This window comes from Paenibacillus sp. P2(2022) (assembly GCF_029522175.1).
Lineage (GTDB): Bacteria > Bacillota > Bacilli > Paenibacillales > Paenibacillaceae > Paenibacillus > Paenibacillus polymyxa.
Genome location: NZ_JAKWFI010000016.1, coordinates 1 through 57,671, shown reverse-complemented (window position 1 = coordinate 57,671; position 57,671 = coordinate 1). Strand labels below are relative to the sequence as shown.

The following is a 57,671-nucleotide window of genomic DNA, read 5'->3' as shown; positions in this document are numbered from 1 at the left end:
CTGGCTGTCCACGATGTAGAAGCGTGCGTTCAGCCATGCCTGACCAATCGGCACATTCCCGCTGCTTGGCAGCTTCGACAGCTCTTCGTCGTAGAAGCTGGAGTCAATTGCCGCTTCCGTGACGCCGTAGCTGTTAATAATGCGGATGTCCGCACCAAACCGTTCTTGCAGCACTCGGTAGTCCGTCACGCTACAGGTGTCTGAGCTCGTGATCAGCAGCTCCAGACTGCTCATGTCCAGCCCGTGTTCATGCACATGCTGCATAAACGGTACGATCAAGGCTGGAGTCGATTCGAACACGGTAATCTGATAATCGCGAATCCATCCGTATAGACGGCTTGGGTCAATCCGGTCGTCTTTCGGACAGATGACCATCGTGCCGCAGTTATAGAGCGTCCGTGCAATATCGCCGACGAACACGTCGAAGGAGAAGCTGGCCAGTTGCAGCAATCGGACTGGGAACTGGTTCAGACGGTAATCCCGGCGATACGCGGCAGCCGTGTTCACCAAGCTGCGATGCTCGATCATGACGCCTTTTGGACGCCCCGTTGTCCCCGACGTATAGATCACATACGCCAAGTCTTGCGGCTCGTTGATACGTTCAATATCCGTGGTATCCCCGGTATACAGCAACTCATCGTCCAGTGCCAATACAGTACGCAGACGCAGCCCTGTTGCCGGTTCGGATGCTGCTTCGCTGTCAGACTTCGAATCTGCTTTCAAGCTTACGCCTTCATTCAGGCGGTCTCTTTCCATCATTTCAGCAGCAGCCGCTGTTTCCAGTTCAACCTCAGTCTGCCCTCCGACCAAGGCCAGCCGGCTTTCCGCGAGCCATGCTTGAGCTCGCTCCTGCAAACCGGTTTGCGTGAGCAGCACCGTCGCACCGCTGTCCTCGAGCATGAAACGAATGCGCTCGGACGGATAGTCTGCATCCAGCGGTACATAGGCGCCTCCAGCCTTCCATACCGCTAGTACGCCGACCAGCATGTCTACCGAACGCTCGCTCAAGATGCCTACAATCGATTCGCGTCCAATGCCCTCATTCCGCAATCTACGGGCCAGTTGGTTCCCACGCTCGTTCAAGTCGCGGTACGTCAGTTGCCGCTCCTCGTATACAACGGCCACATGATCCGGCACAAGCTGCGCTTGTTCTTCCACATAGGCGTGGAACAACAATTCCGATTCCTTTTCATCACTCCATGCAGCTACGCCTACTGATCCAAAACCATCGATGATGTTCGCTTTTTCCGCAGCAGTCACCAGCTCAAGCTCGTCCACCAGCGCATCTGGTCTGTGAATCGCTTCTTCAATTATATGCAGCAAATGCTCACGGATTTGCTCTACAGCTGTACGTTCCAACACCTGCGCGTTGTACTCCAAATGGACATGGATTTCATCGCCTGGCACCACCGTAATGTTGAAATCATAGTTTGTTTGCTCTGACATGGAAGCATTGGCAATCGTAAAACCATTGTTCCCACGACTACCCATCTGCTCCATGCGCTGTTCCACGGGGTAGTTTTCAAACACGATAATATGGTTCACCAGGTCCTGCTTCTGCTCGGTCAGGGCCTGAATTTCATACAACGGATAGGTTTCATAGGCACGGGAAGCCAGTGCCTGCTCCTGAATCTGCTTCATTAGCCCAGCAAACGTCATCTCTTTCTCACTGTGAATCCGTACAGGAACGGTGTTAATGAACAACCCAATCATTTTGTCGATGCCCGGAATATCCGCTGATCTGCCGGATACGACACTGCCAAATACCACATCCCGACTATTGTTATACCGCTGTAACACAACGCCCCACGCTGCTTGCAGGAATGTATTGACTGTCACTTGCTTCTGCTTAACCAGCTTGTTCATCCGCTCCGTCACTTCACGGCCCAGTGTAAATGAAAGCTTGTCCGCTTCATATGCTTTAGCGTGACCGTCCAGCTGTTTGACCTGCGGCAATACGGTCTGCTGCTCAAAGCCCGCAAAATAATCACGCCAGAACCGTTCTGCCTCCGCGTTGTCCTGTCGATCCAGCCATTCAATATATTCACTGTATGGCGTTACCGGGGCAAGCTCCGGCTTGCGGTCTTCAAGGATGGCAAAGTACGTATGAAACGCTTCCCCGACAACCAGGAACAAGCACCAGCCGTCCATCAAAATATGATGGAAGCTCCACACAAAACGGTACGACTCCTCACCTGTACGTAAAATGGACACCCGCATCAGCTCGCCGGAGCTGAAATGAAAGCCTTCGGCTTTGTCGCGCTCGGCAAAATCAGCAAGGTATGCGTCCTGCTCTTCTTGTCCCATTGAACGTATATCTTCAAACCGGAATCCAGCCGCTTTATGGCGGTACACTACCTGTAAAGGCTGCTCATTCCAGCCACTATAAAAATTCGTTCTGAATATTTGATGGCGACCCACCAGCTGGTTGAGGCTTTCGGCAAAAGCCTCCACTTGGAAGCTGCCTTGCAGATCAAATGTCGCCTGCTCAAAGTACGCCCCGGATTGCGGCTCCATGAAGCCGTGGAACAGGATGCCTTTTTGCATAGGGGTTAACGAATAAATGTTTTCCAGTTCTCCAGCAGCAGCCGTCTGCTCTACAATATGATCCAGTTCTACAGCCGTCAGTCCTTGGAAGGACAAGTCGCTTGGGGTCAGCTCCGGCAACTCTTTAGCCACACAGTGAGCCAACACCTCACGCAAGCTCTCCTGCAGCAGATCAGCCAGTTTTTTAACCGATTTTTTCATGAACATTTTGTTGCTATAGCTGATCGTCAGTTCCAGGGCACCGTCCGTGATCATGCCGTTGATATCCAGAGCATACCGCTTGGTCAACGTGTCACTCATGGAAGCTCCGACGGAATAAGGAGACATGCGGAATGCATTCTGCTTCAAATCCTGATCGAATTGGCCGAGATAGTTAAAGCTGATTTCCGGCTCGGCCACAAAAGTGGCTTCTTCTGCCCTGTCAGCAAGATATCTCAAAATTCCGTATCCAATCCCTTTATGCGGCAAACGGCGTAGCCCTTCCTTGACGTTCTTGACACGCTGTCCCACATTCCGGTCCTCGCCCATATCCAGGACAACTGGGAATTGGCTGGTAAACCAACCGACGGTGCGCGTAATATCCATATCCGGCAAAATGGCTTCCCGTCCATGCCCCTCCAGATTCACAAGCACCTGACCGATGCCTACCCACTCCTGAACGGCCGTACCCAAAGCTGTCAGCAGCAGGTCGTTTGCTTCTGTATTGTAGGCCCGATGGGCTTGTTTCAAAAATTGTTCCGTTTCTTCGACCGTCCACGCTACGGTCAGTGTCCGATCATCGCGAAGCTGTGGCTTGGCCTGAGACTTACGAGTGTAATCCTTAGGCAATGCCTGTTGAACAGCACCAGCTCGCTCCACCTGCTCCCAATATGGCCGTTCCTTCTCCAACGCAGTGCTGTTCGCATAAGCTGACAGCTGATCCGCCCAAAGGCGGAAGGAATCCGTCTTATTCGGTAAACGGACAGACTCGCCCCGTAAAGCCTGTTCATAGCCGGATGCCAGATCCTCCAGCAAAATACGCCAAGACACGCCGTCGACCACCAAATGGTGGATCGCTACCAACAAATGGTCTCCATCGGTGCAACGGAACAGACCCAGCTTCACCAGCGGTCCTTCATGTAGATGGATGCTACTTTGAATTTCGCTAGTTTTGCTCTCCAGCAAATGGGCAAAGTCAGACTCCTGGGTATAATCCACCACTTCGAGGTTATACAGCTCTCCTTCTTGCACGCCACGGTTCCATGCTTCATAACCACCCTCTGCATTTTGGCGGAATACGATGCGCAAAGCATCATGATGCTCGACAATGCGTTGCAAGGTTTGATGAAGCGCCGTTTCGTCCAAACGATCCTCACGGTGCAGCATCAGAGCCTGGTTATAGTGCTCAGGATTAGATGGCTGCTGTTCAATAAACCAGTGCTGAATCGGTGTCAAGGCCACGTTTCCTCTGACTTCTCCTTGATCGGACACGCGGGTCACCCGCTGCACCCGTCCGTTCAGCTCAGCAATCGTTGGATACTGGAACAGTTCTCTCATTTCCAGCTTGTAACCATTTTGCAGCAATCTCGAAGACACCTGGATGGCCTTAATCGAGTCGCCTCCCAAATGGAAGAAGTTATCCAGTACACCAATCTGTTCGATACCCAGTACAGATTGCCATACCGATACCAATATCCGCTCTACCTCATTACGGGCGGCTACATAATCCTCGCCGGAATCCACGCTTCCCTCCGGCTGTGGCAACGCCCGCCGATCCACCTTGCCATTCGGTGTCAACGGCAATTGCTCCATCTGTACAAAATACGACGGCACCATGTAACCTGGCAATTCCTGGCTCAAGGCGCTTCGTAGCTCACTTGCCGTAATATCCGCAAGGGTGACCACATATGCGCAAAGCTGTTTTTGTCCCTGCTCATCCTCACGTGCAATGACGACGGCTTCTTGCACCGCCTCCAGCTTCAACAGCTGCGCTTCCACCTCGCCCAATTCAATCCGGTAGCCACGGATTTTCACTTGCGCGTCGATCCGTCCTTTGTATTCCAGCGTCCCGTCCTCATTCCAGCGAACCAAATCGCCTGTACGGTAGCAACGCTCTCCACTGCGGAACGGACTATCTATGAACTTTTCAGCTGTTAAATCAGGACGATTCCGGTAGCCACGTGCCACCCCGTCGCCGCCGACGATCAGTTCACCCCATGCCCCCACAGGCTGAAGTTGCATGGAACGGTCTACGACATACGCTGTGGAGTTGTGGATCGGACGCCCGATCGGCACTGCTTCCGATTGCACGCCAGCAATCGCATGAGTTGTAGAAAAAGTTGTATTTTCCGTCGGGCCATAGCCATTGATAATCCGTAGGGACGGATGAGCCTCAAGCACCCGGTTAATGTGCGGTACGGACAGCACATCACCGCCGACCAACAGTTCTTGTACCCCCTCAAACAACTCCAGATCCTGCTGGGATAGCTGGTTAAAGAGTGGCGCAGTCAGCCACATTGTTGTAATACCATGGCTGCGGACAGCTTCCTTGAGCTTCGGAGCGTCCAAAATAACATCCTGACTTACCAGTACAAGCTGTCCTCCATTCAGCAACGCACCCCAAATTTCGAAGGTGGACGCGTCAAAGACAACAGCGCCGGTTTGCAAAATGCGCGTGTCAGCACCCAATTGCGCATAGTTTGTATTTTTTACCAAGCGCACGACATTGCGATGCTCTACCATAACTCCTTTAGGTTGTCCGGTCGTACCCGAAGTGTACATAAGATAGGCAAGTCGATTACCAAATGGATGTGCTCCAGTAGTACTGTCTACGACAGACGAAGAAGATTCCTTTAAAAACTCATTTTTCTGATTTGAATAATGTGTAAAATCCGCATGACTAGCTTCGTTTTGTTCCCCATGCATATTATTTGCATCTTGACTATTCTCTGCCCCGTACACAGCGGCATCGCTCAGATCCAGCACAATTCCGGTGTAATCCTCCGGTTGCTGTTTCGCATGCTGCACCAGCAGCAACTCCGCTCCCGAATCTTCCAATAGGTAGCGCACACGTTCAGCCGGATAATCAGGGTCAATCGGCACATATGCGCCGCCCGCTTTGAGAATCGCCAGCATGCCGACGATCATATCTACGGAACGCTCAGCAACGATACCTACAGTTCGCTCAGCGGTAACACCGTTCCCGCGCAGCGTGTGAGCCAGCCGATTGGCTTTTACATTCAATTCTCCATAAGTTAAATGGACGTTGTCAGACACAACTGCTGTCTGATTCGGTGTACGTGCCACCTGTTCCTCAAATAACTCATGAATGCCTGCTTCGCGTGGATATTCCACTATTGTGGCATTGAATACGTCAACGATTTGCGCCCGTTCTTCCTCACTGATCAGCGACAATTCCTCTATCCGCTTGTGTGGGCCCTGTACCATATGCTCCGCCACACTCAAAAATTGTTGAATAATTCGAGCAATTTCCTGCTCACTAAACAGCTCGGTACGATAATCCAGGTATAATACGAGTCTATCGTCATCCAGCATTTCAACCATGTGAATATCGAAGTCATTCACTGTATCTCCGCAGAAATCGTTATCCACCTGCTGAATCGCTTCATCAAAACGGGAGAAGCTCAAGGTACGGTACTGAATAGATGCCCCAAATAGACGCTGGATGTCCAGACTACTTTGCTGTTCGCGTAAATCTTGAATAATTTTGTTGTACGGGTAACGCTGATGCCGCAAAATGGACGCCTGCTCCTTCCCTACACCCTGCAAGAAGGCCAGCAGTTCGGATTCCGGTTCGACCAACAGACGAGTAGCCACGGTGCTGACGAACATGCCGATGGTATCCTTTTCTTTCTTAGACGTACGGTTGGCATAGAGAGTCCCTACGGTTAAGTCCTGCTCACCCGTCACTTTATGCAAATAAATATACAGAGCCGCCAGAAAGAACGTGAAAATACTGATTTTATGTTCCTCGCAAAAAGCCGTAACACCACGATACAATTCATGCTTCAGTATAAAACTCTCCCGGCGTGCAGCTGTGCTCAGTGTCAGCGGGTTATATGATTTTAAGCCTGTCGTCTCTGGCAAATCAGCAAACTTTTCCGTCCAATACGTCTTGTCCTTTTGATAGCGATCAGATTGCTCATAGCTTTGCTCTACCTGAATAAACTCTAGATAAGGATTGCCTTTGGTCGGTGCATCCTGACCTGTACCATGCACAATATCCATATAATGTCCAGTGATTTCATTAATGGCCTGATTCATGGACACGCCGTCCGAAATAATATGATGCATTTTAAAATTGAACCAGGTTTCTTCTACCCCTAGCTGTAAAATAACAAATCGGTACAGCTGCGAATCCAACAATGAGAACGGTTGTGGATTATGGCGCTTTAACCATTCATTCGCTTCTTCCGGGGTTACTTGAAGCGTTTCAATATTTTCCGCTGTAAACGGCTCTACATATTGATATGGGATTCCATCCTGAGCAGTGATTTTGATACGGAAAGAATCGTTTTGGGCAATCACTCGGTTCATTGCTTGCTGCAATGCATCTATACGAACAGTTCCTCTGATTTTTACAGTACCGATAATGGTTGAAGTGTTCCGATGAGGATACAAAAGCTCCGTATACCAAATACGTTGCTGTGGCTGGCTTAAGGAAAACAATTGAACATCTTGCTGTGTCATCCGTCTCTCTCCTCGCAAAATAGATATTTGGTAAAAAGAAAATTCGCATATTTATGCGGTTTGTTCCTCTGGATGCTTTTGAAACTGAAGCTCATACAGCTCCGCATAATGACCACCCTCAGCAAGGAGCTGGTCATGAGTTCCCTGTTCTTTGAGCTCGCCATCGGCAAGAACACAGATCGTATCCGCCCTCTCAATCGTAGACAATCGATGGGCAATAACTAATGTCGTACGATCCTTCATCAGCTCATCTAAGCCCTGCTGAACTTCATATTCCGACTCTGCATCCAGGGCCGAGGTGGCTTCATCCAGCAGCAAAATCGGCGCATTTTTGAGCAGAGCACGGGCAATCGCGATTCGCTGTCTTTGACCCCCGGACAAATTGGCTCCGCGTTCACCGACAATCGTGTCATAACCCTCCGGAAGCTCAGCTATGAAGCCGCTGGCATAGGCTGTTTTGGCCGCAACCTCTACTTCCTCATCCGTGGCATCCGGTGAGCCGAAGCGGATATTGTCTGCTACTGTACCGTGGAACAGTGTAGCCTCCTGTGGTACATAGGCCATTAAATCCCTGACCTCATCCAACCGAAATTCTTCTGCCAAGCGGCCGCGAACCCGCAGCACACCTTCATCCGGTGGGTAAAATCCCAGCAACAACTTCATCACAGTGCTTTTCCCACCACCACTCGGACCGACAATCGCGGTTACCTGCCCTTCTGGCACGACCAAGTTCAATCTTCGCAGCGTTGGACGGTCTGGCTGATAGCCAAAGGTGATATTGTGTAGCTCCAGCGCAGCAGCAGTCTGTTCAATAGAGAGGTCTGAATCCACAGTCTCGACACCGTCATAGGATTCCTTAGGTTCACGGGCTGATGAAGCTGACACCTCTGGATCGATAAGCCCGGTTACTGATCCCTTCTGTTTCGCCGCGGGAAACTGTTCCTCTTCCTTCGACTCATTCAAGATTTCGCGGATACGCGCCAAGCCTGCCAAAGAGTTTTGTAACAGGGATACAGCTGCCCCCAGCTCCAAAAATACCGTTGAAATACCCGTTTGCAGCTGCACAATCTGTCCCAAAACTCCGAGCTCCATTTGCTTCTGCGAAACCAAGATCAATCCAGCAACAAGCACACCGCCCAGCGTAATAAATTCAATAACAAAATTACACATATCCTGCAGTCCCATATGACGTCCCTGTCGGATACTGATGCGATTTATGTCCTCGCTTGCATCGTTGCAAAGTCCACCCACTTTTGTCCTTAACCCAAATAACTTCACCGTCTGTAAACCAGAAAGCAAATCACTCAATCGTTCCGTGAACCTGCTCATCCGTCCCTGTAATTCTTCACTCGTCTGTCGCATTTTCTTCGCAAAATGAGCATTTATCCAGGCTGAAGCTAGTCCTAGTAGAACCGCCATAATCCCAAATCGCCAATCCAGCACCATCAGAATGACTAGTGAGCCTAAGAAAAGCGAAGTTTCCAGTATAATCGAGCGAATATGAACGGTGTAAGCCTGCTCCAGCGTTTGGACATCGTTTGTCATGCGGGAAACAAGATTACCCGAATGGTGTTTTTCGGCTTTTTCATACGATAGCTTGACAACATGACCGAATAGTTTCATTCGTACATCGGCAATTGCGAGCTTGACACATCGTTTATACATATAGCTGCACACGGGGGAAATAAGACTTAACGCCAAAAATGTGCCGCTGACCAAATAGACCGCTCGGTACAGCTCCTGTACATCGCCATTAACCGCAAAATTCAGCAAATAATGCACCACAAAAGAAAGCAAAATTGTGATGCTGGCATTGGTCAGACTGTTGCCAACCAACCCCGTAAAATACCATTTTCGATGCGGCTTCATCAGGGACATCAATTGCTTAGATTCATAAAACCCCTGCTTGAAGGTCACGACGCTCACTCCTTTCCTCAGGCAGTGAATACCCGTTTTCCTCCGTTTGCTGTCCTTCAAAATTTTGCAAATACAGCTTTCGGTACACACCATCACGGCCTAGTAATTCCTCATGTGTACCCGATTCCACAATGCTCCCCTGATCAAGTACGATAATGCGGTTCGCCTGGCGTACAGTTGACAGTCGATGAGCTATGACCAGTACCGTCCGGTTTTGCATTGCTGCATTCATTGCAATCTGTACCTGAGCCTCCGACTGGCTATCGAGTGCTGAAGTCGGCTCGTCCAGTAGAAGCAGCGGAGCATTTTTCAGCAATGCTCTTGCTATAGAAATACGCTGCTTTTGTCCTCCAGACAATCCGCCTCCCCGTTCGCTCAACAGAGTTTCATAGCCCTCGGGTAGCTGAACAATAAAGTCATGCGCATGTGCCGCTTTCGCCGCCTCGACAATTTCTTTCCGGGTCGCCTCCAGACGTCCATATCCGATATTTTCTGCAATAGTGGCCGGAAAAAGCGACGGTTCCTGAGATACCATCGAAATATGGCTACGCAGGCTTGTTAGGTTCCAATCTGTCAAATTCTTACCAAACAATTGAACGGTTCCGGCATGCTCTCCAGGTTCATTAAATCCGCAAAGCAGCTTGAAGATTGTGCTTTTACCGCCACCGCTGGCCCCAACAATCGCTACCGTTTCTCCTTGTCCTACCTGGAAGCTAATCTCCTTCAGCACCGTGTTCTCTTCGTTGTAGCCAAAGGTTAAATGCTCAAAGCTGACTACAGGAATGTCGTCCTTGCTTTCTGCATCGTCTTCCTCGAGATCTTGGCTTATTGAAGTGATTTTCCCGTCTTGCCGCTCATCTGGCCAATCCAGCACCTCAAACAAATGCTTCGCTGCTCCCCCCGCTTCCTTCATTTGCGAAATGATCGTCGGCAGCATGGCAACAGGCTGCAATATGAACGAAATAAGATATAAAAAAAGGACAATGCCACCAGCATTCAACTCACCTTGTTGAATCAAATATCCACCGTACACAATGACCAAAATAATCGGTGTTGCCAGCATCATCACACCTACTGGAGTTATGAACGCATAGCGTTTTTCTAGCCGCAATCCGCGCTTGATGACCTCCTCCGTAATCACCATATACTTCTTCAACAGCACAGCCTGCATATTAAATGCCTTGACGATAGGAATTCCTCCGATCGCATCCTGTCCCACCGCGTTCAAATGAGCAATTTTCTCCTGAAGCTCCTTGGAGTATTTCTCAATTGGCTTGCTCATCAGTGAGGTTATGATCATTCCTACAGGCATAAGCGCAAGACTTGCCAAAACCAGTTTCCAGCTTGTCAGTAAAAGCAACGTTAAGGATGCCGTAAACACAAGTGGCAAATAAAACAGATTAGCAAACTGCTGGATAAAAAAGTTCTGCAACAGCGCTGTATTGTTTGTTAGACGGGATACCAAATCTCCGGTGAACTTGCTCTCCACGCTGGAAACAGGTAAATCATAAAACTTATGTACGAGATCGCCTCTCAAGTCGCGCAGGGCACTAACACTAAAACGTGCCGAAGCGTACCTCATCACAAACTTACAAGGCATTCCAATTACCGTCATACCAACAACTAGATAGATCATGTTCTGGGTGGAGGAGAATGTTCCCTGTGCCATTTGCTCTATGGCCTTACCCAAAATAATGTCAATAGTTGCCAAACACAAGGAGGAAATCACGGCTATAAAAACCCAAAGATTATAAGGCTTTATATAGCGTGTGAGTCTCCGAAAAGCAGAATTTGATCGAAACAAAGGCATCCCTCTTTTTCATTGCCACACTTTAGCAGTGCGAACTTTTTAGATTGGCGATGGACGTCATTGAAGTAAACTCTGTGTCTGAAATGATGAGGGCCTGTACAGAAAAATTGGATTTTAATCTACGCTGGAAAATGCATCATGGTGGGTGGTTTTATCGGTTATTGCTGAGATGGTGATAACGAAGTGTATCGTGATGTGTGGGACATTCAACTCTGCCTGAATCGTGGTTGTGGAGTGCTTGTGTTGTAAGTTGTATGAGCTGCCGCAGCGTGGGCCATCGGCGAGGATGCGGAGAGAATGTCCTCGACTGCGCTCATAACCTCTTGCTCTTGTTCATGGATGAAAAAGTGATTGCCTTCGAACATCCGGACATCCATAGGTGACATCGTATGCTGCTGCCAGGCACGAAGTGAATCTGTGCTAACCTCAAAATCCCTCGTTCCCCCTAAAACCGTCATTGGGCATGCCAGTGGATCTCCCGGCTGATAAACATAAGTTTCACATACCTTAAAATCTGCACGCAGACGAGGCATAATAATTTGCATCAATTCTGCATTTTGCAGCACCTCTTCGGGGGTGCCCTGCATCAAACGAAGCTCTTCGGTGAAAGAATCGTCTGCTAAATTATGGAGCCGTTTCTTGGAGTATGGAAGATGAGGAGCGGATTTACCAGATACGATGATATGCACAGGTAGTTTTCCAGTTTTACTGTACAACTGCCGCGCTGTTTCAAATGCGATCAGTGCCCCCATACTGTGCCCAAAAAAAGCAAATGGCTTATGTATGTATGGAGCCATAGCGGGAACCAACGATTGGACGATGTCTTGAAGGGTTTCCATTGGAGCTTCAATGGAGCGGCTCTCACGTCCAGGGAGTTGTATTGGCAACACAGTAATATCAGGCGCGAGTCTGGACTTCCAAGAGTTAAATATGTAAGCACCACCACCGGCGTAGGGGAAGCAGAATAGTTGGAGCTTCGCAGTCGGTTGGGCCTCTGTTTTAGCGAACCAAGATTGTGATCGAGTCGTCATATGAATTCCTCCATCCTCTATGCAGTTCATAATTTTACAGTAAATCCTTATATCTCTTTTTTTCTTCCAACACTTTCTAGCTTTTTTAAATATACAAACTTTAAAACGGCTTGACACGGGACAAAAGGGCTAAATTACTAGACTTCATAAAAATAAAACAAAATCCATATTATGCTATTTGTTTCCAAACTATAAAAACAACAATTTGACTTTTTCGCTCATTATCTGCCCATCATGATCTGTAAATCTAGCCTAAAACATAATTTCACATTTTCACGAACATTGTAAAACTAAAATCATTATGATTTACAATTACGCCCAAACCCCTTATCCTATAACAATTTTATCTTTACATGCCATTAACATAAATGTAACAAATTCAACCTGATATCATCCGACAAATTCCGCCTTTTTCCGCGCCCACCTTCAACCTCCTATATAATGGAACTAATTTAAAACAAGCACACACAAACCAAAATTAATAACTCTTTAAATTTTTAATAAACCGGGTTTTTAAGTAGTTCTAAAGAACTATATTATACATAATTTTTTTTGACTCTTCGTCTAAAAAAATTAGTTCGAATTGATTTTTTCGCTTCCAAAGCTATGTTTTTTTCTTTTCAAGCCTAATAGAAACTTTTCAATTTTACTTCATAAGTACCTGTTTTTTAGAAATTTATATCCTTGATTTTACTCTTTCATCCCCCAAAAACAGTAACAGCAAACAGCAAGTCTCCCTTTAGTCAGAGACTTGCTGTTTTATAAGTTTATTATGATTGAATTCACCAGCGAGGGAAGTCTTGACTTCAAATTTCAAGAGGATGCCGCTGCCGCGAGCGTACCGGAAGAATCAGCAGTATGATGAATACTTCGCACGAAACGAATCGTTTTTGTATCTGAATGCATTACAACTGAATGGGTTTCAGCTCTGTGACCAGGCAGAGAACGAACCCCCTGCAACCACTCACCAGCCGTCACGCCTGTAGCGACAAACATCACGCCTTGGCGTCCGACCATGTCCTCCATCGACAGCAACGCCCCTGGATCAGTAATACCCATGCGTTTGCAACGTGCAATCTCTTCTTCTCCATGAGGCAGCAAGCGGCCCTGTATTTCTCCGCCCATGCATTTCAGCGCGGCCGCGGCCAATACACCCTCAGGAGCGCCGCCAGAGCCGATATGCAAATCTACACCGCTGTCCAGGCAGGTTTCAATTGCACCCATCACATCCCCATGACCAAGCAGCTTGATCCGAACGCCGCTTTCCCGCAGTAGCTGAATGATCCCGGCATGCCGTGCACGATCCAGAATGGACACCGTAAGATCGGACAAGGATTTCCCCAGTATGCGCGCTGCTTTTGACAATGTAGTCGGGATCGTGTCCTCTAGTGACAGCTTTCCAGCCAATGCCGGACCAACAGCTAATTTTTGCATGTACATATCCGGAGCGTGTAGTAGACTACCACGAGGTGCAGCAGCAATGACCGACAGTGCGTTATTCAAACCGTTCGCCACCGTTTCCGTCCCTTCGAGAGGATCAACAGCAATGTCCATGGCTGGCCCTCTGCGATTGCCTACTCTCTCCCCGATATACAGCATGGGGGCCTCATCCATTTCGCCTTCGCCAATCACGACCGTGCCGTCCATGGATACCGCATTAAAATGAGTACGAATGGCTACTGTTGCCGCCTCGTCCGCGCTATTCTTATCTCCACGCCCTGTCCATTGTGCCGATTGCAGTGCCGCTGCCTCTGTTACCCGAACGAATTCCAATGCCATTTGACTCTCCATACCTATCCCTCCACCTCTCCTAAAAATGATATTACCTACAGGCAAATAAATATTTTCAGGGCAGCTTTGCTGCCATTTTATTTATATCTTTATATAATCTCCTATATCCTACGGCCGATCCTTATCTTTAGAGCAGCTTTGCTGCCTTTTATATTTACACTCCTGTATCCCGTAATTATATTTTCTTTATAAGCGCTGCTTCTAAGTTGTTTCGCTTCTATAACATTCTGATAATCAAGCCTGCTGTCTCTTCAATGGCTTTATCTGTAACATCAATGACCGGACAATTCAGCTCTTTAAACAAAGACTGCGCATACGCGATTTCCTCTTCCACCCTTGTCGCTGTGGCGTATTGCACATTATTAGGAAGCCCCATAACCTTTAGTCGTTCACTGCGTATTTTCAACAGCAGCTCCGGCTGGATCGTCAATCCGAATACTCGGCCATGCTGAACATCCTTCAACTGAACAGGCGGTGTCAGCTCCGGTACAACCGGAATGTTGACTGTTTTATAACCTTTATGTGCGAGAAACATGGATAAAGGAGTTTTGGAAATACGTGACACTCCAAGCAATACTATATCTGCTTTGAGAATGGCGCTCACATCTTTGCCATCATCGTATTGAACTGCAAAATCCAGTGCCTCTACACGCCGAAAATAGTTGTCGTCCAGTCGGTGCAGTAGACCAGGCTTCTCTTTGGGATCGTTATGAAACGTATCGGCAAACGCCTGCATCATCGGTCCCATAATATCGACAGCCCGCACATTCAGCCGGACAGCCTCTTCTTTCATCGCCTCTCTCAATTCCGGCTGTACCAGCGTATAAGCTACAAAGCCTTTACGCTCGGCAACTTCCTCCATTACCCGACTCAGCTCGTCTTCATCCCTCACGTTCATAAATCTTTTGATCTCTGTGTCTGGTAACTCAAATTGGCGCATGGTCGCCTGTACGACAGCTTCTGCCGTCTCACCAATCGAGTCTGAACAGATCGCTATAAAATGACTGCTCGCCTGAACCATTCGATTCCTCCCATTAATCCTCTGCTACCATATCGAGCAACATTTTAATAATATTTGTTTTTGTAATACGTCCCACGACTTTCCAGTGCTCTCCTGGTTTGTCAGAATCCGAAGGGACGACGACAGGCAGGCTGTCGATTTGACGAGCAATAATTTTGCGTGCTGCCTCTAGTACGGTATCCTCTGGGGAAACAGTGACCACATTCGCCTGCCGGGTCATCACAAGACTGACAGGAATGGTTGCTGCATTGGGATTGCCTAACGTTACCTTGAGTAAATCCTTGCGGGAAGCCACCCCTGCCAAATCTCCGTCTTCATCGGTGACAATCAAATTGCTCACATTTTCCAAAAATAGAGCTACGACAGCTTCCTGAATTGTGGTTGTTTCACGTACGATGACTGGAACCCCGTGAAGATCACCGACTTTCATTTGCAAAAGCCGGAATTTTTCCTCCCGGTTCGGCGTGCCCCGCTTTCCAACAAAATAACCGACCTTGGGCTTAGCATCTATGTAATTCAGAATGCCCAATTTGGATAGGTCGGTCCGAATGGTCGCCTTACTGAGATTAAGCATTTCCGCAATCTGGTCACCCGTTATCGGGGCATGCTTTTGTACGATGTTTAAAATTTCTACTTGTCTTGCCGTAAGGTCGATGATGAACGCCCCTCCTTTTTTTGCTTGCGATCTGATATAGAATATAATACGTCATATATAATAATAAATCAACCTAAAAAAGCATATAAAACATCACATATATAAAATTAAAGTGGTTATTCATGTTTTTTTATCATTTAAAACACTTATTCCATACAAAAAACGGGTGCTTTATCCCCCCTCTTTCGAGTAAGGCAAAGCACCCTCTTTCCTATTCGTATCTTAAAGCATCAATCGGACGCAGCTTCGAAGCCTTGCGCGCCGGATATACTCCAAACAGTACGCCGACTCCCATGCAGCACAGAAAAGAGTACAACACTGGCTCTATCGAATACACAATCGGCATTTGGACGAATTTCTCAAGCAGCTTTGCACCCCCAAGACCCACCATTACACCGACTAGTCCACCCATTAGACTAAGAAAAACAGCCTCAGCCACAAACTGCAGCATAATATCACTGCGTTGCGCACCAATCGCTTTGCGAATTCCGATCTCCCTCGTACGCTCCGTGACGGACACCAGCATAATATTCATAATACCAACACCGCCAACACCGAGCGCAATTGCAGCTACACCGATCAGCAGCATATTCATAACCCGGTCAACCCCAGACACTGTTTTTAAGATTTCCGTCTGGGTCATGATTTGAAAATCATCGCCCTCTGATGGCTTTAGCTCATGTCTGGCACGCAGCACCTGCCGGATTTCAGCACTTGCCTGATCAATCCTGTCCTCCGTTGTTGCAGAGGCATTCACCTGCTGAATGCTCATATTGCCCAGCCGTTCCATTCCAGTTGTAATCGGTACATATACCTGCTGCCCGCTGTTGCTCATATTGGAATTGGAATTGGTCAGCACACCAACCACCTTAAAAGGCAACTGCTTGATCATGATGGTCTCACCGACTGCCCTGGAGGCATCCGGGCCAAAAATATTACGGGCTGCATCACTCCCCAGCACAGCCACATTCATCCGTTTATCCACTTCATAGTGAGTAAACGACCTGCCCTGAGCTAGCGACAGCTTTCTCACATGGACAAATGCCAGCGAAGTCCCCTCAATTTGCCCGCTGACCTTATTGCGACTCCACGTAATATCTGCACTGGTCATCGCACTTGGTGCTACCTCTGCGACTGCTTTTTGCTGCTCTAGCGCCTCGATATCCTCCAGAGATATCCCTTTCGTCTGATTGAACGACATGGAGCTGGACCCATCATATGGAGCATAAGGATAGATCATCAGCAGATTATTTCCCATACTATTGATCTGCGATGTAATTGTAGCGGTTGATCCTTTACCGATGGCTACAATCGCAATCACGGCGGCCACTCCGATAATAATGCCCACCATGGTCAGCAAGGATCGCAGCATATTGGTTCGCAAACTATTGAGCGATACACGAATAATTTCCTGAAATTTCATGCCTTCACTTCCTCTGCCGCCATTCTTCGTTTCTCAACAGGCTGATCCTTTTCAATCCGCCCATCTCGAAAATGAATCAGACGCTTGGCGTATTCCGCAACCTCCTGATCATGAGTAACCAGTACAACCGTTTTCCCCTGATCGTTCAGACGCTGAAAAATCCCCATGATTTCCACACTTGTTTTGGAGTCCAAAGCTCCTGTCGGTTCATCCGCCAAGAGAATAACCGGATTGTTCACAAGTGCCCGTGCAATGGATACCCGTTGCTGTTGACCGCCTGACAATTCGTTTGGCCTGTTGTTCATCCGGTCGCCTAGACCTACACTTGTGAGGGCATCCATGGCCCGCAAACGGCGCTCCTTGGCAGAAACTCCCGCATAGATCATAGGCAGTTCCACATTCTCCAAAGCTGTTGATCGCGGGAGCAAATGGAATTTTTGAAATACAAATCCGATTTTCTGATTACGTATAATAGCCAGTTCATCCTCGCGGGCATCTAAGATCGAATATCCATCCAAATAAAATTGTCCTGACGTAGGTAAATCCAGACAGCCGATAACATTCATCATCGTGGACTTGCCTGAACCAGACGGTCCCATAATCGCAACAAAATCACCGTCAGCAATATCAAGCTGGACCTCACGCAGAGCATGAATTTCCTGATCTCCGACATGGTACACTTTTTTCAAACCCTCAATCTGAATAACATATCTCATGCCCGTTTAAAAGCCCCCCTGCATGCCGCCCATTGCGGAAGGATCTGGCGGAGGTTCAGGAGCAGGCACAACAATCGTGTCCCCCTCCTTTACACCGGATTTAAGCTCTACTCGGTCTGGCGTGTAAAATCCGAGTTCTACGGGCTTAAATGTGCGTGCCCCGGGATTCGCAGCGTTAGCAGAAACATACACGCCATCCTGGCCTCCTTCGGATCTCAGTGCAGTCGCAGGAACGAACAGTACATTTTTGTGTACTCCCAAAATAACGGCCACATTCATAATCATGCCTGTTTTTAGCTTACCTTTCGGGTCATGTACAGACATCTCCATTAAATACGTCGTCATCCCTTCATCCGTAGAGGCTTCCGGTGAGACAAATTGCACCTTGCCTGGAAACGATTCACCCGGATATGCATTGGTCGTCAACACAGCCGTAAGCCCCTTTTTGACCTTCACAATGTCGGTCTGACTTACCTTCACAACGACCTTAAGGTCGTTGGAATCCGAGTTATTCATTACAATAAATGGAGCCGTCGGACTGGTTCCCACATCCCCGTTCACCTTTAAAATCACTCCGTCCCACGGCGCCGTGACCTGAAGTTTGTTCAACTCATTTTTTTTCTGCTCCAGCTCAGTCGCCAGTCTTCGAACCTCTATCCGGGAGGATTGAATACTCGATGCATCAGCCGGAACCTGAGTCTTGTGAAGCTCAGCCATTGCTGCACGGTAGCCAATTTCAGCCTCTGAAATGGTGCGACGTTTTTGCGACATAATTTTGCGGAACTGTAAATCTAGATTATCATAGTCCGTTTGTGCTTTATCCAATGCTTGCTCAGCCTGCTCCAATTCACTGTTGGATACTGCCCCGGCATCGTGTAAAAACTTTTGGTCTTCATATGCCTTCCGTGCCTGCTCCAACTGCTTTTTGGAAGCTTTCTTCTGACTTTCGGCTTCTTCCAGCTCAAATGATTCTTGCGCTGTATCGACAGCCATTTTGGCCCGAAGTACATTTGTTTTCTGAATTTCAATATCCTCCGCCTTCGGACCCTTCTCCAATTCAGCCAGTTTGGATTTGGATATTTCCAAAGAATCAGACGCACTTTGTATTTGCATTTTAATTTCTGAACTGTCCAGAAGCGCCAGCACTTGCCCTTTTTTGACCTTGTCCCCGGCTTTCACGTTCACCGCAGCCAGCTTGTTATCGCCTGCACTCGTAAAGTTCAGCTTCACTTCCTTGGATGCTTGCACGGTGCCGGACGTGTCCAGCTTCTCGCTCACATCGCCGCGCTCTACTTTAAACGTCTCGTCCTGAACTATAGGTGCTGCCTGCTCTTTGGGCATATTCAGATATACTGCTGCTCCGCCTCCGCCTACAATCAGCAAAACAATCGCAGTCCAGATCCACTTTTTTCTCCGTTTTCTCCGTAGCTTGATTAAAGCATCATTTAAAACCGTTTCTGCCAACGCCTTTTCCTCCCTATGTGCTCCATGGCTTGTTCAACGTATACTCATTTTGATCCAACTCGATCGCCAGCTCTTCCATTTGCCGTTCAATCTGGTTTACTTTCAACTGGTTGTTTTTCAATTCCATCTCAATAATTAGACCTCTGGCCCACTTTTTGTGTGATAACTCCGAGGCTTCTTTTGCTGTACGCAAGCTTTCTTCCAGTTGCACGTATTTCTTTTGGTTTTCCTTAACCGTGGCATACAAATTGCGGAGTGATTCAGCAAAATCCTTTTGCCCTTTGGCGAGCTCCTCCTTAGCTGTATCAACATCCATTTTAGCTAGATCGTAAGCACCTGCACCGTTATTAAAATCAAAATATCTCACATTGAGTTCCGAAGTTTTGATACTATCCTCCAGCTTCCATAAATTCGGATTCATGTCTGTCAGCTGTTGTATATGTAATTCAATATCCAGCTTCTTCGGTTCCTTGTACACGGGTCGATCCACCATTTCATAGGCTGTTCCGTTAGGCTGTCCCATAAGGAAGTTCAGAGCATCCCTAGATTTTTGCAACGCAATTTTTCCCTGCTCGACCGCTTGCTCCGCCTGGACTCTGGCCTGTGTACTCTCGTTTTTCGCATATTCAGACAGCTTGCCTCGCGCAAATTTGGCAAGTGCAATCTTTTCCTCCGCTTGGGCGATTTCAAGCGCCTCCAGATCATTTTTCACCTGATTCTCTGCTACAAACACATTTTGGTAGCTTTTCATTACATTAAAATAAATCTGGTCTTTGGCATATTGCGCCTGCTTTTTGCTGGCTAGATAGGATAGTGTCGAAGAGTTATAATTTCTCCAAGAAGTGTTATCACCGACATATTCACCGTCTATAAAATCAACAAATGCATTTCCCAAATCCTTTTCTGCATTTTTTAGTTCAAGTCTACGACGCTCTACATCCCGCTCGGCGGTACGCGTATTGTAGCTGTTCGTCTGTGCCCATTCCACTGCCTGCTTGAGCGTTAATGGAGGTAGAGCCTGTCCCGTTACGGATGATGTCTTCGACGTAGCCGCAGCAGATGAATTAACTGACATATTTGCTGACAGGCTTCCTGATGAACTGTCAGCCTGCGCAGTTGTAACCAAGCCTGTAGAAAAGGACAATACAAGCAGCACGGCAGCCGCTTTTTGCTTCATAAATGAATTTCTCCCCTTTCGGTGCATCTTCGAATCTTTTCCATTCTTTTCGACATAAATTTCCACGAATTCTCCGCATTCTAATTGTACTTTCAGGTTTATGTTGGTACAAGGTGTCAAAACAATACATTTTTGTAACCTTTACTGCCAGATTACTCATTGTATCTACTTTACATCCCATCAGACATAGATTTAATCTGTTTTCACCTGAACTTTACCTAAATTTCAGCTAATTTTAAGGAAACTAACAGCATCTATTAAGGTTTGGAACATATACTAGAGAAAGAATAACAGCCGCTCACTAGGAGGGTTAATAGATGATAAAAGAATCTCGCATGACAACTACTAACGAACCGTCTGATTTATGGATGACTCGCTTTCTACGCGAATCAGAACAAAAAAAGAAACAACTCATTCGGGAAGCCCGAAAAAATAATGATATACCGCTAATGAACAGTATTTCTTTTCACCTTGCCCAGCGTGACCAGCAGCATCTGATTGGATAAGCTTAACTGGGAAATCTAGTGCTATATATGAATACCACCCTTCGTTAATCTACATGATACGCCAGTTTAAAAAGAGACGGGACAAATCAAAACTATGATTTGTCCCGTCTCTTTTTGGCGAGGATTCAGACTAGTGTTGTATTGTGTCTCAAAAACAATGCCACCTTTGCTCGTTCCTCGCCTATTCTTCCATCTCCGTCTGCGGATCATATAGATATTGATCCAGCGGGATACGTCCGTTTGCATTAAACTGTATGCCCTCCTCTTCTAAGTACAGGCGCTGCAGGGATGCGGACTCATCCTCTTGCAAAGCAATCTCTCCCAAGCGGTTGACTACTCTATGCCATGGAAGTCGATGTTTTTGGCTCAGTGTATGCAAAATACGCACCACCTGTCTAGCACCTCTTGGGCTTCCGGCCTCTGCCGCAATTTGACCATAAGTCATTACTTTTCCCTCAGGGATCAGCAATATAATTTGAAGCACTCGGGCAGTGAAAGGCTGCATGTTCTAATTCCTCCGCGTTACTATTGCTTTTTTCCATTATTATAGCACCCTGAACAGAGGCCAAAAACCCCTGCTCCTACAATTGTAAGAAGCAGGGGTAAAACCATCGTTGAAATTTAGAATCCACTCACACCCTGCTTCTTCAAATCCTGTGCTACTAATCGCGCCAGTTCCCTTGCACCCGCAAAGTTTGGATGTAGTGTATCACCGTTCATATACAAAGCCAGCGTAGCTTCTTTGCCAATAGAGGTGAAATAAGCTGAACTGAGAACATTTAGATCGACTAAAGGCGTTTGTTCCTCTTGAGCCAGTGCCAAAATAGCGCTTCTATACCATCTGTTTTCAGCGTTGTGTACATTGTTAGCATTAAAGTCAGTGGCTCGGCCTTGCGGTGTTGACAGAATTACCGTCGCCCCCTTAGCCTTCACCTGCCGAATCATATCCCGCATCCAATCCTTAAACTCCGCTTCGCTTTCGTTATGCTTTGGATTGGTGTCATTAATGCCTAATTGGAGAATAAAATAATCCCCTGGCTTGATATATTGAACGATCGCCTCTAACTGACCATCGTGATGGAAGCCTCTAGCAATCTGGCCCCCTGACGCCATATTGCGAATTTGAAAAGTATTCGTGTTTACAAACTCTGGCAGCAGTTGACCCCATCCTGCCTGCACACTGCTATCTAGCGGATAATAGTTACATACCGTAGAATCCCCGCCGATATAAATCGTGCGATTCGTAACTGGATTGCTAGACAATTGCCTGATTTCCAGTGCACTGAGTGTGAAGACTGCGCCCTCTTTGCCTTCAGTAACTAGCAGATTTAATTGTCCGTCTGTCACTGGAATTTGAAAACGATCCTTAGCCCCATTTCCCGTCATATTTATGACCTGATACACCCCTTCGGCCGCAACACTCGAACGAGAAGTATTTCCTAAAGTAACCGACACCTCATACAAACCTGGAGGAAGATCGACGTCGAAAGTATTCTCGCTTTTCGTACCTGTAGCCAAGAATTGTACCGCATCACTTGCCACCCCAGTTCCCGATGCACTGACATTACGCATATTCTCAGGGGTACGAAAGCCATAGCCACGTGCTGAGTCATAGGACACCGAAGCGCTCACTCCGGTATACCCCGTTTCGACCGTACCCCCGCCAAAATCAAACTTGTACTCGCCAGTTGATGCATGTGCCGGGGTAGCTATACCCAGCCCCGGCGCACCACATAAAAAGGCTGCTAAAAGCATACCAGTCAATCCTTTTTTCCACTTCATTCTTCATTCCTCCTCCAGATTTTTAATTGCATGAAACAAAGATTTTTTTGTAAGCGCATACATAAAATTCTACCCATGGTTGCAGGGTTGTACCTATGTTATTCTTATGCAATTGAAAAGTAGCTTATTCGTTAAGCTGAACTTGTACTTGTCAGCCTGCATAGTGAGTATGATCCAGTATATTATATGCCTGTACACAAAAAAGCTTCGCAGATCCAACTGCGAAGCTCCCTGAAGCAAAATTCCGTTAGTTCAAAACTACTGCATTAATCCGAAACCAAAATCCCGTCGAAGCTCTCTGGACCTACTCGTATTGTACCCAGCAGGTTAGCTGATACAAAGGCTGTATACACCAATTGTGGCGTAATCGGTGGGTTAAAATCATCTGCTGAGAACGCAATAACCTGTGGAGCTAATAAACTTAAATTAAAAGTTGACGTAGCCGAATAAACAACAGGGTCTGTTATCTGCGTACCTCTGACAATAGTAATTGTAATTCCTACTAAAGCAAGTGGAATTTGAAGAGATATAGTTCCTTTAAGCAGAACCCGTGGTGTACCTGTAGCTCCTTGGGTGTTTAATCCGATCTGTCCGAACAATTGCGGCGTATTTAAAAGAGTGATTGGGATGGCAATAGAGTTGGCTGTCGAAGCATTTTGGGATGTTCTTCCATCAATAAATGTTCCCATAGTTTCTCCTCCTCTCTCTATCAGATACTCATAGTCTATGAAAAAATCAGTTTTGTGCTTGGACTGAATAACTTGTAAAACACACAACTTCTGATGAATAGGCGAATGTACAGCCCCTTCTCTGATCCTGTGAATACACTAAACCAACACTGGGAAAGGAGGGACGTAATGTCCAATAAGTTTAGAGCCACGTTGAGGGGGGCTAATGAAGTGCCTCCTGTCAGAACGAATGCGACAGGAACTGCGGAATTTCGTTACCGTCCAGCGAGCCAGCAATTAAGCTTTGAGCTGACGGTTCGCAATATTTCACGGGTAACTGAAGCGCACATTCATTTGGGACGAAGAGGTGAAAATGGTCCTGTTGTTGCTACACTGTTTGGCCCTTCGAAGTTTGGGATTACCGTAAGAAGAGGTGTCGTTACCGGCGTGCTGCGTGCAATTGATCTTACCGGTCCACTCAGAGGCAGAACCATTAATGATTTGGTATGCCAAATTAGAGAGGGCAATGCCTACGTCAACGTCCACACGATCCGTCATCCGAACGGTGCCATTCGTGGGCAAATCAGACGCGCACCTATCAAACGTTGCAAATAACGAATGAACATGAGTACTAAAAAGAACTTCCATACTGCTCATTTTGAGCCTATGGAAGTTCTTTTTTTTTAATTCTTAACAAAAGTTAAGAAGTTCATAAGCGATTCTTAAGCCGCTCCCTTTCAGGTTGTTAAGAACTTTATCTTTTAATAGAAAGAGTTCAACAAGATACAGTTCACTACTGAAAGGAAATGAAGCTTATGAAGCCTACGACCAAAGAAAAAATTCCTGAATTACAGTTGGTCAGAGCCATGGCGATTTTAGCCGTCTTAATGGTACATGCCACTTCCTATGCAACGGTCCAACTTACAAATTCCGGCCTTTATGTTGTATATAATGCGCTCAATGTGTTGATGAAGTACGGTACCCCTGTATTTATCGCGCTTAGCAGTATGGTGCTGTTCTATAACTATAAGGATCGTCCGCTGGGACGACAGCTCTTGAGGCGCTTTTATAAGCAGAGATTGCTGTACATCCTCTTACCTTATGTCATGTTTTCTCTGTTTTATTTCATCCTGTCCCTTATGGCTGGCAGTACCGAACCATGGAGTATAACTACACTTTCGGAAAACTTTGCTCTGAAACTGGTTACGGGCAAAGCGTACACCCATTTATATTATATTTTTATCATGATGCAATTTTATCTTGCATTTCCATGCATACTATGGCTGTTCCAGCGTTATCGGCAATTTCCGCAATGGTCTATTGTCATTGGGCTGCTGCTACAGTGGTCATTTATAATTAGCAACAAATTTCTCTTTCAGGTTCAAAATAAAGGCAGCTGGGCGCTGTCCTATGTGGCCTGCTACATGCTGGGCGCAGCTCTCGGCTATTACTATCCCCAGCTTCGAACTTGGTTTCTGATACGTAAGGAGGAACGAAGTTTTACAAGCGTGCTGACATGGATCGCAATTTGGGCTTTATGGCTGATTTCAGCCACCATTCATGTCTATATGTGGTACGAAAATAGATTGTACGGAGCCTCGTACAATTCGCTAGTTTTTGAACTTATGTATAACATGTACAGCCTGTCTAGTCCGCTGGTATTACTACAGATTTCCTTCTTAATGTATAGAAGACAACATTCCTTTGTCATTCGCAAGCTGGAACGTCTGGGCACACTGTCCTTTGGTGTGTATCTCATACATCCATTTTTCCTACTCTTGTATCGGCAGTTTTCACCACACATTGGCTCACCGCAGCTTATTCATGTGTGGTACGCTGGAGGTTTTTTCTGTGCACTTCTTTGTTCTTGGCTCGTCGTGTCGGTCATCGCCCGCTTCCTGCCATGTGCTTGGATTTTGTTTGGTCAGCTACCGGGTACAGGAAAAAGGAACTTCAAGCAAGAAGAGGGCATGTCTTCGCCCGAAACGCTACTATTCAAAGGCCGATGATATCCAACAAACGACCTGAGAAGAGTGTCCATAGCCTCCATCGCCAAAAAGGTATATAATACGCCCATATTGTATACTGCTGGAAAGAACAGAAAGGGTGCACAACCATGCATAACATGCATAACGGAACCATTTTATTAGTAGACGATGAACCTGAAATTATTAAGCTCATGCAAATATATTTAGAAAATGAAGGATATCGCTTGCTCATGGCACGGGACGGACTGGAAGCGCTGGAGCAGGTTAATCGGGAACAGATAGATGTAATGGTGCTGGATGTGATGATGCCCAACATGGACGGGATTGAAGCCTGCATGAAAATCAGGGAAACCGAGCATTTTCCGATCATTATGTTGTCTGCGAAGGGACAAGATATGGACAAAATTACAGGGCTTAGCGTTGGGGCCGATGATTATGTCACCAAGCCGTTCAGCCCGCTGGAGCTAGTGGCACGCATCAAATCCCAGCTACGTAGAGTACGGAAATATACCCACTCCTCTCCTATATTGGAGCATGAAATGGTACTGGATGAACTCTCCATTAACACTGTTACACATGAGATCACTCTCGCTGGAGAATCCGTTAAGCTGACTCCGCGTGAATTCGCTATTGTTGAGCTTTTGGCTCGACACCGGGGTCAAGTGCTGAGCATGGAGCAGATTTATGAGAAGGTCTGGAAGGAACAATATCTGGAATCCAACAACACGCTAATGGTTCATGTGCGTAAAATTCGCGAGAAAATTGAGACTGATCCAAGAAAGCCCAAATACCTGAAAACGGTGTGGGGCATCGGCTATAAAATGGAAAAATTCGATTAATGGAGGACTTGCGTCTTGAAGGCAAAACGATACGATACGCTGGGATGGAAGCTGGCAGCCCTTAGCCTTGCCGCCTTCACTTTAACTGGACTAATTTTAATGGTGTTTTATTATGGAGCGTCTTTGCTGTTATGGCTGAATCCCTCGCGTTCTTTTTTTGGCACTCGGCTGATCCGCTGGACCGTCAATCACATTGGTTCCTCACTGATCTTGCTGGTGTGTGGGCTGCCTTTATATATTTATTTCTTTTTCCTTTTTACCAAAAATACGATTGGCTATCTACGCGAGATTACGACAGGGATGCAGAATTTCGCGGACGGAAATTTATCCTATTCGATTCCGGTATCTTCCGCAGATGAACTGGCAACCTTGGCAAAAAATATGAACACCATGGCAGACAAGCTCCGTCTTTCAATAGAAGAAGAACGGGCTTCCGCCAAAGCGAAAAACGACCTGATCACTGGTGTATCCCACGATCTTCGCACCCCGCTAACATCGGTGATTGGCTTTTTGGAGTATATTGAAACCGACCGTTACCGGGATGAAATTGAGCTACGCTATTATGTAAACATTGCTTATGAAAAATCGCTGACGCTTAAAAAGCTGATCGACGAGTTATTTGAATACACGCGTGTGAGTGGTGGTAGCCTGCCACTGGAGCTGGAGCCTGTAGACCTCGGCAAATTGCTCACTCAACTTGCTGAGGAATTTGTACCCTCACTGGAACAGGCGGACATGTCCTATCGTGTCCGAATCGTTGAGCCTGTTCGGATTTTGGCCGACACGGACGAACTGGTGCGCCTGTATGAAAATTTATTTTCCAATGCGATTCGATACGGAAAGGATGGCAAGCGTCTCGATATCACGATAGGACGTGAAGGCGATGAAGCGATAGTGATCTGCACCAACTACGGCACCCCGATTCCACCGGAAGATGTCCCACATCTCTTTGAACGGTTTTACAGAGTGGACAAATCACGCTCCAAGGAAACCGGAGGTACCGGGCTGGGCCTTGCTATTACCAAGAGCATTACCGAGCTACACAATGGCCGCATTTCGGTTAGGAGTAATCGCAAACAAACAGATTTTGAAACCCGTTTTCCGATCTATCGCGCCCGTTAGACGGGCAGTATAACGCTAACCAACCAACAACGTATAAACGATACCTGGTCCGTGTACACCGATCGTCAAATCATTTTCGATATCCGACGAGCGGCTCGGTCCAGTAATAAAATGAATGCCTGCGGGTAATTGCTCACGCCCTGCTACGTCAAAACGGTTTAAAATCTCGCCCAGTCGTGTTCGCAGACGTTCCACGGGCAGGAGAATGATCAGCACAGTCGGCAGCAGACTGACCGAGCGCCCCTTCTGCGGCGAGGATAGCACTGCTACCGAGCCGGTGTAGGCGGCGGCCTCATCGGCCATGACGATGCCGATATCGGCCTCCGCGGCGCGTGCCTTCCAGTCTTCGGCTGGATCGGTGTTCCACACCGACAATCGGACTTCCGGTAGCGCTGCTTCCAACTGAAGCGCATCCAGGTCCGGCTCATTCTGCCGGACGATATAGGCTGCTCCCAGCTCGCGCGCCTTGTGCGCGATCCAGTCTGCCGCCTTCTTCAGATCTGGCAGACGCACCACGTGTCCGCCAACACTTGTAAAGTTGGCGGTGAACTCCTCAATGCGCTGCTCCGCACTCCATTCGAATTTGTGCCAAAACGCAGGTGCGCCGCGAAACGGCTGCATCGGTGGCTCCGTCTGTCGTGGACGCTTGAGCCGCGTCGCAATGCCTTCCATAAAGCGTGCCTGCTTGACACGGGATTCTGCTTGCATTTGATGAAGCCATGCTTCATGCTCCGCTTTTGCTTGCATAGAAGGATTACGCTGTTCACTCATGCTGCGTCCCTCCTTTTCTTCTATCCGCCAAGATCGTCTCCATTCGGCTGAGAATGTCCGGATGCATGACCTTGCGTTCCTGCTCCAGCTCATGCGCTAGTGTGTTCCAGTGCTGACGGAAGGACTTATTCGCCAGACTTGGAGCCACACGATACGTATTCCAGCCTTTTAAGGGGCCAAGCTTAAGGGTAATCTCTCCCTTACGGACTACCGCTTTCTGTGCGATCTGTCCGAGTCTGATCGCCGCAGCGAATCGCTTCGAGCTGGAAACTACCGCTGCAAAACCTTTCATCCCGATCGTCTCCAGTTTATCCCCTTGTCCTGCCTCCACCTTGCGTCTACGCAAATAAACCAGCATATCATGCAGTGGTATTTTGACCGGACAGGCTTCATAACACGCCCCGCACAGACTGGACGCACTCGCAATATCGTTCCACTCTTCGATGTTGCCATGAAGGGCAGGCGTAAGCACTGCACCAATAGGGCCGCTATATGTCCCGCCATACGCATGTCCCCCAATGTGTCGGTACACCGGACAAGCGTTCAAACAAGCGCCGCAGCGGATGCAATTTAACAACTCTTGAAACTCAGGATTGCCTAGCTGAAGCGAACGCCCGTTATCTACGATGATAATGTGCATTTCCTCCGGTCCATCGGCATCCTGGCTGCGCCGGGGTCCTGAAATCCCCGACATATACATCGTCAACTTCTGTCCGGTAGCGGAGCGTGGCAGCAATGTAGCCATCACCTCCAAATCTGTCCAGGATGGAATAATTCGCTCCATACCCATCAGTGTGATTTGCGTTTTGGGCAGAGTAGAAACCATGCGAGCGTTGCCTTCATTTTCAAACAAAACCATGGAACCCGTCTCGGCAATGGCAAAATTGCAGCCTGTCATGCCAATATCCGCTTCTAGAAACTTTTCACGCAGCTTTTTGCGGACAAAGCCCGCCAAAATCGTCGTATCTGCGGACAGCTCCTCCCCTGCTTCTTTAGACAGCAGCTCGGCAATCTGATAGCGGTTTTTGTGAATCGCAGGGATCACGATATGAGATGGTGCCTCTCCCGCCAGTTGAATAATATACTCACCGAGGTCACTTTCAATCGTCTCGATATCCGCACCTTCCAGCGCCTGATTCAAATGCAGTTCCTCCGACACCATCGACTTGGATTTGACGACAGAACGGGCTTGATTATGCGCGGCAATGTCCAATGTAATGCGCACGGCATCCACTGCGGTGTCGGCAAAATGGATATGCACCCCGTTGGCACGGGCATTTTCTACAAATAGATTTAAGTAATAGTCCAGATGGGCAATCGTATGAAGCCGAATTTGACGCCCCCGCTCACGCCATTCCTCCCAATTTCCATGCTGCTCTGAAGCTACACGCTTACCGTTGCGCAGCCGCTCGGTAGTGAAACGAACTGCATTCCGCAAAAAATCATCATTCAGAGCCAGCTCTGCACGTTTTTTGACCTTTTGGTTCATAGAGTGCGTATGTACAGCGGTCATGCGTGCTTCACCCCTTCGTATAACAGCTCTGCCAGATGCATCACCCGAACTGGCTCTTTCCGATATCTGAGATTACCGGCGATATTCATCAAACAGGCCATGTCCAGTCCGACCAGTACCTCGGCTTCCGTCTCCCTGATATGGTCCACTTTTTCAGTCACCATCGCTCCCGAAATATCGGGCATTTTCACCGCAAAAGTACCACCAAACCCACAGCAGTCCTCTGCAAAAGGAAGCGGCACTAATTGCAAACCCTTTACGCTGCCAAGCAGCTTCATCGGTTCCTCCTTTACGCCGAGCAAACGTGTTCCATGACAAGACGGATGATAGGTTACCGTATGCGGAAAAGACGCACCCACATCGGTCACGCCAAGCACCTGCACCATAAATTGTGTAAACTCATACGTCTTTTGCTCCAGCCTCCGTGCCGACTCCAGCCACTCAGGCTCATCCTTGAACAACTCCGGGTAATGATGAATCATATATGTGCAGGAACCGGAAGGAGCTACGACAAAATCACTGTTATTAAACGCTTTCAAAATCGTTTTTGCCGCTGCCCTTGTTTCATCCCAATAGCCGCTGTTATAGGACGGCTGCCCGCAGCATGTCTGCACCTTGGGAAATTCTAGCTCGACACCATATCTGGCAAGCAAGCGGACCATCGCTTCCCCTACCTTGGGATACATCGCATCACTTAGACAGGTAATAAATAAAGATACCTTCAAACGGCACACCCCTTCCGTCCATTTTCCAAAGGAAAACTTTCATCATAAGCATAAGCTTGCAGTGGGATTCTCACCTATGTTGATCTTACTCATCAGAGAATCCCGCTGCAACAGCGATCGTAAATCAAATGAACCGCAGAGCGACCTCACGCCGGAAACTACCTGCTTACACAATCGTAACCGGAATGGACAACTCTGCGAGCTGACTGCGAATCGGGTCCGACAGCCGCGAATCTGTAATAATTTCGGACACTTGCGTCAAGTTCACGACATGGGTAAACGCCTGCTGCCCGAATTTGCTCGCATCTGCCAGTAAAATTACCCGATCCGCAATGCTGACCATTTTCTGCTTCAAACGAGCTTGCAGCTCATTTGATTCACTAATGCCGCGATCCAGATGAACTCCCTGACTGGAAAAAAACAGCTTATCCACATAATAGGTTTCTAATGAACGCTCTGCAAGCGGGCCCACGAATGACAGTGAACGTTGAAGCAGCTGTCCTCCCGTCGAAATGACCTCGATTTTTTCCTTACCTGCCAGCTCTGTAGCTACCCGAATCGAATTCGTTAGTATCGTTAAAGGAATATCCGGCAGACTGGACGCCATATACCAGGCAGTCGTACTGGCATCCAGCAAAATGCGATCGTGCGGCTGAATCTGCTTGACCGCTTCCTCAGCAATCCGACGCTTTTCCTCCGCGTTCATAATTTCCCGTACCGCATAGGGCGTTTCAGGCTGCTCGTTTTTGACACTAACCGCTCCCCCATGAGAACGGCGCAGTCGTCCCGCCTGCTCCAGACGATCGAGATCGCGGCGAATCGTTTCTTCCGTTACTTTACACAGCTCACTCAATTCGGACACCCGTATGCTTCCTCTTTCATTTACGAGCTGCACTATCATCTCATATCTTTCTGCGACCAGCATGGCAATCTCACTCCACATCTTTAATGTACAAAAAGTCCTGTCACCCGCCGGAACCGCCCGTAGGCATCCTCCCACGCTTCTGACTCGGCAGGTTCATATTCCTCTACGGTAATAGAATCCGCAATGACCCGGCGTGCTTCCCATATATCGGCGAACTTTCCCTGTGTCATCCATTGTACCGCAAGATTGCCGATTGCGCTCGCTTCTGCGGGTCCTGCCCATACGGGTTTTTGAATCGAATTGGCCGTCCATTGGCACAGAAAGCGATTTTGAATCCCTCCGCCGACCATATGCAAACCATTAAAACGCTGTCCTGACACCCGTTCTGTAAGCTCCAAAATGTAGCGATACTTTAACGCCAGACTTTCCAGAATGCAGCGCGTAATCTCTCCCGGCGTCTCCGGCATTAGCTGCCCGGTATTGCGGCAGTATTGGCGTATGCGTGTTTTCATATCCCCGGCATGCAGAAACAGTTCATCATCCGGGTCAATCAAACAAGTGAACGCTGGAGCCTGTTCCGCCATATGAACCAATTCAGGAAAAGAATAGGAGTTTCCCTGCCGTTCCCACTCTCTGCGCGCCTCCTGTAGAATCCACAGTCCCATGATATTTTTTAGCAGCCTGTAGGTTCGGCCTACGCCGCCTTCATTTGTAAAATTAAATCGAAGCGTATCATCATTAATTACTGGCTGTGCGGTCTCCGTTCCCATCAGGGACCATGTTCCGCAGCTCAAGTACGCAAAGGACTGCTCCAGCGCTGGTACGGCAGCCACTGCTGATCCTGTGTCATGCTCTGCTACTGCAATCACAGGAATCGCTCCAATACCCAGATCCGTCATGACCGATGAACGGATTGTACCTGCAACACTTCCCGGCTCCAGTACCTCTCCAAACCAAGAGCGGGGAATGTTGATTCCAGTCAAAAGCTCATCATCCCATTTTTGCTGTAACGGATGATATAACTGCGTGCTGGTTGCATTAGAAAACTCATGATACATTTCACCTGTCAGAAAATACCGCAGCAAATCAGGGATCATCAGGAAACGTTCTGCCTGCTCCAGCAAGGGTGATCTTGCATTTTGCATAGCAGCTAGCTGATAAATCGTATTAAACGTCAAAAACTGAATGCCTGTGCGCTGAAAAATAAAATCTTTTCCCAGCCGTTCCTGTACTTCTTCCATTACTCCATGGGTGTGCCAATCCCGATAATGATAAGGGTTGCCCAGCAATTCGCCGGTTTCTCCAATCAGTCCAAAATCGACCGCCCAGGAGTCAATCGCCAGGCTGGATGGGTTCACTCTCATATGCTTGGCTTTGAGCAATCCTTGCTGAACCTCGTGATAGAGACGCAATATATCCCAGTGCAGGCGCTCCCCAACCTTGACCGGATCATTGGAAAAGCGATGGATTTCCTCCACCACGATACGTGAATCGGTTAATTTTCCGAGTAGAACCCTGCCGCTGCTTGCCCCCAAATCATAAGCGAGGATGCTCACCAGCTCGCACCACCCTTGCCTCTTTTCAAAATCTGCGTACCATACTCAGACGCCAAATAGGCTTTCATTGGATCTGCAGGTAATCCTTGCTCTTCACGGATTGCTTTGAGCAACGGGGCCACATCAAACTCAAATGCTTGGCGTACGGCATCCTCCGCACCCAGCACATCCTGACGGCTCACCGCTTCCTCCACCTCTGCATGATTGATCAAAAGTGCCTTCGCATATTGAGTCTGCACATTTAGGACCGAGCGAATCATGGCCGGAATTTTGGGTTCGATATTGTGCGACTGATCGATTAAATAAGCAATTTTATCGACAGTATGACGGATATCTGCATCGACATCCTGAGCTGCGTTCAAAATCTGATAAAAGATTAAAAACAGCTCATACGGATTGGCGGAACCCACGATCAGATCATCATCCGCATATTTATAACTGTTAAAATGAAAGCCACCCAGTCGCTTCTCATCCATTAAAAACGCAACAATATGCTCCACGTTGGCTCCCGGCAGATGATGCCCTGTATCCACCAGCACCTGTGCCTGCGGCCCCAACTTGGTCGCGTAATGGTACGCCATGCCCCAATCGGCAATATCCGTATGGTAAAAAGCCGGCTCAAACGCCTTGTATTCAATCAGCATGCGCATATCCGGCGTAAGCGCCTTATACATTTCATGGAGCGCCTCCAGCATCCAATTTTTGCGTTTGCGAATGTCCCCCTGACCGGGATAATTCGTTCCGTCCGCAAACCATAGGCTAAAGTCGTTGGAGCCTGTTTCCTTTGCAATATCTACGCATTCCAGCAAATGGTTGATAGCCTTGCGACGGATTGCCGGGTCTACATTAGTAACGCTACCGAGCATGTAGTCCTCGTCTTGAAAGAGATTGGGATTTACCGCCCCAATTTGCAGGCCAAGACTTTCGGCATGACTGCGAAGCTTGCCGTAATTGTCAACTTTATCCCACGGGATGTGAATGGCAACGGACGGACATAAGCCTGTCAAGGCATGAACCTGTGCTGCATCCTCCAGCTTTTCGAACGGATCACGCGGCACACCCGTTTTCTGAAAGACTTTAAAACGTGTACCTGAGTCGCCATATCCCCAGGAAGGTGTTTCTATGCTAAGCGCTCTCAGTTTGGTCTTTACTTGCTCTAGGTCAATGCCTCGTTGTTGCTGCTGATCCTCGAATAAGGCGTACGCTTTGTCACTCATCGTGGTTCCTCCTTGGAAAATGAAGTGAGTTATAGGAGACCGCTTCGCTGCTGACCACCCATAAAGTCACTTCTAATTTAAAGTGTTGGTGTATAAATAAAAGGATGAAAACACGCAAATAAATGTTGTCGCTTATTTACGTGTTTCCTAGAGTATTTTTACATCCCTTCGGAACTATGGGCTTGTGCCCTCGATTAATGAAATGGATTAGTGAAATAGAAATGAGTCTATCGCTTACAGAGGTTCATTTGAATTTGGCTAGCGTGTAAAGGCTGCTGGGACGCCGCCGTCGATGGTCAGCATACATCCTGTTGTTTTCTCTGCCTTGGATGAGGCGAAAAAGGCAATACCTTCTGCGATATCCTGCGGGTAAATGTTGACCAGCAGCGTCGTTCGCTTGCGGTAATGCTCCTCCAGCTGGTCTGGCTCGATGCCGTAGGCAGCGGCGCGTTCATTGCGCCAATTGGAGTTCCAGATTGCCGAGCCTTGCAAAATCGCATCCGGCAAAATAGTGTTTACGCGGATACCGTATTCCCCGCCTTCTGCGGCAATACAGCGAGCCAGATGCGCTTCCAGCGCCTTGACCGAGCTGTAGGCCGTTACATTTTTGCCTGCGTAGATCGAGTTTTTGGAACCGACGAACACCATGCTGCCGCCAAGTGTCTGTTCCTTCATCAGCTTGAACGCTTCACGCGCGACTAAAAAATAGCCTGTTCCCAGCACGTTTACATTTAAATTCCATTCCTTTAATGATGTTTCATCGAACGGACTGGATGTAGCAAGCCCTGCGTTGTTAACGATGACATCTACACCACCATAGATCAGCGCCGTCTCGGCATAGGCCACCTGGATTTGCTCCTCCTGCGTCACATCCATTTTCACGGCAATTGCACGGTTTTCACCGTAACTGCTATTGATGTCTGCAGCTACCTTTTGCGCACCTTCCAGATTGAGATCTGCCAATACAACATGCGCACCTTCATCTACTAAACGCCGTGCGGTTGCACTGCCGATTCCGCCTGCACCACCCGTAATGAATGCAATTTTGCGTGAAAATTCTGCTTCTGCCGGCGCAAGTGACAGCTTATAAAGCTCCAGCGGCCAGTATTCCACGTTGTAAGATTCATTTTCACTAAGCGAAACAAATTCTCCTAACGCCGTTGCTCCTCGCATGACAGCAATGGCACGATGATATAAGGCGCCGCTCACCTGCGCATTGCTCCAGCTTTTGCCTGTGTTGATCATACCGATACCCGGAATTAAAATGACACGCGGTGCTGCTTCAAATCTCACGTCTCCTTCATGTCGATTGCGCTCAAAATAAGCTTGGTACTGCTCCTTATAGGTTGCTATACCCTCGGCAAGCTTAACTTTCAACCCCTCTACATCCTCCATATCCGGTGTCCAATCTACATAGAGCGGCTTCATTTTGGTATGAACCAGATGATCCGGGCACGCTGCCCCGATCTGAGATAAAGCAGCAGAATCCTGGCCGTTCACAAACTCCAGCACATCCTCCGCGTCATCAAAGGTGAGGATCATCTTTTTCTCATCACTGACTGCACCTCGAACGGATGGCATGATCTGGGACACCATGCTGCGCCGTCCCTCTACAGTAAGCGCTTTATATTTTACGCCTCCAAACGCATGCTTTTCCTCTTGGCAAGCTTTAATATAGCTTTCTGCTTCTTGGATGATTTCAATCGTTTTGGCATAAGCTGCTTCGGAAGTGTCTCCCCACGTAACCAAGCCATGCTTTTCCATCAGTACCAACTCAGCTTGTGGGTGATCGAGCACCCCTTGGGCAATCATTTTCGACAGCTTAAAGCCAGGACGGATATAAGGTACCCATACAAAACGTTCACCGAAAATTTCCTTAGCGATTTTCTTGCCGTTATGCGCACAGCACAAGCTGATGATCGCATCCGGATGTGTATGATCGACATGCTTAAATGGCAAAAATGCGTGTAGCAGTGTCTCAATGGAAGCCCGCGGATGCTTGGCATCTATCATACAGTTCGCCAAATATGCGACCATATCCTCGTCAGACATCTCTTCCCGTTCAAACAGTGGACGAATATCCTCCATACGAAGCCCTGTGAAGTTATGCGCTTTCATTGTTGCGAGATCGGAACCGCTACCCTTAACATACATCACCTCTACTTCACGCCCGCGAAAATCTTGTATCGTCGTTTTGGCCGAAGTGTTGCCGCCTCCCCAGTTGCACACGCTCCGATCTGTGCCAATCAGGTTAGAACGATATACGAGCTGTTCCAGCGTGCTTTTCTGCTCAGATGCTTGCGAAGAATTCCATAGACTTTGTACCATAGGAAAAAGACCTCCAAGTTCTGTTTTGGTTTTGAATGGCTTTATTAAGGTGGATATTTTTATTTACGGAGACTATAACACTTTTGTTTAAATTTGAAAATATAAAATACAAAAATAATCAAAAATAATTTTTAATTTTATCCATATGTAAACACGAATATATACATCTATAAAACAATCATGACCACACAGACACACACAGACAATAAAGGCCGTGCCAGGAATGGTTATAAGAACCTCTCTGGCACAGCCTCGTTTGTTTAACTCATTTATTTACTCATCTATTTACTCATCTATGCGCATCACTTGGGCTAGTAGCTCGTACGAACGCAAACGTGCCTGGTGATCATATACCTGAGCGGTGGTAATCAACTCATCGGCTCTCGTCTGGTTGATTATAAAATCCAGCCTTTGCTTGACTGTGTCAGGACTACCGATTGCTGAATACCCCAGCATATTACCACGAACCATCTCCTTCTCCTGCTCACTCCAAAGCTTATCCATGTCATCGACTGGTGGTTTTAGTCCTCCGCTATGTCCGCGCAGCACATTTAAAAATTGTTGTTCTTGTGAAGTAAAAAGCCGTTGTGCTTCTTCATCAGAATCTGCAGCAACCACATTCACACCAACCATCACATACGGTTGATCCAGTGCCTTGGACGGCCGGAAATTACGGTGATACAATTCCAGCGCCTGTAGCAAATGAGCCGGGGCAAAGTGGCTAGCGAACGCAAACGGCAGCCCAAGCTGACCTGCCAGCTGAGCACTGAATCCGCTTGAGCCCAACAACCAGATAGGTATATCCATCCCTTCTCCTGGAATCGCTCTCACCCCCGGCACGGCTCCGTTTAACGCTGGATTCAGGTAAGAGCGCAGCTCATTCAGTTGCTCGGGGAAATCTTCCCCTGTGGCGTGCAGCCCTCGCCGCAATGCTCTCATTGCAGGTTGATCCGTGCCGGGAGCCCGACCAAGTCCCAGATCAATTCGCCCCGGATAAAGCGACTCTAAGGTTCCAAACTGCTCCGCAATTATGAGTGGAGCATGGTTAGCCAGCATAATACCACCTGAACCGACCCGAATCTTGTGGGTATGTGCAGCCACATGTCCGATGATCACAGAAGTAGCAGCGCTGGCAACCGCCTGCATATTATGATGCTCCGTTAGCCAATAGCGTCGGTATCCCCATTGCTCAGCATGCTGGGCAAGATCCACCGTATCACGAAAAGAATCGGCAGGAGTACCGCCTTCAATGACAGGTGCAAGATCTAATATAGACAGTGCAACATTCCGCGTGGTCATTTTATATAAACCTCCTGTCAAACTATTATTTTACGTATTTCTTTCAACGCCTTAATTCTTTGACCTATCAATTGATGCATCAACTATAATAATGCGTCCCCTTATGAATTGCAAATAATTTTAATTTTTAGTATTTATCAAAAAATAGTTTACTTTTACGATCAGCTCGTCTATCATGCTCATATGTGGATAATAATTATCCATGTTAGCCTGGTTATAACATATTGAGGTGATTGCTAGTGCATATGAAAACAGGTGTCGAACAATCTGTCTACGCTCTCCTTCTGCTCACGATGCTACCGGACAAAGCCGTTTTACCTGGAGAGGCCATTAGCCAGCAGTTAGGCGCTTCACCTACTTATTTTCATAAGCTGTTACGAAAATTGGTTAGCTCTGATTTGATTACTTCTGTACCTGGTGTCAAGGGCGGATTCAAATTAAAGAAAAAACCTGAGGATATACGAGTATTTGATATTTATCTGGCGATTGAGGGACAGCAAACCCTCTATTCTTCCAGCGGTATATACAACGATATGCTTGAATTAAAGAAAGACGATCAGTGCTGTTTACTGGCAAATTTGATGGAAGAAGCGGAAGCCTCCTGGAAAGCCGTTCTGAAAAGAGAAACCATCGCGTCACTCTCTGCTGACTTTTTTAAAGAAGGATATGATGCGAAAATTACTTCTTTGAAGAACTGGATTCAAGAAAAAATGGTCTTGTAAAGAACTTCAAAAACAGAAAGGGATATGAACATGAATGATTATTTAGTAAAAGCTCTTGCCTACAATAACCAGGTGCGGGCTTATGCTGTGAGAACAACGGAAACGGTAAGTGAAGCCCAGCAGCGTCATTATACCTGGCCAACAGCATCGGCTGCATTGGGACGTTCCATGACGGTGGGCGTGATGCTGGGAGCTATGCTTAAACATGAGGATAAACTGACGATTCGGATTAACGGTGGAGGGCCCATCGGCACTATTCTTGTCGATACCAATGCCAAAGGAGAAGTTAGAGGTTATGTAAAAAATCCGCAAACCCATTTTGAGCTTAATCAGATCGGGAAATTAGATGTCGCCAGAGCCGTAGGAACAGATGGAGCGCTGATTGTATCCAAAGATATCGGCCTAAAACAACCATTTGTTGGACAAGTCCCTCTCATATCGGGTGAACTGGGCGAGGATTTCACCTCTTATCTCGTTCAATCCGAACAAATTCCTTCTTCTGTGGGAGCAGGGGTTATTGTTAACCCGGATAACTCCATTCAGGCGGCTGGAGGTTTTATTATTCAGCTGATGCCGGGTACATCGGAAGAGGTTATCAGTTTTATCGAGAGACGGATTGAGAGCATTCCGAGCATCTCCGCAATGGTCATGGAAGGTCTTACGCCAGAGCAGATTCTGGTCCAGATTTTGGGAGAAGGCAACATGAACATACTGGAAACCATGCCTGTACAATTTCATTGTCCCTGCTCAGAAGAACGAGTTACCAATGCCATTATCAGCTTAGGGAATCAGGAAATAGAAGACATGATTCGTACCGATGGACAAGCTGAAGCCCATTGCCATTTTTGTAACGCACATTACCACCTTACCAAAGAAGATCTCGAAAACATGCTGGAAACAAACATCATTTAAATACGGGCTGTTCCCAAAAGTAGTTTTAGCTACTGGGGAACAGCTCTTTTCTTTCTCAATGCTTTCGATGGATGGTTTCCTTGGCCAAAAACGGTAGACTTGTTTATGACGCAAGTGTTAATGTTATATTATTCCAATTACATGAGGTGAGATGCACTATGTTCGAAAAAGATACGCATGAAATTCTGGCTTATTATGATGGCGGTGCAGAAATAGGCAGATTAGAGCGAGGCATCGGAAAAATAGAGCTGGAAAGATCAAAAGAAATCATTTCCCGTTATCTCAGCAAGTCCACTCATATTATTTATGATATCGGCGGCGGTGTAGGGGGCTACTCTTCGTGGCTGGCAGAACTGGGATATGAAGTTCATCTATTCGATCTCTCTTCGCAAGCCATTGAATTCGCTCGTCAGCAGCAACTGAATAAACCCATCATCAGCAAGCTGGAAATCGCAGATGCCAGAAATCTTGATCGTAAAGATGAAAGCGCAGACATCGTGCTATTGATGGGACCTTTATATCATTTAACAGAACAGAAGGAAAGAGTAAAAGCACTGCAAGAAGCAGCGCGTGTCTTAAAGAAGGGGGGAACGCTGATTACTTCGGCTATTTCCAGGTTTGGCTCGTTACTGTGGGGGCTATCGGTGTACGGCGAGTGCAATACCATTGTGGAGGAAGATGCGTTCATGGATATGGTCAGACAGGAGTTAACAGATGGTCAGCATGTACGACCGGCGGCTTATCCCTCTTTTATCACACGCTCCTACTTTCATACACCGGATGCCTTGCGTGCAGACTGGCAGGCGGCTGGATTGCAGGAGCCTCGTGTACTGGGTGTCGAAGGCCCCGTCTGGATTGCACCCGGATTTGAAGAGAAATGGGCCATTCCTTCTCATCGCAGACGTTTGCTGGATATAGCACAGCAGGTTGAAGAGCAGGATTCTGTCATCGGCATGAGCCCGCATATGCTTGCGGTAGGTATCAAGTAAAAAGACGAGCCAAACAGGCTCGCCTCTGTATCATTCTAGATTACTGCTCCAAACTTTCCAATACGGTTTTAATTTCGCTGTTCAAACTAAGTGCATTATAAATCGCAGTCAAGGCTTCAGCACGTGACGCATGATACTTAGGTCCAAATTGACTCGTACTTATACCCGAAAGCACACCGGCTTGTGCTAATTGTTTAATCGTATCAGCCGCAAAAGAAGCGGACAAGTCGGTGAAGCTTTTTTCATTCGAGGTGTCCTTTTTCAATCGGTCTAAATCCAAGATCCGCGCCAAAATGACAGCCATTTCTTGACGGACAATTGTTTGATCCGGTTTAAAAGTACCATCCTCATAACCGTTTAATACTCCAGCTGCGGTCAATTTTGTTATGGCATCCTGCGCCCAGTGATCCCCAATATCGTTCAAAGCCACAGGCTGATTTCCACCACTAATATCGAAGATTCTAGAAATGATAGCAGAAAACTCCGCACGGGTAATTTCACCATCAGGTCTGAAACTGCCATCCTTATATCCATTTACGATACCCAGCTTAGAAAACGTGTCGACCGTCTTTTCTGCCCAATGTCCTTGTAGGTCTGAAGGTTTAACACTAGTAGAAGAATTTAAAGCAGATTCTGCTTTGGACTTTATATTCTGCAGTACTTTGTTGTCTGCAACCACTACGTTACTGTTGAATATGTCTTGCACAGGAGCAGTTGGCTCAGTCACCAATTCTTCAGATACAGGTACAGTTACTGGTTCTTTAGATACAGTCACCGATGGAGATGATACAGCTGATGTTGCCGTATTGCTGCTGGAATCATCGCTAGAACGGTCCCTGTTTCGATGCCCAGACCCGCCGCCACTGGAACTACTGGAATCACTGCCAGCATTATTGGGTGCGGGAGCAGCAACAGCTGTTACGGTAACTGGAACATTAAAGCTATATCCGCTGTATGTGGCGGAAATTACCGTGTTCCCTTCTGAAAGTGCTCTAATCTCTCCCTGAGTAACCGTAGCGACATTCGCATTGCTGGAAGTCCAAGTTGCTTCTTCACTGACATCAATCTCTGATGAGTCCGATTTTACAACTTTTGCTATAGCCCGTTCTGTACCCCCTACCAGCATTTGACCATTATTGATAGAAACACGCAATTCCGTGTGACTATCATCTGTTGGTATCGGATCTGGTGTTGGCACCGGATCTGGTGTTGGTACCGGATCCGGCGTTGGTACTGGATCCGGCGTTGGTACCGGATCTGGCGTTGGTACCGGATCTGGTGTTGGTACTGGATCTGGCGTTGGCACCGGATCTGGTGTTGGTACCGGATCTGGTGTTGGTACTGGATCTGGCGTTGGCACCGGATCTGGTGTTGGTACTGGATCTGGCGTTGGTACCGGATCTGGCGTTGGTACCGGATCTGGTGTTGGTACCGGATCTGGTGTTGGTACCGGATCTGGTGTCGGTGCTGGGTTGATAGTGAATGAAACGGTAGCTGTTGAACTCTTCGCATCTAATGCTCCGTTCGTTGTACCGTCATCAATCACAGTATAATCAAAACTTGCCGGGCCCTGGTAGCCTGAATTCGGAGTGAATAGTACAACCGCTCCGTCTAGAACTACCGTCCCACCTTGTGCATTTTCTACCGATGCGATGCTCAGATGTTGTAAGTTCTCGTTGACAGGGCCTGCCGTGTCGTTTGCTAAGAGTTCATCAATAGCGATAGATTGTGCCCCTGCACTTGCCGATAACGATGGTAGTGTATCATTCACAGCTATCGGACTGTTGTTTACCTCACTCACAGTGATTTTGGCTTGGTTCGGCTCGCTGATCCCTGTTCCACTCATATCTAGTGATGATTGTACGTCGAAACTGAAATGATCACCTGACGGAGAGTTAGCATAAAGATTTGGCGTAAATTTAAGCCCTGCTTCGCCATCCGCTACAGAAATAAATTGACCATCTCGGATTTCCATTACCCCATCATTTTTATAGAGGGTTCCACCAATAATGTTTGAGATTCTAAAGTACGACACGTCAGATCCATCCACTTGATTACGAGTAATGATCAAACCGTCAAAGCTTTGCTTGTCTTCCTCTGTCAAAGCATCAGTCACGTTAGGGACATCAGTGACGGAATTTACTGTAAAAGAGGCTTGCTTGACCACCGACTGCGGGACTGAGACGCCGTTCGATGTTCCATCATCGGTGACGGTAAAAGAGAAGCTAGCGGTTCCATTAAAATTCGGCTGAGGTGTAAAAATTACATTTGTTCCATCTAAACGTACAGCCCCTCCTGCGATGCTGCTGACTGAGGATACCGTTAGGTGTTGACCATTCTCATTCGGACCGGCAGACGCATGCGCAAGCAGTTCTGCAAAAGGAATTGTCCGCTCTCCTGAGTCTTCTGTAATGGAGGATAGCGTTTCGTCTTGCGCTGCCGGGGGATCGTTTACTTCCGTAACATGGACAACAGCCTTAGTGGCATCGCTCAGTCCATTACCCGTTGCACTCTGAGCCGCCTGCACATCAAAAGAGAAGGTATCTCCCGCTGCGTTGTTGGCGTTTGCCATAGGCACAAACCTCACGCCATCCCTAGCTTCTGCTGCTGTGATAAACGTTCCGTTGGAAATCTCGGTGATACCATCGCTATGATACAGCCTGCCTCCGATAATGTTCGTAATTTGATAATGTGTCACTACCGTTGAATCTTGCGGGTTTGGTGTAATGGTTATATTAGATGTTGGGATATCTTCCTCAGTAGTCACAGCGGCTACCTCAGGCATTTTAGACGAAACAGCCGAGGCTGATGTTTCCAATATCAACTGGGGAATATCTACGCCGTTGTCGTCGGCTGAATATGTAATTTCCGAATAGTCTCCAGGGTTCCCTGCTTCGTTGGCAAGCAATGCAAATGAGACCATACCATCCGTCTGTTGTTGTACAAAATGGGTAACATCAAAATCAACCCATCCTACTTGAAGGTCTGAGCCTGTTTTCGTATCCGAAGGCTGATCCAGCGGGTTTAGCGGAAAAGCTCCGCTGCTCCAAACATCAGCAGTCGATCCATACACGATCAAAAAAGGATTCTGGTTAGAGCTGTAGCTGATAGAAGAGATATGAATACGCAAGGTTGCCTTCGTTACAACCTTCCCAGTCAGCTCGGGCATTTTAAACTGAATCGCTGATCTGTAATATCCTAACACTGCATCCGAAGATCTGCCAACATAGTTTTCTGGTGCATCCATCCAAACGTCGGCAGACTTGCTCCATGTTCCATCTTGGATTAATTTGGGCTGTTCGGTTGGTGCCGCACCAGCATCCGCCACTAAAATTGCCGATGAAAAGATTAGTGATACTGCTGTTAATGCACATGTGAATCGTTTAGTAGACTTGCAAAAATGCATACCTTTCCTCCTGTTGAAATAAATCTATGATTGCTGCTTGATATTATACAATTTCGTCACTGAACAAATTCTGAACAATTGCATTTTATCCTTCTATTCAACCAGCTCAGCAAGAATACGAGCAATTTGCCCGCTGTTTATTCAGTTGAATGGCTTCCGTGAATGAGCTATTGTAAGGATAGGATACTTTTGCCAGATAAAACAACTTACAGGAGGTCGTTTTTCTTGATAATCCTTGAACTGGTGGGCTTTATTTCTACTGCTGTCTTATCTACGTTTTTTTCCTTTCGATACCGCTTGTGGAGACAACTATAGTGAGAAGTGAACAAGAGATGCTGCATACCATTCTCCAATTTGCTCAAGAGGATGAACGGGTACGTGCCGTGATTATGAATGGTTCACGCGCCAATCCACATGCTCCACGAGATATTTTTCAGGATTATGACATCGTCTTTCTCGTATCTTCCATGGACAGCTTTATTCAGGAACGTCACTGGATTCGCCGCTTTGGAGAATTGATCATTATGCAGACACCCGATGAGCATGTGGAGCCTACTGTGACGTTCCGTGATCGCTTTGCTTTTCTCATGTTATTTACGGATGGCAATCGCATTGATCTTACCCTCTGCCCTGTGACTAACATCGCCAATTGGCCCCGAGACAGCTTAAGTGTACTGCTGCTGGATAAAGACGACCTGGTGGAGCCTTTCCCACCGCCAAGTCTTCAGGCTTATAAGACGGTCCCTCCAACCGCCCAAACCTATGCGGATTCCTGCAACGAATTCTGGTGGGTCAGTACTTATGTGGCTAAAGGATTATGGCGACATGAGCTTCCCTATGCCAAATTCATGTTGGATCGACCTGTAAGAGATGCGCTTCACTTCATGCTGGAATGGCATATGGGTATACAAACTAACTTCACGGCAGATCCAGGTAAGCAGGGAAAATATTTCGAGAAGCACCTTGAGCCTGAACATTGGACGGCCTACATCCAAACGTTTGCGGATGCAGATTATGAACATATGTGGCAGTCTCTTTTTATCATGGGTAATTTATTTAGAGAAGTTGCCCAGAAGGTGGCGAACCATTATGGTTATAGATACCCGATTGAGGACGATCAACGTGTAACAAACTATCTCCATCACGTAAAAGCTCTCCCTGCAGATGCAACGGGCATCTATTAAAGAAAAAAACCAGTCGGGCACTTGATTTACATGTGCTAGCCTGGTTTTTTTATACTCTAACATTATTTGACCTATATACGTTTGGAATCTGCTGTCTCCTAATATTAGTTTTCGGTCAGCACACGGTCGCCTCTGCTCGCAGGCTGAGAGATAACCAAAAATTCAACATCCTCACTCGTTTCATTAAACATTTGATGAGGCACCATAGGAGGAACCTCACACCCTTCCTGAGATCCTAATTGGATGCGTTCACCATCCACTTCAAGTACCGCTGCACCTGATAAAATAAAGAAAAATTGGCGCGCATGATGATGATAATGTCTGACTTCATGTGTATTTCCCGGCATGCGCTCATGAATAATACTCAAATCATCATTTTTCACCAAGCGCCAACCATCACATTGTTCTCCCCATATATAATGTTCAGCATTATGTTTACTTATTTTCAAATTGACTCCCCCTTTGTAGTTACAGTTTTATTGTAAATCTGGATTCACTGAGCTACAATCTTAATTATAAAAAACGATAGAACCCATGTAAAAAAACTCTGAGTCCGACCATTTTTAGATATCCGCCTCGATAATTTCCTCCAACTTAATCCAGCTAAAATCCTCTTCCCCACGAGATAGCTTCACTTCTCGCCGACTTGTGTTAATCACTGTAACCAGTCCGCGCAGCTCCTCATCATCAAACGGATTAAACACTCTTAGTGTAATAGGCTTCCGTTCGTTATAGGATACGATAATGGCCTGTTCAATCTGCTGTATCTCCTGATCGTCCAGTGTCGGCTTGCCGCGTCTTCCCTGCTCCTTCATCAGTCTTACATATGCCTCCCGATGCTCAGGCAAAATCATACGCGAGCTTTCCCATATGCCATTTCCTTCAAGCTTTTTTCCCATCGTAAGCCCCTCCTATGCTGTTCTGGTTACCGGATGCCATGCCAATACATGATCTAATCGAAAAACACGTGGCTGACCAGTTTGCAAACAGGTGGCCCGGATCAAACCATTCTGCACACGATGCACCTCTATCTGCCGATGAGACAGTTTTCCCTTTCGGTCCATATACACGATTTCCACGATCTGTCCCACATATTTCTCCAGCATCATCCTTCACTCCTCATCAGAACGTTTGTTTGTATTATATGCGAACATGCGTTTGATTATCAATGTAAAAAAATCCCCTGAGGGAGTTGCCTCTCTCAAGGGATTTAAAACTCATAGGTGGACAGCTTAATATCCTCTTTATTCAAATCTTTCAGCGGATACACAGGGCCATTCCAATAAGTCAAAATATTAAGTGGCTCATTAGTACCATGCTCCTTTAAAGTGTGAGATAATTCGAGCAATACATGTGGAAGTTGATAAGAGCTTGTTAAAAATTGATATTCTTCTGGACTTTCGCAGTCTTCTGCTCGATAAAATACAAAGTAACCCTCGGTATAATCCCCAATGAGTACAATATAACGAGCAAGAAACATAATTTCACCATTGGCAAACGGAATGGAAAATGTCGAAGCAGAGATTAAATCTGTCTCTAATGCCTCTATACGAACGGTGAGTTCATTGTTTAGAGCATCCATTTTTCCCCTTTGTTCACTGATGAGGTGTTCATAATTTACAGGAACAAGCCCCCCACTCTTGATCGTAGCGATCAGTTCATCTATAAATACTTTTTGAGACAATACTCGATTGCTCATCCTATTCATCTCCATATTCGTGAAAAATAAGCATGAAACTCCCGCTTCAATATGTTCAATATTATGTATTAAAAGCTTGATTCATTAATTATCCAGCATTTTTGTGACGGCATTCACGACCCTTTCCATCTCAAATGGCTTCACAATAAAATCTTTTGCCCCTGCCTTAAATGCTTGTATAATTGCTTCCTGCTGACCCAAAGCGGAACACATTAAGATGTTGGCTTTAGGATCAAGCTCTACAATCTTTTTAACAGCCTCAAGCCCATCCATTTTAGGCATATTAATATCCATGGTAATTAAATCTGGTCGAAAGTGTGCATATTTCAAAACTGCATCATATCCATTTTCCGCTTCTGCAATAACAGAGTGACCTAAATCCAACAGAATATCCTTAAGCACAGAACGCATAAATAAAGAATCATCCACTATTATAACTGTTGCCAAGTTAACCTCTCCAATCCGTTGTCATATGATATGCACGCCCAAACTTCAATATCGGTGAAAAAACTAGTTATATTAATAGAAAGAATCTGTAAAAAGAAAAACGCTACCATTGAATTATAAAAGGAATTTGAAACTAGCTACTACAGCATTAATTTCAATAAAAACGTTTCGCAATGACGTAAATCATTCCTGTAGTATGAAGATTACAAAGTACTAGGTATTCAATGAACCCTTAGCACTATGCAGGAGAATTTAAAGTGAGAAGAATCATTGGGTCAACTCCTTAAACAGACATAAAAAAAGACATCGGTATCATACCGACATCTTTTTTTAAACTATTCGTTTAAAGTTTGCTTATTCATTCAGAGCTTTTTTCAAAGCCTCCAGATTGTTTTTCATCACACCAAGGTAATCCAGGTTTTTCTGCTTGTCTTCATCCGTCAGTCCTTCAAGAGGATTCAGCACATCCGTTTTCGAACCAATTTCAGTAGCTACGGTTTCAGCAACCTTCGGATCAACCAATGTTTCAAAGAAAATCGTCTTCACATTATTTTCTTTAGCAAACTTGATAATACCTGCCAACTTGTCCGGCGTAGGCTCCTGCTCTGGAGATAATCCGGCAATTGGCACTTGGGTCAGACCATATTGCTTAGCCAAATAGCTAAAAGCAGCATGCTGCGTAATAAAGTCTTTACGTTTTACATTCTTCAGACCCGTTTTGAATTCAGTATCCAGCTCTTTCAGCTTAGCAATATAAGCATCAGCGTTTTTCTCATAGTCCGCTTTGTTTGTAGGATCGGCTTTTACAAGCCCTGCTTCTATAGCTTCTACTTCTTTCTGAGCTAAGACTGGATCAAGCCATACATGAGGGTCCAGCACATGATCGTGATCATGGCCTTCCTCTGCGTGTGCTTCTTCTCCTTCTTCCTCCTCGGCAGATCCTTCCATCAGGTTCAACCCTTTGCTTGCTTCAACTACTACACGCTTATCATTCGATGCGCTGCTCAAAGCCTGTTCTGCCCAACCTTCGACGATCCCGTTATATACAAATACGTCAGCATCCTTAACCTGTGCCATATCCTTGGCGCTTGGCTCCCAATCATGCGGCTCAGCACCAGCAGGAATCAACGCGGTTACGTTAGCATGATCTCCGGCAACTTGCTTGGTGAATTCATACATCGGATAAAAAGTGGTGACTACATTCAGCTTTTTACCACTGTCCGCTGTTTGTGCCGGATTAGGTTCAGTTTGAGATGCATTCGTGGCTGCATGATCAGATTTAGCTCCGCAACCGGCCAAAATAAGTGCTAGCCCCGCGGATAATACAAATGATTTTTTGAACCATGTATTCATATTCATAACTCCTTATGTGTTAGTTTTTTATAAACTCACTGACCTGCCGCATTCTTACGTCGGGAAGCCTGTTGCTTGCCAAGCTTACGGACCAGCTTTTGAATACTAGCTCCTACGATCAGGAATAATAAGAGCACCATAGCAATCGTCCCACCTGGGGGTGTACTGAGTTCATATGATGCGGTTAATCCCATAAATACGCCGATCAATGCGGTGATCATGGATATCCAGATAGCTGCCGCGAAGCTCGGTGCAATTCGAATCGCCAGCGCAGCAGGCAACACGATTAGTGAGGAGACAAGCAGTACACCGACAATCGGCATGGCTGCGGCTACAATCATCCCAGTCAAAATACTAAACGCAAACGAGATAGACTTGACAGGAAGACCATTGGTCTTTGCCGTTTCTTCATCAAAGGTAATCTGGTACAAAGGCCGTCGGAACACGAAAAAGAAAATACCTCCGATGACAGCCACAACGATCATCAACATCAGCTCGGTCTGATTGACGGCTACTACCGAACCAAACAAATAAGCGGAAAAGCCTTTGTTAATGCTCTGATTCAGATTCATTAAAATAACAGCCGTTGAGAGGCCACCTACCATAATAATAGCCACAGAAATCTCACTATACGTTTTATAAGATCTGCGGACGTATTCAACAATAATCGCACCGATCACCGCAACAATAAATCCAGTTATCGTCGGGTTAATCCCTAAATAGGCACCTGCTGCCACCCCTGCCAGCGATACATGCGATAGCATGTCCGCCATGAGAGCCTGACGCCGTAGCATCAGGTATACTCCAAGCACCGAGGCCAGCAGTGCAATTACCCCACCGGCACAAAATGCCCGCTGCATGAAGTCGTAGTGCAGCATTTCCATCCGCCATCTTCCTTCCTTTCAAGCTCAATAATACGATCCAGATAATGTTGTACTTCCGATAGTCCATGGGTAACCATGACTACAGTTCTTCCATATTCCTTAACCTGCTGATTCATCAGATCGTAGAAGTGATGTCGGCTTTCCTGATCCATTCCGGTCGTGGGCTCATCCAAAATGAGCAAATCCGATTCCTGAGCAAGTGCCCTTGCCACACAAATACGCTGCTTCTGTCCACCAGACAATTCGCCGATTTTGCGGTGCCGTAAATCCCACATCCCTACTTGACGAAGCGCCTGCTCTGTCAGATCATGATCCTCAGCCCGCATCCGGCGCAGCCAAGAGCCATGAGTATATCTACCCGAACGGACAAATTCCAGGATGGTACTTGGAAATCCTCCATTGAAGGCAGCAATTTGTTGTGATACAAATCCGACAACGAGCTTTTTACCTTCACCTGTACGGTCGGACATAAACACTTTGCCCTTCCAAGGCTGAAGTAAACCGAGCAGCAACTTGAGCATCGTCGATTTGGAAGCACCGTTGGGTCCAGTGATCGCCACAAATTCTCCGGAAAAAATTTCAACATTGGCATCCACCAAGTTAGGAACATCTCCGTAGCCAAATGTGACCTGTTCCAATGAGGCCAATAACATGACGCAAATCTCCTTTTCCTTTAAAAAGCCTGGAGCCATCTGAGCGGTCATCATAGCGCAGATTCTCCAGGTCGTTTATGATCATTAAACCATCTACCGTAATTATTACGATTTGGTAATAAAAAAATAAGCGCTTGATAAACGTAACCTTTACGCATTAGCAAGTTTAACAGTTTAGGCAAGGTTCGTCAATGTTTTGGCAACTCTTTTGTTTGTTTATTTCACTTTGTCCGGGTACAAGCCTGCTGCCAAGGTTTTCAGTGCAATCGGTGCTCGCACACCTTCAGCCGCTGCGGATAGAGGCAGCACCACAAATCGTTTGTTTTTGATCGCTTCGACACCAGCCAGCGCGGGCTTGCTCAACAGCAGCTTTTCTTTATCCGCCAGTGAAGTATCTCCGTAGTCGAGAATAATAATAACATCAGGGTTGCGGTTCACGACCTCTTCCCAGCTTACTTCCGTAAAACTTTTATCGATATCATCAAAAATATTTTTCGCCTTCACACTTTTAATCAAAGACGTCAGATAATTGTTGGCAGCCGTAAATGGCTTGTCTTCGCCGCTGTCATAAACAAAAACCTTGGGTGCCCGTTCAACCGTGCCAATTTGAGTCTGAATGGACTGCACTTGTGCACGAATGTCATGTCATTTACCAGTTTTTCTGCACGCTCCTCAACCCGGAAAATACGTCCAATATTTAGTATATCCCGATATACATCTTCTAATATAGGACCCGGCTTATTGGAGGATTCCTGTACATAGGTTTGCACGCCCTGTTGGGCAAGCTCCTCACGGGAACCCAGATTTTTATCATTAAAGGCACTCTTCCAGCCCGCATAGGCAAAATCCGGTGCAGCTGCCATAAACACCTCTTTGGACGGATATTGTTTGGCTAGAACCGGGATTTTATCATATTGAGTCTTATATTTCGGTAAAATCTGATCATCCAAATAGGCGGTTCCTACCATGGAAGATTCCAGTCCAAGGGCCAGCATAACTTCTGTCGCATGCTGGTTCAATGTAACCGCACGTTTGGGCGCTTCGGGAAATACCATTTTTACACCCATGTTCTCAATCTCTACTGCCTTCTCTTGGGTTGTTGATTGCGATGCATCAGATTGCTGCCCGTTTGCAGATGAATTTGTGGTTTGAGCCGTGTTTCCTGCTGCGCAGGCCGATAATAACAGCATCGCCAAAGCTAGCATAACCAGCGGTAATGCGGGTTTGCTACATTTATTCATATGTAACGTCTCCTCTTTCATTCACAGTTTTATCTTACCTTATCGAATCACCATTCTGCCTGTTAATGTCATAGATGGTCTCCACCTCTAAGAGAATCCGGTAAAAAGGTAATACTCGGTTTCCCGGTTTTCGGATGAATGCGAATTTCTGTTTCCACCCCGAATACACTGCGTAGCAGGTCAGGCTGAAGCACATTCTCTGTTATGCCGGAGGCTACCACCTTGCCTTCTTTTAATACATACAATCGGTCACAATAACATGCCGCCAAATTTAAATCATGCAGTGCAGCTAAAGCAGTGATCTGAAGTGTTTTGACCAAATCGAGAATTTGCAGCTGATACCGGATATCGAGATGATTCGTTGGCTCATCCAAAATGAGAAACTTTGCCTGTCCGGCCAAAGCTCTGGCGATCAATACCCGTTGCTTTTCACCGCCCGACAGGGTGCCAAACCCCTGATCCGCTTGAGCATTCATGCCTACCCGCTCCAGCGCCTGCTCAACCAGCTCATGATCGAAGACAGTATCTGCTTCCAACAGTTTCTTATGAGGATGGCGGCCCATCAGGACGATGTCCCGTACTAAAAAATCAAACGTTTGGGGCGCATCCTGACTTACCACTGCCATTTGTCGTGCTGTCTCTTTGTACTTCATCCGTAGTAAATCCCGGCCATCCAGCGTCACCAAACCACTATCAGGTCTTAGCACACGATACATATTCTTAAGCAACGTCGATTTGCCACTGCCATTTGGACCGATCAGCCCGACCAGCTCTCCCATTTTTACCTGGAGACTGATACCGTCGATCAATCGTTTATCGTGAATACTGAAGGTCACGCCTTCGACTTCTATATTCATTTTTCGCCTCCAAACGAGTAGGTACTGCGCCGCAGCAGCCACACAAAAAAAGGTCCGCCACACACAGCCGTTACAATACCAATCGGCAGCTCCTGTGGAGCTAGCACGAGCCGGGCACATACGTCTGCCCACACGACGAAGATAGCTCCCGAAAGCAGGCTGACAGGCAGGACACGCCGATGATCCGATCCCACTATTAGCCTAACGATGTGTGGAATCATAAGCCCGACAAAACCAATCGAGCCACTCACTGATACGACTGCCCCGGTTAAAAGGGAAGCGACAACAACCAATAATACACGGAACGCCTGCACGTTCACACCGAGAGTTACGGCGGCTTCTTCTCCTGTCAGCAAAGCATTCAATGAACGGTATCGGGTCAAAAGGACAGCCGTTCCCACCGCTATAATAAGGCTTGGAATGAAAAGCGTATCCCATTGAGCGCCTGCCAGACTTCCCATCATCCAATACATCGCGTCACGGATGCCTTTTTCATTCGGGGCCATCGTAACGATAAAGCTAGTCACAGCCGACAGCATCATAGATACCGCCACCCCTGCCAACAGCAAGCGGGTCGTCGATATCCGTCCGGCCACACGAGCCAACGCAAACACCATAAGCATCGCAGCTAGAGAGCCTATAAAAGCAGATATGGGCAGTGTAAGTCGTCCCAAAAATCCAAAAGCTCCAAACACAATAACTAACGTCGCTGTCACTGAAGCACCCGACGAGACTCCTAGAATATAGGGGTCTGCTAACGAATTGCGAATTAATGCCTGTATAGCCGCTCCGGTAACAGCAAGTCCTGCTCCCACGACAACACCTAGCAGCACACGCGGAAAGCGAATTTCCCAGACGATATATTGCTCCGGTTTGGTCCATGTCACGGGTATCCACTGATCCAGCCAGGGCAGATGGGACAGCGCAATTCGCCATACTGTCCCTGGAGCGACAGCCACAGGACCCAGCATGACCGCAAGTGTAACTGACAGCACCAGTCCCGCAGTTAATAGCAGCAGAATTGTTGTAAATCTCCATGGAGGCTTCCCTGCTAGATCAGCTCGAGAATGAGGCTTGGATGAATAAACGCTATTTGTTCTCGAAATCATGAACTAGCCAGTGGCTTTGCAGCCGCTTCAAGCTTTTTCAATCGTTCCCCGATCTCAGAAGCAGAGAAATTCTCGCCCATGATCACTGCTACATCGTTCACTGGCTTTTGCGGTCGGATCGGGATGATTTCCAGCTCACGATAGGCAAATTGAAACATCATTTGACCCTCCGATTCCAAAAATCGCACGATTCCTTTGGCCCGGTAAATTTCAGCAGGCAAACTGCGGAACAACTGTTCAAACTCGGAGCGTGACACAGGTTGTCCAAAAAAATGCGTATGAACAACTACATGGTCGTAGGAATGATAATGCTCTCCGTGTTCATGTTTATGGTCGTGATGCTCGGGCTCATGATAGTCATGAGGATGATGGCCTGTATGATCATCATGACCATACGTGTGAAAATGAGCTTCCGCATGCTGATGATCATTCGCGATATCGACTGTGGACTCCTTTTGCCGTGAAACATCCATCCGTTTCTCTCCTTGAATGGAGAAAAAGGCACCCAAATCTACGTCACTACGCTCCGTGCTTACAGTCAAAGCATAAGGATTTAATTCTTTTACAAGGGCCTGTACTTTTTGCAATTCTCCCGCAGCCAATAAATCAGTCTTGTTAATAATCAGTTTGGAAGCACATCGCAGCTGATCCTGCATCAAACGAAACGACTTGCTTCTCTCACTACCCAAGGAGAAATCCAGAAATTGACGCGCATCCACGACCGTGATAACAGATTGTAAAACCATAGAAGAATATATGGAGGCATCTGTCACTGCATCTACAATCTCCATTGGATTAGCCACTCCGGTACATTCTACAATAATCACATCTGGCTTATATTCCTCGGCAAGATTCATGAGCTCGACGCCCAAATCTCCGCGAATGGTACAGCATATACAGCCACTGAGCATTTCCTTCATGGGGGCTTGGTCGTTCACCAAACTGCCGTCCAGATTAACATCACCCAACTCATTCATCAGAATAGCTGGCTTGAGCCCCTGCTCCTTGTAGTAAGCCAGCGCATGCTGAAGAAGAGTTGTTTTCCCGCTGCCCAAAAATCCGGATAAAACAACAATCGGTATCATATAATCCTCCTTGTCTTTACAGCACTAATATGGATCGTACCGTAAAAGTTTTCTTCTTGCAATCATTTATCGGATTTTAATCGTAATAATTACTATTACCGAACATAAATATATATGACCACGCTTTGAATTGTCAATATAGGAGGTGATTCAAGCATAATCCTGCGGCATGATTGTCCCAACACAGGCATAGGATGTAGATAAGAACCCTTATTCCCAAGGAGATGTGGAATGAAAAACCGTACGCTGTTGAAGATGCTGCCTTTTATGATTCCGTTTGCCTTTCTCATCCCTGTGCTTATTACGCTATCTCCTCAGTGGCTTCGTTTGTTAGATATAGGGCAGCTGCAGTCATTAAAGACGGTATTTATGGGTATTTTTCTGGAGGCTGTTCCGTTTCTCCTGATCGGTGTGCTTGTTTCATCCCTTTTACAGTGGCTTGTACCGGAGACATGGATTCGTAAAATAGCGCCTGCCCATCCTGTGCCGGGTGTCCTGCTCGCCTCCTTGCTAGGTATGCTGTTTCCCATCTGTGAGTGTGGCATGATCCCTGTCGTTCGCCAATTAATGCTCAAGGGAATGCCTGCCTATATGGGTATCACTTTTATCTTAAGCGGACCTATTATCAATCCCGTAGTACTGGCTGCGACAATGATGGCTTTCCCTTCCCATCCTGAGGTCATTGTCGTTCGAATGGGTTTGGCCTTTGTCGTTTCCGCGACCCTCGGATTGATCATATATGCCTTTGTGCGTGTGCATCCGCTCAAACGGTCTTTGCTCTCTTTTAACCAACAAAAGCAGAACAATCAGACTCATCGGCATAACCGCACATGGCGGGGATTTTTTGTACATGCTGGCGACGAGTTTTTAGACATGAGTAAATATCTCATTATCGGTGCATTATTGACAGCTTGCATCCAAACCTTTATCCCACGTGATGAAATGCTTTCGTTAAGCAATGGAACAGCTGGCTCGTACGCCTTTATGATGGGCTTTGCCTACGTGCTATCGCTATGTTCCACCTCTGATGCCTTTGTAGCTACTGCTTTTTCACATACTTTTACACTGGGTCCGCTGGCAACCTTTCTTGTACTCGGCCCGATGCTTGATTTCAAAGGTACACTCATGCTGCTCAGCACCTTTCGCACCAAATTTGTCGTGATCTTGGGCTTACTCATTATTTTACTCGTCCTGATGGGATCTATAGCTGCTGAATGGTTATTGGGGAGGTAAATACAAACGTGAATTCAACCTTTAGCATCCGCTGTCAATATGGCATGCGCTCCTTGCTCATGATCGGATTAGCTGTATACATCATCACATTACATCGCACAAGTGCACTTCATTACTACTTGGCTCCGCAGATGCAAAAGCTGCTTTTACTCTGTCCTGTGCCACTCATATTCATCGCTTTGGCAATGGCATGGCACGTAATCGTGGGAAGCCGGGATGGTGAAGATGTATGCGATTGCGAACATCCTTTACCGCAAAGCTGGTTCAAAAAAACTCTCGTATATGGAATGCTGCTCATTCCGTTGCTGTTCGGATCACTGCTGCCCAATCAGGCGCTTGGCAGTGATATGGCAGCCAAAAAAGGTATGTCCTTCACCTATCCCAACCCGGATATCCGACGAAAAACAGACATACAAACCACGAACACACCCGCAGCCTCCCTTTTATCCACTCCATCTTTCACACCAACTTCGCTCCCTCTAAAGGGAAAATGGAGTCAGGAAGCGCTGGATAAGCTGTTCGTTCCACCCGATGAGTACAATGTAGAATTCGCCGAGCTGGCGAAACGTCTGTATCAGCAACCCATTATACAGATCCATCCGGAGATTTTTTCCGAAACTATAGGAGCGATCGAACTGTATAAGCACGCTTTTCAAGGAAAAAAAGTACAGGTGACTGGCTTTGTCTATAAAGACGACAACCTACCGGGTAAAGGTCTATTTGCAGTAGGAAGGTTCCTCGTTATGTGCTGTACTGCCGATGCCATGCCATTCGGGGTTATCGTCCAATCCCAGAACCCTCCGTCCTTTGACAAGGATACCTGGGTGACTATTGAAGGAACACTGCATGCAACGCAAAAGGATAATGCACCCGTACTTGAAATTCGATCCGATAAAATAACGACTGTCAAGCAGCCAGAATCCCCTTATGTCTATACCCAAGCAGACTCGGTAGCAACCTATGATCGCTTGAATACGGCACACTAAACCCGCCAAGGAGGAAAAATGATGAACAAAGTTCCTGTTATATTAATCAGTGGTTTTCTTGGAAGCGGCAAAACGACACTACTTTTGCGGCTGTTAGCCTATACTCGTCAGATTCCTCTTCGTGCTGCTGTTTTAATGAACGAAATGGGCGAATATGATGTAGACAGCGCTATTATTTCAGAGGAAATGCCTGACGTAACAGTGGAAGGACTGCTAGAGGGGTGCATTTGTTGCAGCAAAAGAAATGAGCTGGCTGGCGCACTGCACACCCTGCTCAGCCAAGAGCCAGATGTGATCTTCATGGAGACCACCGGAGTAGCCAACCCCGAGCAGGTGTTGGAGGAACTTCGCTCTCCACTGCTGGCAGATCGGCTGTATCTGGTTCACGGCATCAGTGTGGTGGATGCTGAGCTGTTCCATGAATACAACAGCCGCTTCACTGCAGACAAAGAGCTGGTTCGGACTCTGCACGGACAGCTTCGCTCCGCCGACTTTATTGTTGTGAACAAAACGGATGTCGCAAATAGCCGTGAAGTGGCTAAGGTCGTCAAGAACATCCGCAAGCTCAACGATACGGCCAAGTTGCAAACTACTGAGTATAGCCGCATTGACCTTGAACCACTGCTGGAACCTGTCCTGAACTCCGTATGGGTTGACCCGAAACCTGTACAAGTATTTCAACATACATCGGCACAGATGCAGCCCAACGATGCAGAAGCATCGCCTATCCCAATTCCCGCTAAAGATAACGAAAGACCTAGCAGTGCCTCCAGAAGTACCGCATTCAAAGTGATTTCTGCACACCGTCAAAACCACAGTCACGATCACGACCGCCCCCATTCCTTTTCCCGTCTGGAGAGCTTAACACTGCATCAATATTCTCCTCAGCCATTGGAAAAGCAACGATTAGAAGACTTCCTGACTGGGCTAGGTTCCTCGCTGCTTCGTGCGAAAGGTTATTGTGTGCTTCCGCATGAGGGTACAATGCTTTTGCAATTCTCAGGAAGTCACTTGGAATGGCAGCCCACCGCACTTCCGGTGAGCCAGGGATATGTCACACTCATTGGAGAGCAGCTTGACAAAGCGTCCATTACCGAGCAATGGGAACAGTGCTTCGTTTCGCTGTAGTCGACAGATTCGGCTCGAAATGAAATTCCCCTCCAAAATGTCTACGAAATTAAATTATAAAAGGCTGTTCCTTTGACCTTTAAAAGTCATGGAACAGCCTTTTTTTGTAACTATCATAAATTTGCATATACGCAGTATATACCTTATAGGATGTTATGTTGAATGATGGGAAAATAAAAAAAGCCGTCGAGGCATTCTCGACGACCTGAGTACGACTTGCAGAGTCATACTATTATTTGCTTGGCAACGTCCTACTCTCCCAGGACCCTGCGGTCCAAGTACCATCGGCGCTGGAGGGCTTAACGGTCGTGTTCGGGATGGGTACGTGTGGAACCCCTCCGCTATCGCCACCAAACATGAATT

General features: G+C 46.9%; 46 protein-coding genes, 1 rRNA gene and 1 pseudogene (1 of these 48 running past the window's edge). 12 read left to right on the top strand and 36 right to left on the bottom strand.

Going from position 1 to position 57,671, the window contains the following annotated elements; translation table 11 throughout:
- The 11 genes from MMB75_RS25045 to MMB75_RS24995 all read right to left on the bottom strand — a co-directional run.
- Positions 1 to 7,236: part of a non-ribosomal peptide synthetase coding region (locus MMB75_RS25045; protein WP_277511364.1), annotated on the bottom strand (this coding region is incomplete at its 3' end). 3,466 nt of the annotated region lie to the left of the window's left edge; the window shows 7,236 of its 10,702 annotated nt.
- 51 nt (positions 7,237 to 7,287) lie between these two features.
- A complete protein-coding gene (locus MMB75_RS25040) occupies positions 7,288 to 9,153 on the bottom strand; it encodes an ABC transporter ATP-binding protein (protein WP_045245417.1) in 1,866 nt (621 codons plus the stop codon).
- Positions 9,128 to 10,957: an ABC transporter ATP-binding protein gene (locus tag MMB75_RS25035; protein ID WP_080942723.1), complete on the bottom strand. Its 1,830-nt coding sequence runs from the start codon at positions 10,955 to 10,957 to the stop codon at positions 9,128 to 9,130. The genes MMB75_RS25040 and MMB75_RS25035 overlap by 26 nt, the downstream gene beginning before the upstream one ends.
- Before the next feature lie 212 nt (positions 10,958 to 11,169).
- Entirely contained in the window at positions 11,170 to 11,994 is an 825-nt protein-coding gene (locus MMB75_RS25030) for a thioesterase II family protein (RefSeq protein WP_045245415.1), read from the bottom strand.
- Between the two features lie 813 nt (positions 11,995 to 12,807).
- Positions 12,808 to 13,785, bottom strand: coding sequence for a class II fructose-bisphosphatase (gene glpX, locus MMB75_RS25025; RefSeq protein WP_017428486.1), 978 nt, complete (start codon positions 13,783 to 13,785; stop codon positions 12,808 to 12,810).
- A 217-nt stretch (positions 13,786 to 14,002) separates the two neighbouring features.
- Positions 14,003 to 14,806 carry a pyruvate, water dikinase regulatory protein gene (locus MMB75_RS25020; RefSeq protein ID WP_016818475.1) on the bottom strand — a complete coding sequence of 268 codons (804 nt, stop codon included), beginning with the start codon at positions 14,804 to 14,806 and terminating at the stop codon, positions 14,003 to 14,005.
- 13 nt (positions 14,807 to 14,819) lie between these two features.
- Positions 14,820 to 15,434, bottom strand: coding sequence for a helix-turn-helix transcriptional regulator (locus MMB75_RS25015; RefSeq protein ID WP_223822107.1), 615 nt, complete (start codon positions 15,432 to 15,434; stop codon positions 14,820 to 14,822).
- Positions 15,435 to 15,672: 238 nt separating this feature from the next.
- Positions 15,673 to 16,884 carry an ABC transporter permease gene (locus MMB75_RS25010; RefSeq protein WP_017428484.1) on the bottom strand — a complete coding sequence of 404 codons (1,212 nt, stop codon included), beginning with the start codon at positions 16,882 to 16,884 and terminating at the stop codon, positions 15,673 to 15,675.
- Positions 16,881 to 17,600: an ABC transporter ATP-binding protein gene (locus tag MMB75_RS25005; protein WP_016818473.1), complete on the bottom strand. Its 720-nt coding sequence runs from the start codon at positions 17,598 to 17,600 to the stop codon at positions 16,881 to 16,883. Before MMB75_RS25005 ends, MMB75_RS25010 begins: the two co-directional genes overlap by 4 nt.
- 6 nt (positions 17,601 to 17,606) lie before the next feature.
- Positions 17,607 to 19,064 (bottom strand): efflux RND transporter periplasmic adaptor subunit, encoded by a 1,458-nt coding sequence (locus MMB75_RS25000; protein ID WP_019687138.1) that lies wholly within the window; start codon positions 19,062 to 19,064, stop codon positions 17,607 to 17,609.
- Between the two features lie 13 nt (positions 19,065 to 19,077).
- Positions 19,078 to 20,241: a TolC family protein gene (locus MMB75_RS24995; RefSeq protein WP_045245414.1), complete on the bottom strand. Its 1,164-nt coding sequence runs from the start codon at positions 20,239 to 20,241 to the stop codon at positions 19,078 to 19,080.
- 317 nt (positions 20,242 to 20,558) lie between these two features.
- Here MMB75_RS24995 and MMB75_RS24990 point away from each other — a divergent pair, with 317 nt between their 5' ends.
- A complete protein-coding gene (locus MMB75_RS24990) occupies positions 20,559 to 20,747 on the top strand; it encodes a hypothetical protein (RefSeq protein ID WP_013370989.1) in 189 nt (62 codons plus the stop codon).
- A 181-nt stretch (positions 20,748 to 20,928) separates the two neighbouring features.
- Here MMB75_RS24990 and MMB75_RS24985 read toward each other — a convergent pair whose 3' ends face one another.
- The 3 genes from MMB75_RS24985 to MMB75_RS24975 all read right to left on the bottom strand — a co-directional run bounded on the left by MMB75_RS24985 (position 20,929) and on the right by MMB75_RS24975 (position 23,218).
- Entirely contained in the window at positions 20,929 to 21,252 is a 324-nt protein-coding gene (locus tag MMB75_RS24985) for an MGMT family protein (protein ID WP_045245413.1), read from the bottom strand.
- 116 nt (positions 21,253 to 21,368) lie between these two features.
- Positions 21,369 to 22,529, bottom strand: a complete 1,161-nt coding sequence (locus tag MMB75_RS24980; RefSeq protein ID WP_045245412.1) for a rhamnogalacturonan acetylesterase — start codon at positions 22,527 to 22,529, stop codon at positions 21,369 to 21,371.
- A 266-nt stretch (positions 22,530 to 22,795) separates the two neighbouring features.
- A complete protein-coding gene (locus tag MMB75_RS24975) occupies positions 22,796 to 23,218 on the bottom strand; it encodes a hypothetical protein (protein ID WP_016818468.1) in 423 nt (140 codons plus the stop codon).
- A 168-nt stretch (positions 23,219 to 23,386) separates the two neighbouring features.
- On the opposite strand from MMB75_RS24975, the gene MMB75_RS24970 reads away from it, so the two are divergent.
- The 4 genes from MMB75_RS24970 (at position 23,387) to MMB75_RS24955 (ending at position 27,146) form a co-directional block, all read left to right on the top strand.
- Positions 23,387 to 23,812 (top strand): CHRD domain-containing protein, encoded by a 426-nt coding sequence (locus MMB75_RS24970; protein WP_016818467.1) that lies wholly within the window; start codon positions 23,387 to 23,389, stop codon positions 23,810 to 23,812.
- Positions 23,813 to 24,012: 200 nt separating this feature from the next.
- Positions 24,013 to 25,206 (top strand): acyltransferase, encoded by a 1,194-nt coding sequence (locus MMB75_RS24965; RefSeq protein WP_045245411.1) that lies wholly within the window; start codon positions 24,013 to 24,015, stop codon positions 25,204 to 25,206.
- A gap of 116 nt (positions 25,207 to 25,322) precedes the next feature.
- Complete coding sequence (locus MMB75_RS24960) at positions 25,323 to 26,024, top strand: response regulator transcription factor (protein WP_025364763.1); 702 nt, start codon at positions 25,323 to 25,325, stop codon at positions 26,022 to 26,024.
- 15 nt (positions 26,025 to 26,039) lie between these two features.
- Positions 26,040 to 27,146, top strand: a complete 1,107-nt coding sequence (locus MMB75_RS24955) for a sensor histidine kinase (RefSeq protein WP_045245410.1) — start codon at positions 26,040 to 26,042, stop codon at positions 27,144 to 27,146.
- Between the two features lie 15 nt (positions 27,147 to 27,161).
- Here MMB75_RS24955 and MMB75_RS24950 read toward each other — a convergent pair whose 3' ends face one another.
- From MMB75_RS24950 to MMB75_RS24915, 8 genes are all read right to left on the bottom strand, one after another.
- Positions 27,162 to 27,917, bottom strand: a complete 756-nt coding sequence (locus MMB75_RS24950) for a LutC/YkgG family protein (RefSeq protein ID WP_045245409.1) — start codon at positions 27,915 to 27,917, stop codon at positions 27,162 to 27,164.
- Positions 27,910 to 29,430 (bottom strand): LutB/LldF family L-lactate oxidation iron-sulfur protein, encoded by a 1,521-nt coding sequence (locus tag MMB75_RS24945; protein ID WP_045245408.1) that lies wholly within the window; start codon positions 29,428 to 29,430, stop codon positions 27,910 to 27,912. Before MMB75_RS24945 ends, MMB75_RS24950 begins: the two co-directional genes overlap by 8 nt.
- Positions 29,427 to 30,155, bottom strand: coding sequence for a (Fe-S)-binding protein (locus MMB75_RS24940; RefSeq protein WP_123797155.1), 729 nt, complete (start codon positions 30,153 to 30,155; stop codon positions 29,427 to 29,429). Before MMB75_RS24940 ends, MMB75_RS24945 begins: the two co-directional genes overlap by 4 nt.
- Before the next feature lie 166 nt (positions 30,156 to 30,321).
- Positions 30,322 to 31,080, bottom strand: a complete 759-nt coding sequence (locus MMB75_RS24935; RefSeq protein ID WP_016818460.1) for a DeoR/GlpR family DNA-binding transcription regulator — start codon at positions 31,078 to 31,080, stop codon at positions 30,322 to 30,324.
- Positions 31,081 to 31,100: 20 nt separating this feature from the next.
- Entirely contained in the window at positions 31,101 to 32,576 is a 1,476-nt protein-coding gene (locus MMB75_RS24930; RefSeq protein ID WP_277511332.1) for a rhamnulokinase, read from the bottom strand.
- Complete coding sequence (gene rhaI / locus MMB75_RS24925) at positions 32,573 to 33,793, bottom strand: L-rhamnose isomerase (RefSeq protein WP_045245406.1); 1,221 nt, start codon at positions 33,791 to 33,793, stop codon at positions 32,573 to 32,575. Before rhaI ends, MMB75_RS24930 begins: the two co-directional genes overlap by 4 nt.
- Positions 33,794 to 34,051: 258 nt before the next feature.
- On the bottom strand, positions 34,052 to 36,121 hold the full coding sequence (locus MMB75_RS24920) for a bifunctional rhamnulose-1-phosphate aldolase/short-chain dehydrogenase (RefSeq protein ID WP_045245405.1): 2,070 nt from the start codon (positions 36,119 to 36,121) through the stop codon (positions 34,052 to 34,054).
- 285 nt (positions 36,122 to 36,406) lie between these two features.
- Positions 36,407 to 37,420 (bottom strand): LLM class flavin-dependent oxidoreductase, encoded by a 1,014-nt coding sequence (locus MMB75_RS24915; protein ID WP_045245404.1) that lies wholly within the window; start codon positions 37,418 to 37,420, stop codon positions 36,407 to 36,409.
- 239 nt (positions 37,421 to 37,659) lie between these two features.
- On the opposite strand from MMB75_RS24915, the gene MMB75_RS24910 reads away from it, so the two are divergent.
- From MMB75_RS24910 to MMB75_RS24900, 3 genes are all read left to right on the top strand, one after another.
- A complete protein-coding gene (locus MMB75_RS24910) occupies positions 37,660 to 38,142 on the top strand; it encodes an RrF2 family transcriptional regulator (protein ID WP_025364755.1) in 483 nt (160 codons plus the stop codon).
- A gap of 30 nt (positions 38,143 to 38,172) precedes the next feature.
- The gene (hslO, locus tag MMB75_RS24905; protein WP_045245403.1) at positions 38,173 to 39,054 is read left to right on the top strand and encodes an Hsp33 family molecular chaperone HslO; all 882 of its coding nucleotides are present in this window, start codon (positions 38,173 to 38,175) and stop codon (positions 39,052 to 39,054) included.
- Positions 39,055 to 39,212: 158 nt separating this feature from the next.
- Complete coding sequence (locus tag MMB75_RS24900) at positions 39,213 to 40,043, top strand: class I SAM-dependent methyltransferase (RefSeq protein WP_045245402.1); 831 nt, start codon at positions 39,213 to 39,215, stop codon at positions 40,041 to 40,043.
- 40 nt (positions 40,044 to 40,083) lie between these two features.
- Here the strand turns inward: MMB75_RS24900 and MMB75_RS24895 are convergent, their stop codons facing one another.
- Positions 40,084 to 43,449 carry an S-layer homology domain-containing protein gene (locus MMB75_RS24895; protein WP_277511324.1) on the bottom strand — a complete coding sequence of 1,122 codons (3,366 nt, stop codon included), beginning with the start codon at positions 43,447 to 43,449 and terminating at the stop codon, positions 40,084 to 40,086.
- A 314-nt stretch (positions 43,450 to 43,763) separates the two neighbouring features.
- On the opposite strand from MMB75_RS24895, the gene MMB75_RS24890 reads away from it, so the two are divergent.
- Entirely contained in the window at positions 43,764 to 44,633 is an 870-nt protein-coding gene (locus MMB75_RS24890) for an aminoglycoside 6-adenylyltransferase (RefSeq protein WP_016818452.1), read from the top strand.
- Between the two features lie 104 nt (positions 44,634 to 44,737).
- On the opposite strand, the gene MMB75_RS24885 is transcribed toward MMB75_RS24890, so the two are convergent.
- The 12 genes and pseudogenes from MMB75_RS24885 to MMB75_RS24830 all read right to left on the bottom strand — a co-directional run bounded on the left by MMB75_RS24885 (position 44,738) and on the right by MMB75_RS24830 (position 53,961).
- A complete protein-coding gene (locus tag MMB75_RS24885; RefSeq protein ID WP_016818451.1) occupies positions 44,738 to 45,082 on the bottom strand; it encodes a cupin domain-containing protein in 345 nt (114 codons plus the stop codon).
- A gap of 114 nt (positions 45,083 to 45,196) precedes the next feature.
- Positions 45,197 to 45,532: a YolD-like family protein gene (locus MMB75_RS24880; protein ID WP_016818450.1), complete on the bottom strand. Its 336-nt coding sequence runs from the start codon at positions 45,530 to 45,532 to the stop codon at positions 45,197 to 45,199.
- A gap of 12 nt (positions 45,533 to 45,544) precedes the next feature.
- Entirely contained in the window at positions 45,545 to 45,739 is a 195-nt protein-coding gene (locus MMB75_RS24875; protein WP_017428465.1) for a hypothetical protein, read from the bottom strand.
- A 104-nt stretch (positions 45,740 to 45,843) separates the two neighbouring features.
- Entirely contained in the window at positions 45,844 to 46,332 is a 489-nt protein-coding gene (locus MMB75_RS24870; protein WP_016818449.1) for a hypothetical protein, read from the bottom strand.
- A gap of 84 nt (positions 46,333 to 46,416) precedes the next feature.
- Positions 46,417 to 46,779 (bottom strand): response regulator, encoded by a 363-nt coding sequence (locus MMB75_RS24865; protein WP_014599711.1) that lies wholly within the window; start codon positions 46,777 to 46,779, stop codon positions 46,417 to 46,419.
- A gap of 354 nt (positions 46,780 to 47,133) precedes the next feature.
- Positions 47,134 to 48,132, bottom strand: a complete 999-nt coding sequence (locus tag MMB75_RS24860; protein WP_016818448.1) for a metal ABC transporter substrate-binding protein — start codon at positions 48,130 to 48,132, stop codon at positions 47,134 to 47,136.
- 35 nt (positions 48,133 to 48,167) lie between these two features.
- Positions 48,168 to 49,016 carry a metal ABC transporter permease gene (locus tag MMB75_RS24855; RefSeq protein ID WP_016818447.1) on the bottom strand — a complete coding sequence of 283 codons (849 nt, stop codon included), beginning with the start codon at positions 49,014 to 49,016 and terminating at the stop codon, positions 48,168 to 48,170.
- Positions 48,962 to 49,669 carry a metal ABC transporter ATP-binding protein gene (locus MMB75_RS24850; protein WP_170973163.1) on the bottom strand — a complete coding sequence of 236 codons (708 nt, stop codon included), beginning with the start codon at positions 49,667 to 49,669 and terminating at the stop codon, positions 48,962 to 48,964. The genes MMB75_RS24855 and MMB75_RS24850 overlap by 55 nt, the downstream gene beginning before the upstream one ends.
- 216 nt (positions 49,670 to 49,885) lie before the next feature.
- Positions 49,886 to 50,910 (bottom strand): annotated as a pseudogene (locus MMB75_RS24845) (ABC transporter substrate-binding protein).
- Positions 50,911 to 50,978: 68 nt separating this feature from the next.
- Positions 50,979 to 51,767 (bottom strand): ABC transporter ATP-binding protein, encoded by a 789-nt coding sequence (locus MMB75_RS24840; protein WP_257127020.1) that lies wholly within the window; start codon positions 51,765 to 51,767, stop codon positions 50,979 to 50,981.
- Positions 51,764 to 52,876 carry a FecCD family ABC transporter permease gene (locus tag MMB75_RS24835; protein ID WP_257127019.1) on the bottom strand — a complete coding sequence of 371 codons (1,113 nt, stop codon included), beginning with the start codon at positions 52,874 to 52,876 and terminating at the stop codon, positions 51,764 to 51,766. Before MMB75_RS24835 ends, MMB75_RS24840 begins: the two co-directional genes overlap by 4 nt.
- The gene (locus MMB75_RS24830) at positions 52,873 to 53,961 is read right to left on the bottom strand and encodes a CobW family GTP-binding protein (RefSeq protein ID WP_016818442.1); all 1,089 of its coding nucleotides are present in this window, start codon (positions 53,959 to 53,961) and stop codon (positions 52,873 to 52,875) included. Before MMB75_RS24830 ends, MMB75_RS24835 begins: the two co-directional genes overlap by 4 nt.
- A 231-nt stretch (positions 53,962 to 54,192) precedes the next feature.
- Here MMB75_RS24830 and MMB75_RS24825 point away from each other — a divergent pair, with 231 nt between their 5' ends.
- The 3 genes from MMB75_RS24825 to MMB75_RS24815 are packed head-to-tail and all read left to right on the top strand — an operon-like array spanning position 54,193 to position 57,308.
- Complete coding sequence (locus MMB75_RS24825) at positions 54,193 to 55,194, top strand: permease (protein WP_257127018.1); 1,002 nt, start codon at positions 54,193 to 54,195, stop codon at positions 55,192 to 55,194.
- Positions 55,195 to 55,202: 8 nt separating this feature from the next.
- Entirely contained in the window at positions 55,203 to 56,180 is a 978-nt protein-coding gene (locus MMB75_RS24820; RefSeq protein WP_257127017.1) for a TIGR03943 family putative permease subunit, read from the top strand.
- 18 nt (positions 56,181 to 56,198) lie between these two features.
- Entirely contained in the window at positions 56,199 to 57,308 is a 1,110-nt protein-coding gene (locus MMB75_RS24815) for a CobW family GTP-binding protein (RefSeq protein ID WP_257127016.1), read from the top strand.
- A gap of 238 nt (positions 57,309 to 57,546) precedes the next feature.
- On the opposite strand, the gene rrf is transcribed toward MMB75_RS24815, so the two are convergent.
- Positions 57,547 to 57,663 (bottom strand): 5S ribosomal RNA (rrf, locus tag MMB75_RS24810).
- Positions 57,664 to 57,671 lie beyond the last annotated feature (8 nt).

Bases quoted from the DNA above. Each gene is read 5' to 3' on its own strand.
- MMB75_RS25030 (WP_045245415.1), bottom strand. From the start codon at position 11,994: ATGACGACTCGATCACAATCTTGGTTCGCTAAAACAGAGGCCCAACCG.
- glpX (WP_017428486.1), bottom strand. From the start codon at position 13,785: ATGGAGAGTCAAATGGCATTGGAATTCGTTCGGGTAACAGAGGCAGCG.
- MMB75_RS25020 (WP_016818475.1), bottom strand. From the start codon at position 14,806: ATGGTTCAGGCGAGCAGTCATTTTATAGCGATCTGTTCAGACTCGATT.
- MMB75_RS25010 (WP_017428484.1), bottom strand. From the start codon at position 16,884: ATGAAATTTCAGGAAATTATTCGTGTATCGCTCAATAGTTTGCGAACC.
- MMB75_RS25005 (WP_016818473.1), bottom strand. From the start codon at position 17,600: ATGAGATATGTTATTCAGATTGAGGGTTTGAAAAAAGTGTACCATGTC.
- MMB75_RS24995 (WP_045245414.1), bottom strand. From the start codon at position 20,241: ATGAAGCAAAAAGCGGCTGCCGTGCTGCTTGTATTGTCCTTTTCTACA.
- MMB75_RS24990 (WP_013370989.1), top strand. From the start codon at position 20,559: ATGATAAAAGAATCTCGCATGACAACTACTAACGAACCGTCTGATTTA.
- MMB75_RS24985 (WP_045245413.1), bottom strand. From the start codon at position 21,252: ATGCAGCCTTTCACTGCCCGAGTGCTTCAAATTATATTGCTGATCCCT.
- MMB75_RS24980 (WP_045245412.1), bottom strand. From the start codon at position 22,529: ATGAAGTGGAAAAAAGGATTGACTGGTATGCTTTTAGCAGCCTTTTTA.
- MMB75_RS24975 (WP_016818468.1), bottom strand. From the start codon at position 23,218: ATGGGAACATTTATTGATGGAAGAACATCCCAAAATGCTTCGACAGCC.
- MMB75_RS24970 (WP_016818467.1), top strand. From the start codon at position 23,387: ATGTCCAATAAGTTTAGAGCCACGTTGAGGGGGGCTAATGAAGTGCCT.
- MMB75_RS24965 (WP_045245411.1), top strand. From the start codon at position 24,013: ATGAAGCCTACGACCAAAGAAAAAATTCCTGAATTACAGTTGGTCAGA.
- MMB75_RS24960 (WP_025364763.1), top strand. From the start codon at position 25,323: ATGCATAACGGAACCATTTTATTAGTAGACGATGAACCTGAAATTATT.
- MMB75_RS24950 (WP_045245409.1), bottom strand. From the start codon at position 27,917: ATGAGTGAACAGCGTAATCCTTCTATGCAAGCAAAAGCGGAGCATGAA.
- MMB75_RS24945 (WP_045245408.1), bottom strand. From the start codon at position 29,430: ATGACCGCTGTACATACGCACTCTATGAACCAAAAGGTCAAAAAACGT.
- MMB75_RS24935 (WP_016818460.1), bottom strand. From the start codon at position 31,080: ATGCTGGTCGCAGAAAGATATGAGATGATAGTGCAGCTCGTAAATGAA.
- rhaI (WP_045245406.1), bottom strand. From the start codon at position 33,793: ATGAGTGACAAAGCGTACGCCTTATTCGAGGATCAGCAGCAACAACGA.
- MMB75_RS24920 (WP_045245405.1), bottom strand. From the start codon at position 36,121: ATGGTACAAAGTCTATGGAATTCTTCGCAAGCATCTGAGCAGAAAAGC.
- MMB75_RS24915 (WP_045245404.1), bottom strand. From the start codon at position 37,420: ATGACCACGCGGAATGTTGCACTGTCTATATTAGATCTTGCACCTGTC.
- hslO (WP_045245403.1), top strand. From the start codon at position 38,173: ATGAATGATTATTTAGTAAAAGCTCTTGCCTACAATAACCAGGTGCGG.
- MMB75_RS24900 (WP_045245402.1), top strand. From the start codon at position 39,213: ATGTTCGAAAAAGATACGCATGAAATTCTGGCTTATTATGATGGCGGT.
- MMB75_RS24895 (WP_277511324.1), bottom strand. From the start codon at position 43,449: ATGCATTTTTGCAAGTCTACTAAACGATTCACATGTGCATTAACAGCA.
- MMB75_RS24880 (WP_016818450.1), bottom strand. From the start codon at position 45,532: ATGGGAAAAAAGCTTGAAGGAAATGGCATATGGGAAAGCTCGCGTATG.
- MMB75_RS24875 (WP_017428465.1), bottom strand. From the start codon at position 45,739: ATGCTGGAGAAATATGTGGGACAGATCGTGGAAATCGTGTATATGGAC.
- MMB75_RS24870 (WP_016818449.1), bottom strand. From the start codon at position 46,332: ATGAGCAATCGAGTATTGTCTCAAAAAGTATTTATAGATGAACTGATC.
- MMB75_RS24860 (WP_016818448.1), bottom strand. From the start codon at position 48,132: ATGAATACATGGTTCAAAAAATCATTTGTATTATCCGCGGGGCTAGCA.
- MMB75_RS24855 (WP_016818447.1), bottom strand. From the start codon at position 49,016: ATGGAAATGCTGCACTACGACTTCATGCAGCGGGCATTTTGTGCCGGT.
- MMB75_RS24850 (WP_170973163.1), bottom strand. From the start codon at position 49,669: ATGTTATTGGCCTCATTGGAACAGGTCACATTTGGCTACGGAGATGTT.
- MMB75_RS24840 (WP_257127020.1), bottom strand. From the start codon at position 51,767: ATGAATATAGAAGTCGAAGGCGTGACCTTCAGTATTCACGATAAACGA.
- MMB75_RS24835 (WP_257127019.1), bottom strand. From the start codon at position 52,876: ATGATTTCGAGAACAAATAGCGTTTATTCATCCAAGCCTCATTCTCGA.
- MMB75_RS24830 (WP_016818442.1), bottom strand. From the start codon at position 53,961: ATGATACCGATTGTTGTTTTATCCGGATTTTTGGGCAGCGGGAAAACA.
- MMB75_RS24825 (WP_257127018.1), top strand. From the start codon at position 54,193: ATGAAAAACCGTACGCTGTTGAAGATGCTGCCTTTTATGATTCCGTTT.
- MMB75_RS24815 (WP_257127016.1), top strand. From the start codon at position 56,199: ATGATGAACAAAGTTCCTGTTATATTAATCAGTGGTTTTCTTGGAAGC.